This is a genomic window from Flammeovirga pacifica, from assembly GCF_000807855.2.
Lineage (GTDB): Bacteria > Bacteroidota > Bacteroidia > Cytophagales > Flammeovirgaceae > Flammeovirga > Flammeovirga pacifica.
Window position 1 is genome coordinate 243982 of the sequence record NZ_JRYR02000001.1, and the last position, 57671, is coordinate 301652.

Here is a 57671-nt window from a genome sequence, read left to right on the forward strand (position 1 = left end):
GTTTTGACGAACGCATCAAGAAACTTCTAGAAGTGCAACGTGGATGGGTGAATTATTTTAAGCTAGGAAGCATCAAGTTGAAACTTAAAAAGTTAGACGAATGGCTTCGAAATAGGCTTCGTTACTGCATTTGGCACGACTGGAAGAAACCCGAACGTAAGCGTAAAAACTTAATCCGTTTAGGTATTCCTCAAGGTCAGGCATATGCATGGAGTCGAACGCGAAAAGGTGGTTGGGCTGTAGCTCAAAGTCCTATTCTTAACACAACAATTACGTTGGGTAGGTTAAGACAAAGAGGTTACATTTCCATGATAGATATTTACACTAAGGCAACCGAAAAGTAGCCAACCGCCGTATACGAGACCCGTATGTACGGTGGTGTGAGAGGCTCTCCCTGTCAGTTTTTACTGACGGGGCGGTCTACTCGATTCCATTAAATATAAAAAGGCTATACTTTTATAAGGGTTCCATTTTTCTCCGACAGTTTTGAGCATTGTTTTACTTACTTTCAGTTCTTTGTTATAATACAGTTGATGAATGATATTCTTTAGATGGTAATCATCATAAGGAAGTATATTAGGTCGGTGTAAAGTATAGATTAAAATCATATCGATGGACCAGGTACCGATACCTTTTATTGATGATAAAGCTGATTTAACTTCTTCATCTGATAATTGTTCCCAATGATGGTTATTTTCAGAGAAGTAATCTATCACATGTTGAATTGTTTCAAATTTTCTCGATGATAGCTTTATTTGACTTAATGAGTGTTTTTCGAATTGGTCAAAATTGTCTAATGATAAAAAACGAATATCAGCTTTGGCGAGTAGGTTTTTAAAGATATTTTTAGTGCTCCTGTAGTGTATTTGTTGTTCAATAACGCAGCTTATTAAATCGTGTAATACGTTTTTAGTACTTTCCATTTGAAAGGGGAAAGTACTTGAGATAGTTGTATATAATACAGGATCTTGTTTTTTAAAATGATTTATTTCGTCAGTATACATATTTTAAAAAACTAAATCACTTTAGAAAAGTTCAAAAAAAATAGCTACAATTTGATGTTGTAGCTATTTTTAAAGTATCTATTTTTAGAATGAAGGAGGTAATACAACTTCATCTTCATTTCTTTTACGTTTCCATCTTTTATGTGTCCATAACCAATACTGAGGGTTTTCCTGAATCACTTTTTCAAGATATCTATTATGACGTTCTGTAATAGCACCATGTTCCTCGTTCAAAGGATCTTCTGTGACAACATCAAATGTAAGTTTGTAATACCCGCGTTTAACTTTGATGGTTTTAGTAAATATAACCACCATATCAAGTTCTTTTGCAAATTTTTCAGGACCAAAAAAACAAGCAGTTTCTTGATTAAGGAATTCAGTCCATATAACATTTTTACTGTAAGTAGGAGATTGATCTGCTCCAAATATTACAGCAATTGGATTATCATGTTTTTCAGCAAAGAAAGCTTTTGCATCATGTTTTTCTATAAACTCAGTACCAAATTGACTTCTTGATTCTTTCATTTTAGTATTGAAGAAATCATTAGAAAGTTTTGAATATAAAGCATGAACTGTTCTTCCTACAGCTCTTGTTGCTGATGTTGCTGCAAACTCAAAGTTATTGAAATGTGTACCAATAACGCAGATGTGACGGTCTTTATATTTATCTATTAAACCATTATCATCGTATTCAATATGTTCGAAGAATTCCTTTTCGGTAATACTGTATACTTTGAACGATTCAACAATTAAATCACAAAGATGAGCGTAGAATTTTTTCTCAATATCTTTTATTTCTTTATCTGTTTTTTCGGGAAAAGAATTTTTCAAATTGCTCCTAACAACACTAACTCTGTATCCTAATAATCTATATAAAACAAGGTATAGAAAATCAGAAAATAGATATAAAATCTTAAATGGGAGTAATGTAATCGGCTTTATGAATAATGTGTATAATATTTTTGTTATCATTCTAAAGTTTAAATATTTTAACTGTAATCGTCTATTCAAAACAAGTTGAAAGTTAATGAATAATATTGGTATCATTCCTTTTTCTTTCAACATTTACTATATACTAACGTAAAAACATATTTGAGTAATGATAAATCTCACTAATATATGATAATGTATTAAGATGATTTTTCAAGAAAGTCGTTTAACTTTATAGTACAAACCATAGGAATGAGATTTTACTACAAATCCCATTATATTATTTATCTTATTAAATCTACAAAATGACAAATTATCAATTAGGTATCTTTAATGAAGAAGGGAATATTTTTAATGTTTCAGAATTCGAAGTTACTTCATCAGATGTATCTACTATAAAGAAAGCGATTAGAAAAGCAGTTAAGCCAGTAGATGAAACTATTGAGATTGTGGTTTCATTTGGTAAAACATTACTTGAAAAAATATCACCTAATCATCTTCCAGATAAATTAAAATCTTTTGAGACGATAAAGGGTAAAAATGGTCATGAGATGCCATCAAATCAATCAGATTTATATTTTAGAATTATTGGTGGAGATGCATCATTGGTTCTTGATCAGACAATAAAAATACAAGAGGCATTGGATGGGATTTCTGAAGTTGTACTTTCAGAAAATGGTTTTAAATATAAAGATTGCAGGGATTTGACTGGTTTTGTTGATGGTTCTGCTAATCCAAAAGAAGAAAAAAAATATTTAGCTGCACTAATTCCCGAAGGTGAAAAAGGGGAAGGAGGAACATATGTATTTCATCAAAAATGGATACATAATCTTCAGAAATTTAATGAATTACCAGTAGGTGTTCAAGAGAAAGTAATTGGTAGAACAAAAGTAGATTCTATTGAACTTGAAGGTGATGACATGCCTGTAGATTCTCATGTGTCAAGAACTGATGCTAAACATGATGGTGTTGCAATGAAGATTTGGAGAAGATCTTTTCCGTTTGGTTCTGCTAAAGAAAAAGGATTAATGTTCATTACCTATACTTGTGATCCGTTTAGAGTAGATATTCAATTAGATAGAATGTTAGGTAATACTGAAGATGGACATTCAGATCAAATAATGAATTATTCTACTGCTGTTTCAGGAGCTTATTCATTTGCTCCCTCTACTTTAGAATTAGCAACAATTTTGGAAGACTAGAAAAACAATAATTTATATATGGGGCAGTAGGTGTACATCTACTGCCTTTTTTTATATACTTTTTATTACTCTACAAGGGTTTCCCACTGCAACGGAATTACTCGGTATATCTTTAGTCACCACGCTTCCTGCTCCGATGGTAACATTATCTCCAATATTAACTCCAGGTACAATTACTACATTTCCACCAATCCATACTTTATTACCTATCGTGATTGGTTTTCCAAACTCTACACCAGCACTTCTTTCCTCAGGGTCAATGGGGTGACCTGCTGTTGCAATCAACACATTGGGAGCAATAAATACGTGGTCTCCAATGGTCACTGGAGCAACATCAAGGATAGTGAGATTAAAATTGCTATAAAAGTGTTTACCTATTTTAATATTATAACCATAATCACATCGGAAAGGAGCTTCAATATGTGCACCAAATTTATTTCTAAAAAGTTCGTCTAATACTTCTACTTTAAGATCTACAGGGGAGGAATTGTATTCATGAAATAATCGTTTAGCTGTTTTTCTGTCTTCTACAAGAGATATATCATCTGCGTTATAGGGAAACCCCTTTATCATTTTTTCTCTTTCAGTCATATTCCATATTAATGTTTGTGCCTAAACTAAATGTAAAACATTTGATTAATAGATAGTTAAGTAATGGCATATTTTAATAATACTTAACACTATATTATAAATGAATATATACTCATCCATTAATTGTTAAAATCTCGTAAAAACAGTTACAATAAAAGATTATAACAATGAAAATTACTAAAATATTTACAATTGCAGCTTTAGCAACAATCATCTTCAGTTGTGAAAATACAGATAAATTAGAACCAGAAAATAGAACTCCTCAAGTAGAAAATCCTGAACATCAACATACACCTGATAATTCAGACCATCAATTTGAAAAAGTGACAGTTGGTAAACCAACAGTTGAGGATTCAAAATCAATACAATTAGTAGAAGGAAACTCATTTACACCTACAAGACCATTAAATGATGTTACTGTAAGTGGTACTAAAATATATGCTGTAGATGGAACTGCATTTGATAATAAAGTAGTTGCGATAGATCTTGAGAATGGTAACATAACATCATCTTTTAAAGCTGGTAATTATGCAACATTAAGTTATAATCCTTCTGGATTGGTTGTCGTAGAAGCAGGAGAAAGTATGATTGAATTAGGTTTAAACGGTGAGGGTGAAATCACAAATGAGATATATAAAAAGGAAAATCCATATGGATCTATGTTCGTTAACTATGTTCTAGTGGATGGAAGTGATACTTATTGGTTTGATCCTTCTGATCATATTCGAAAATATGCATTTAATAATGGGAATTTGACTGAAGATGGCACTTTGGATTTTGAATTAGGATTTGGAATGAATGCGACTCAAGATGCAGATTTTATTTACGCTTATTCAGGTGGTAAAATAGCTGTTGTAAGTAAATCTTCTGGTAAAGTAGAAAACACTATCGAAAATTTAACTGGAAAAGTAACGTTAGCTGTTAATGATAATTATTTAGTAGTAGGTAATAAAGATCAAAGTACCGTTAAAGTTTATCATAAAACGACTTTAAAAGAAATGGCCTCTGTAACTGTCAATCAAGTATATGATGTAGGAGTAAGTGATACAAAAGTGGTCGCTTATTCTAAAACAGAAAATAAAGTGACAGTATTTGATATACAATAAGAAATTAATTTGTGCTGTACTATCGATTCTAAAGAAGCTAACATTTTTGTTAGCTTTCTTTTTATGTGATATTTGTTACAATGTCCCTAAAATCAGTATTATATATTTGTATATCACTTAAATGATAGAAACATGAATTACAAAGAAATAATACAAAAAGGAGCAACATTAATTGATGTAAGGTCGGTAATGGAGTTTGAGGAAGGACATATTGAAAATGCGATTAATATTCCTGTAAATGATATTCAATCTAGAATGAATGAGGTGAAAAATAGTACGACCCCAATAGTACTTTGTTGTTTATCTGGTGGTAGAGCAGGAGTTGCTCAAGCTTTAATACAAGCAGCTGGGGTAAAAGAAGTATATAACGCTGGTGGTTGGGAAAGTTTAAGATAAATGATAAAATAAAAATACAGAGAAAATTAGATAAACATCGAGATAGTGTTAAAGCATATGTTGGATTACAGCATGTGCTTTTTATATTTGTCGAATCATAACCAAGGATGAATTAACTAAATAATGAATAATACTCGAATTATCTGGCAACAAAGAAAGATGATTGGTATGATTACCAGAATCTTTTTTAAAACTATTTTTCCATTTTTAGAAAGAAAAAACAAAGGTGAAATTCCTACATTAGAGAGGAAATTAAAAACGCCTCCAAAAGGTTTAATAGATGCATATGTAAAATGGTCGGGCGGCGATCATTCTAAATATAAACAATCTATACCACCACATATGTTCAGTCAGTTTGCACTGCATTTGGGTATGTCGTTATTGTGTAAAGTTCCCTACAAAATATCTAAAATAATTAATCAAGGAGTGAATGTAAAAGTTCATGGCGATCTTTTGAGAAACAAAAATATATTTGCTGAAACTAATATTATTGACCTATATGAAGAAAATGGTAGAGCTAGAGTAAAACAAAAAATGTATATAGGACATCAAAAGGGAGAAAATATTATTGAAATTACCTTGTACTCGGCTTTTATTATTGGAAGAAAGAAAAAATTGGATAGAACTCCAGAAGAATCTATTGAAATGGAGACAATCGGTCATTGGTCTGTAAATAAACAAGCAGGATTAGAGTTTGCCAAACTAACAGGTGATTTTAACCCTATTCATTGGGTAGATTTTATTGCCAAGAAAACTCCTTTTAAACAAACAATACTACATGGTTTAGGTCAATTGGCTAAAACGTTTGAATTAATTGAACAAACAAAAGGTAAGGTTAAAGAAATTGAATTGAAATTTATTAAACCCGTGAAATTGTCTCAAAATAGGGTAGATGTTAAGATAGCATCACACCCTATTACTGATTCCCCTTGTAAACTTCAGTTATGTGATACAAAGGGCAAACAACTTTCTGTTGGTCATGTTTTATACTAAATGGTAGACCCTTTTGTATAAAATGTCTTTTACCATTTCAAAGCCAGTATCTTCAATTTGAATAGGCCAAGACATTAAATTCATAGGTACCGGACCACTTTCACTATTTATTGCAGGTTGTTCAAATTCATTTTGATTAAATTTAAAACCACATCTTTCATAAAAAGTAATTCTTTTTTTATTGATTTCAGAAGTAGGTTTTTCAACTTCTAAGACAATACAATAGTGTCTAAATTGTTGTGTAAAGAAATTTAAAAATCTTGTACCTAGGCCAGTGCCTCTCACAGAGTCAGCCATTGCATAATATTCTATATATATAAAGTTAGACAATTGTCTATAAGCAATTAAACCATAGAGTTTGTCGTCTTCATAAATACCATGAAAGCTCAGTTCTCCTTCTTCTATAAGCTGGAGAATATCGTCTTTAGTTCTTTGTTCACTTAATGGGAAAGAATAGGAATAGATTTCCCATAGTTCTTGAAAGTTTCCTTCAGTTATCTGTATCATTTTCGTATTTTCTTTTAGAATAATCAATGTTACGATTATAAATCGTCATTGTTATTTTTGTTTAGCATTAGTCACTTTAATTTACAAAATTTCTCATCTAACTTACGGTTTTAATAAACATATTTTAAAGTAGAGTCTATTATATTTGCATTATCAAATCTTTGAGACAAAGAAGGTAATGGTTAAATGATAACATTAATTGACTGGTGTTAAGCTAAAAATGAAAAATAAAAGATATAATTATTTGATAGAAGTTCAGTATTGTGGTTATAGGTTTCATGGTTGGATGGTACAACCTGGATTAAAAACAGTACAAGGTATGATTGATAGAACTATCAATTTTTTATTGGATGGAGAAGTGAAGTTTAAAACCTTAGGAACATCAAGAACTGATACTTATGTTTCTGCTAATCATTCAGCATTTGAATTATTTGTATGGAAAAAGTTGGACGAAGAAGAGTTTCTTGAAAATTTCAATAAAAATCTACCACAGGATATTAAAGCTTTGTCAATAAAAGAGGTTGATGATAAATTTAATATAATTCAAGATAGTAAAACTAAGGAATACCAATACTTATTTACATTTGGAGAAAAGATACATCCGTTTTGTTCCCCATATATGATAAGTGTTGAGCATGATCTTGATCTGGAAATAATGAAAAAAGGTGCTAAGTTATACGAAGGCACACATTATTTTGGTAGATTCTGTAAACAACCAAAAGAAGGTGTTGATTTAATAAGGACTATTGATTACTGTGAAATAAAAGAAAATACTGAAATTACTGCATCTTTCTTTCCTAAGAAATCATACATTCTATATGTACATGGAAAAGGTTTTATGAGAAATCAAGTGAGAATGATGATGGGAACTTTATTCTTGTTGGGTAGAGGGGAATTGACGTTAGAAGATATCCAAAAGGCATTACTCCCAAGTGATAACACAAAACAATTAGGATATGTTGCCCCTGCATCTGCTTTAAATCTTTACAAAATCGAATTTGATTAAATTTAAAAATGATATAAAATAAAAAAAGTTACCGGCATGGCTGGTAACTTTTTAATTCCTTTAATAACCCAAAAACTATTTCTTATTGCTGCTTTATGAGTATAAATATAGCGCGATTTTTTTGTATTATCCAAGGTGTAGAGTGGATATTTAATTGCTTACACGGTGTGCACAGTGTTATATGTTATTTGTTAAAATATTATAATATTTTGATTTAAATGGTATTATTCAAATAAATAATATAATAATAACATTGTTCGTGCTATTTAGTCAGAATAATATTTTGTCAATATTTATATATACAATAATTGAAGATTTCACTTTTCTTAAGTTTTTATCTAATATTAATTTATGTTAAAATATATTTTAATACATCAATTAAATAATAACATTCTAAAAATTTTTTGGTTGAATTTTTGAAGACAATAAACAAACGAACAATTATTCCAATGAAAAAAGGCATCTTATTTTTATTACTCTTTGTCATCCTAGGAGGTGGAACAATATTTACCTACTTTTTTTATGCAGGTGAAATCAAGAATTCACTTCAATTCGATGATGGAAGGTTTGTATCTATCAAAAAATTTGTAAAGCAAGGTAAACTAGAATCATTACAACAAGCTAAACTACAGTTGTCATTAATATCAAGTGATTATAAAACTGATAGTGTTACTCTATTGTCTGATCAGCTGAATGAAACAGCTATGGTACAGGCAAAATTATCTCTTAAAAAAGGTTGGTATGGATCATCAGAAAAATATTTGAATTTGATATCACCAGATTATAAGGTAGAAGAAGTTAATTCAATTAAGGAGAAATTAGTAAAAGCAACAATAGAGGAAAATGTTCAGAAAACGAAGACTTACTTGAAAGAGCGAAACTTAGAAAAAGCTCAAATTTATTATGCTAAAATAGATACAACCTACAATACTAAAAAAAGAGCTTTTCTATTATCAAAAATAGAAGAACTGGATAACGAGACTAAAATTAATAAGGTACAAACTTTAATGGATGAGAAAGAATTTGAGGAGGCAAGAGATCTAATTATTGAAATTGATCCAAAATATAATCCCAAATTGCTTTCTGAGTTATCGGAACAAATCAATGAAAAAGAAAAGATTGCTTCATTATTAGACAATGATGGAGCAATTATAGCAGTTGTCGAGGAAGTAAAGAAAAAAATGAACGATCCTGATTCTTTTGAACATGTGGAAACTTCTGTTTTCGAAAAAGGAAAGAATTTGCAAGCACTAATGAAGTATAGAGAAATTAATACCTACGGAGCTAAAGAATTGAAAGAAGTTCAAGCAAAATTGACAAAAGAAGGTGAAATCAAAAAAATATCTTTAAAATGATAAGTTGGAGTGATTTTGAAAAAGTAGATATAAGGGTTGGCACTATCCTGAAAGCTGAAGTTTTTAAAGAAGCAAGAAATCCATCTTATAAAGTAGTCATTGATTTTGGTAAGGAAATAGGTGTAAAAAAATCTTCTGCACAAATCACAGATATTTATCAACCTGAAGATTTGCTTGGAAAACAAATCATAGCTGTTGTAAATTTTCCTCCAAAACAGATCGCTAATTTTATGTCTGAATGTCTAGTTTTAGGAGCAGTTGGAGAAAATAAAGTTGTCAACTTGCTCATTCCGGATCAACAAGTAGAGAATGGGCAAAAGATAGGGTAAAAAAAAGGACACACTATTTAAATAGTGTGTCCTTTTTATTTATTGTGGCTCTTGGTTGGTCATTCCAAAGTTCATTGGAAATTTAGGAGCTTCTTCAGTTTTACCTATTGGTCCAAATTGAGCCTCATATTTCTTTAAGTTATCCTGAAGAGCCATATATAATCTTTTAGCGTGTTCAGGGGTAAGAATAATTCTAGACTTTACTTTTGCTTTTGGTAAGCCAGGCATCATTCGAATAAAATCAATAACAAATTCACTATTTGAATGTGCGATCATGGCTAAATTGGCGTAAGTACCTTCAGCCACATCATCTGTCAATTCTATATTGATTTGATTTTCTGGTTTTTTTTCTTGATCCATATTATAATTAACTTTTATCTTCTTTTGCTAATAAATATGCTCCGGCATGAAGCATTTCATAAATTATATAATAATATCCACCAAGTGGGTGGTCTTCATCATATTTATCACTTTCAGCTAACATTTCAAAGGCGGCCTCAATCACTCTTTCTCTAAATTTGCCTGAAACATATTCTTTAGTGATTTTTGCTGCAGCTTCATGCTCAGACTCTTTAGACAAGTCTTTATGCTTTTTGATTAATACTGCGATTTGTTCATTCATATGGCAATTTAGTAGTTTGTAAATGAATTGTCCAATCACAAATAAAAAAACTTGTGCAACATTTAAAAATCAATTAATTTGATTGAACATTCAGCTTAACGATTCATAAGAGTTGAATGATTTCTTTAATCTAACAACTTAAAAACTAACTTATGTCAAATAAAAATGACAAAAATATGCATTCAATGTATATACATCCGTTCACGGATTTTGGATTTAAAAAGATCTTTGGGGAAGAAGCAAATAAAGATTTATTGATCGATTTTCTTAATCAATTACTTCCTGCTAAAGATCAAATAAAAGATTTAAAATATAAATCAACAGAGCATTTACCCAGTAATTTAACAGATCGTAAAGCTATTTTCGATTTATATTGTGAGAATCAATCTGGAGAGAAGTTTATTGTAGAACTTCAAAGGTCAAAACAGCAGTATTTTAAAGATAGATCTCTTTATTATTCTACGTTCCCGATTCAAGAACAAGCCATTAAAGGTAGAGTAGAAGGTAATGCCTGGAATTATGAATTGAAACATGTTTATATTATTGCCTTAATGGATTTTACTTTTGATGATAAAGAGGACTTTTTACATCAAGTAAAACTGATGGAGAAAAATAGAAATGAAGTTTTCTATGAAAAATTGACTTTTGTATATCTTGAAATACCCAAATTCCAAAAGAATGAAAATGAACTGCTTACAAGATTTGATAAATGGTTATATTTGTTGAAGAATTTAAATTCCTTTTTAAAACAGCCTAAAATTTTTCAAGAAAACATTTTTAGAAGGGTTTTAAAAATAGCAGAATATACCGGCCTTATGAAAAAAGATAAAGAATCTTATTTAGACTCACTTAAAACCTATAGAGATTATATTAATACTCTTGATTATGCACAGCAACAAGGGTATATGGAAGGTCGTGAAAAGGGTCTTGAAGCTGGTTTAGAAGAAGGCAGAAAGGAGGGTAGAGAAGAGGGTAGAGAAGAGGGTAGAGAAGAAGGACTAAAGAAAGGTATTGAAGAAGGAAAATATCATAAGGCAATGGAAGTGGCTAAGTCAGCCATAAGTATGGGTTTATCCAAAGAGGATACAGCAAAATTAAGTGGATTAACAATGATAGATCTTAAAGATTTATAGTTATATCTGTCATATTAAAAACTATTTATACCTCAAACTTTTATCATTGCATTCAAAATCATACTTTTGCACCTTATATTGAAAATCTCATAATTACATAATGATTACAGTTTCAAACTTAGGCGTTCAATTTGGCAAACGTGTTCTTTTTCAAGATGTCAATCTAAAATTTACCGAAGGTAACTGCTACGGCATTATTGGTGCAAACGGAGCAGGTAAATCTACTTTCATGAAAACTCTTTATGGAGCACAAGATCCTACTAGAGGTAGTGTATCCATTGGTAAAGGAGAAAGACTTTCTGTTTTAAAGCAAGACCACCACGAATTTGACGAATCTACAGTATTGGATACTGTAATGATGGGTCACGATGAGCTATGGGCTATCAAAAAAGAGCAAGAAGATCTTTATGCTAAAGAGGACTTCAACGAGAAAGATGGTATCCGTATTTCTGAATTGACAGAGCGTTTTGAAGATCTAGATGGATGGAATGCTGAATCTGATGCAGCCAACTTATTAAGTGGTCTGCACATCTCTGAAGATTTGCATTATTCTACAATGGCTAACTTAAGTGGTAAGCAAAAAGTACGTGTGTTATTGGCACAAGCTTTATTTGGTAAGCCAGATAACTTATTACTTGATGAGCCTACCAACGACTTGGACCAAGAGACCATCTCATGGTTAGAAGATTACTTGGCTAACTTTGATAGAACGGTATTGGTAATTTCCCACGACCGTCACTTCTTAGACTCAATTTGTACACAGATTGTTGATATCGATTTCCAAAAGATTTCTTTATTCTCTGGTAACTACTCTTTCTGGTACCAATCAAGTCAGTTAGCTTCACGTCAGCAAGCACAGCAAAACAAGAAAGCTGAAGAGAAAATCAAAGAATTGAAAGAATTCATTGCTCGTTTCTCTGCTAACGCTGCCAAATCGAAACAAACAACTTCTCGTAAGAAGATGTTGGAGAAATTGAATGTGGAAGAAATTCAGCCTTCATCAAGAAAGTACCCTGGTATTATCTTTACACCAGAAAGACAAGCAGGTAATAATATACTTGAGGTAGAAGGTTTATCTAAATCTATCGACGGGGAAACGATCTTTAAGAATGTTGAATTCAACATGCAAAAAGACGATAAAATCGTATTCATTTCTAGAGATCCTAGAGCAATGACAGCTCTTTTCGATATTTTAAATGAAAAGGATACAAACTTCGAAGGTGAGTTCAAGTGGGGTGTAACCATCACTACAGCTTATTTACCTTTGGAACATGCTGAGTTTTTCCAAAACGATCTTAACCTTGTAGATTGGTTAGGACAATATTCTCATGATACTTCTGAAGCATTTATTAGAGGTTACCTTGGTAAAATGTTATTCTCTGGTGAAGAGATCTTCAAGCAATCATCTGTACTATCAGGTGGTGAAAAAATGCGTTGTATGATGTCAAAAATGATGTTGACTGACGCTAACTGTTTGATCTTGGATACTCCTACTAACCACTTGGACTTGGAATCTATCCAATCATTAAACAACTCATTGATTAATTTCCCTGGTAACATCTTGATGTCATCTCATGACCACGAAGTAATTCAAACGGTATGTAATCGTGTGATCGAATTAACTCCTAACGGAATCATTGACCGTCATATGCCATACGATGAGTATATCTCAAGTGACCAAATTCAAGAATTGAGAGAACAATTATATGCTAAGTAGTGTATAGTTTAATTTATATAATAAAGGCCAGATCATTTTAATGATCTGGCCTTTTTATTTTGTGTTGACAGAATTACAATTCGTTCTTTTGAATTCCTTTTTCGGGATGCTTTCCAATAAAATTACTTAAATAAGTTTTTATCGTTAGAATATCTGCATCCTTATCATCAGTAGGCATAAAGTTTTCACCTATGACCACTTCTTTCTTTTTAAAACAAATACCAGCCATTACAATAGGTACATTTGCTCCTTTAGCAATGTGCCAAAAGCCACTTTTCCATTTTGGATTGTATGAACGTGTACCTTCTGGAGTAACAGCAATAATTAATTCTTCTCTCTCGTTAAACTGCTCAATAGCTTGATCAACTAGTCTTGTATCCTTTTTTTTCCTTTCTACTGGAATAGCCCCTAACTTCAATAATACTTTCCCTAGTAACCCTTTGCAAAGACTACTTTTGATAAAGTATTTTGATTCAAGTCCCCATATTTCTCTTGCAGGAACACCTACTATAAAATCCCAGAAACTTGTGTGTGGACCAACTACTACTACACACTTTTTAATATGATATGGAACTTCTCCTTTCACTTTCCAACCCAATAATTTGAAAAGCCATACCCAAAGTTTAATCATGGTGTTAACATTAAATTCATTAGTAAATCAACAGATTATCAGCAAATGTAAATAATCTAACTTTAAATATTACATTTTTATCATTAATGAATACAATACGTTGGTTGTAAAATGTAAAATTACGTTGCGATTAATGTAACATACAATCCTTTTATTTGCCCAACTAAATAACAAGATAAAATTTATATTTAAATGACAAGATTTATACTATTTCTACTAATCAGTGCTAATTTTTTATTTGTCGATCAAATATTTGCTCAGGAGTCGATAAGAACTAAAGGGAGTGATACTATGCTACCATTAATAAAAGCTTTAACTAATAACTACGATCAATTTTCTCATGAAACTTTCGAAGTATTAGGAGGGGGGAGTTCATTAGGTTTTAAAGGACTTCGAAATTTTAATATTGCATTAGCATTATCTTCTCGAAAAGTGAGATCAACAGAACAAGAGTCAATTGAGGATAACGAAGATCAATTAATTGAGAAAGTAATTGCTTTCGATGCACTTTCAATAATTGTTCACCCATCTAACAGAATAAAGCAATTAACTATACCTCAATTACAGAAAATATTTAAAGGTCAGATTACCAATTGGTCACAATTAGGTGGAGAAGACTTACCTATCCTTGTGATTTCAAGAGATAAAAATTCTGGGAGTTACAGCTTTATGAAAAATGAAATTGTTAGAGGGAATACTAATTCTAATAACATAAAAGAAGTACACTCGAATGCCAGCGTTGTTGAAAATGTGAGCAGACTAAAAGGAGCTATTGGATATTGTGGGATAGCCTATATAGAGGAAGTGGTACAGCCAATTTCTATAGCTAAAACAGAACAGAGAAATTATGTTTATCCATCATTTAAAAATGCATTAAATAAACAATATCCATTATCCAGACCTCTCTATTTTTATTATCGCATTTCTGATAAATTAAAACTCTCTTCTTTTGTCAATTTTACAATGTCTGATAAGGGCCAACAAATTATAGCTCATAAAGGGTATATCCCAGTATTATAAACTAATAACCATGAAACTATCTCAAAAAAAACATCAAGCTAAAAGTATTAAAACTAGATTGGTAGGGTCTTTTGTTGCTAATATTATTATCATTACTCTTCTTTTTTTAGTTTACGTCTACATTCAAAATATTACTATTAATGCTGAAAAAGTAGCTAAAGAGTTGAAAGAAATAACATCAACTATTCAGCATATAAAATCCAGTAAACAATCATTCTTATTAACTGAGACAATCAATCCATCTTTTTATGAGACTAAAGAAAATGTCTTCTTAGAAAAGCATAAAGAAGGTCTAGAATTGATTAATCAAAAGTTGATAGATATGTACAGCAACTCTTATGTACAATCTGCTAAAGTAATCCCTTCATTAAGAGTTCTCGATAAGGCATTAGGTAAATACTCTCTGACTTTTGATAGCCTAACCACAACTCAATTAAAAAGGGGATTTAAAAGTTATGGTGTTGAAGGTGATATGCGAAGAGCGATTTATAGTGTGGAGAATTCAGGATATTATTTAGATCAGGTGAAGATATTGATGTTAAGACGTCATGAAAAAGATTTTATCCTTAGAAAAGATCCAATTTATGAACAAAAATTAAGTCAGGTAGTAGATCAAATACTAAGTGATATTAAAAAAATGCCGATCGATAAATATGGTAAAATATATTTAACTGGAACTTTAGAGAAGTATAGAGATAATTTTAAAAATATGGTTGAATTGGATAAGCAATTAGGTTTTTACGGGCATTTTGGTCTTAAAGATAGATTGCAATTTCAATTAAATACCATCGAAAATCAATTAAAGCAAATTCAACAAGCAATGATTGATTATGATACTTTTTGGAAGAGGTTAAATATTGTATTACTTATTGTTTTTGCACTTTCGATATTAACGGTAAATGCAATTTTATTGTTTTATTTATTAAGTCGATTAGGAAAGCCTATTCATCAATTATCAAAATCGATTCAAAAAATTGTTGAAGATGATTTTGTGGGTGAATTGTATACCATAAAAACTCAAGATGAAATCGGTGATTTGTCTAAAGACTTCAATTTCATGATTCAAAAAATGAATGATAGAACTGAAGAAATTGAACTCCAAAAGGAAGAATTAGCAACAACTTATAATAAAATTGAGGTCATAAGAGAAATTGGAGCAAAGCTGAGTAAACATTTAAAAGTTGAAGCGATAGTGAAAGAATTCTATCATTCATTAAATAATACCTTAGAGTTTAATTCATTTTTAATTGGTATTTATCAGAATAATCAATTGCATTATCAAGGTTTTCGCTGCGATGGACAACCCTATAAATTTGAAAGGTCACTTTCTAAGGTCAGTCATCTAGGTGTACAATGTTTTGAAAGACAAGAATCCATCATTACCAATGATTATTCAAACACCAAAGATTTAAAACACTTTTTACCTGTAATTACATCAGAAAAAGTGAATTCATTAATTTATTTACCGTTAACATCATCCTCGAAGAAATTAGGTGTTTTAGCTATACAGAGTGATCAATTTAATGCCTTTTCTGATGTTCAAATTAATATGTTGTGGAGTATTGTTACCTATCTGATAAGTACGTTAGATACAGCAATAAACTATCAAGATATGGAAGGACAAGTGAGAACTAAGACGGCAGAAATCGATCAACATCGTCAGCAATTATTAAAAAATAATGAATTACTACAAGGTACTTTACAAGAACTAGAAGTAAAGAATTTACAACAAACTTCAAGTATTCAATACGCCAAAAGAATTCAGCAAGCTCTTCTGCCAAATATCTCGATGTTACAATCCGCTTTTGAAGATGCCTTTGTTTTTTACCGTCCGAAAGACATTGTTAGTGGAGATTTTTATTGGTTTGAACAAAAAGGAGATCTCATATACCTTGCAGTAGCAGATTGTACAGGACATGGCGTGCCAGGTGCTTTTATGTCTATTTTAGGGAGAGAAATACTATCTAATATCGTCAATACGAAAATGATAGAATCGCCGGCAGAAATCTTAAATCAATTGCATACTCGAATTAGAGTAGTTCTTAAACAAGATAAGGTAAATAATAAAGATGGAATGGACATTGGTTTTTGTGTTTTAGATACCAAGAAGAACACATTAAGATTTGCTGGGGCGCATCACCCTTTATACCTCGTAAGAAAAATTGGAGGACTTAATGAAGTCGAAGTCTTAGAAGGAAATAAACAATCTATTGGGGGGCATATCTTTAAAAAGAAAAAGTATGAGGTTTTTAACGAACACTTGATTGATTTAAATAAGCAAAATTCGATTTTATCTTTCTATATGACGACTGATGGATATCAAGATCAATTTGGAGGTGTAGAAGGACGTAAATATTATAAAAAGAACTTTAGAGCATTAATGTCTACCATTGCTAATAAACCTATGTACGAGCAAAAGTCTTTAATTGCCATGAACATGGATGATTGGAAGGGAGAAAAATATGCGCAGACAGACGATGTATTGGTGATAGGCTTTCAACCTCAAAAGAGTAAAAACATGGAGATTGATTTTTCGAAATTAGAAGAATATTTGTCGACTTAAAATAAGATTTCAAGTAAATTATTTCTTTGAGACTCTATTCGGATGCTCTTTCAAAAATGCAGACCATGATTTTTTAGTAGCAACATTTTGACCTTTTTGATAAGCGTGACAGACAGCTACACCTAATGCATCTGTTGCGTCTAAAAGGGTATTATCATCTATCTTAAATTTCAGGATCTTCATTAGCATATTGGCTACTTGTTCTTTAGAAGCATTTCCGTTACCAGTAACTGCGGCTTTCACTTTCTTTGGAGCATATTCTACAATAGGAATATCTTTAATAAGAGCAGCAGTCATTGCGACCCCTTGAGCTCTACCTAGTTTTAAAGCAGATTGAATGTTTTGGCCAACAAATGGGGCTTCTAATGCCATCTCGTCCGGAGCATATTCTTCAATAATATGACTTATGCGTTCATGAATTTTCCTAAGCTTTAGAGCATGGTTGCTATACTTTTTTAAGTGGATTACACCATATTGAACTAAGCTTAATTTTTGCCCTTTCACTAAAATTAATCCATACCCCATTTCCTGTGTACCTGGATCAATTCCTAGAATCAATCTTTCTTCTAATTTCTGCCTCATCCTTATATTTTTCTACAACGTGAGTCAAAATTAGACAAAAAAAATGGGATCTCCGACCTAGAGATCCCTTACAGCTGTTTTTGCAACTGTGAACAAACCACCCAAAAACTTTGATGTCTTAATTAAGCTACTTTTGATACATTTCTTTGCCAAATAGCAGCTTCCTCCGGAGAGTCAAATAATGTTATTTTTAAACTAGGTTCGCTTTCTAATAAATTTTCTAAGTTAATGATGGAAAAACGTGTAAATGGATCACAGTTATCCTCTATGATTATTCCAAAATTTTCCACTTTTAATAGTTTGATTTTCGGTAAATACCAACTAACTATCCATGGGTTTGAGCTCATCCATCCAGATTCAATAAATCTTGCATCAAGTAAAACAGTTTTTGGTTTAGAACCTTGAACATCTCTTAGAGTTGTTTCTAAGTGCTCATTAAATTGATCAGGTAAAAAGAAACCTCTCATTCTAATAGTCAACACTCCAGTTCTGGAATTTACATCCGTAGTAAAATTGGTCATATTCGATTGAGTTTTTGAGTTATTGTTTGCCTTTATGACACTATTTAATCTGTAATTGTTCATTCTTTATGTACAGTTTGATGTGCTTTTTATTGGTTAAAGTGTAGGTTTTGAACTAAAATGTGATGATCAGCGATAGCATAATCTTCAATAAATCTGGTTTTAATGATGCTTTTATATAGAATGACCAAGTAAATGTCATTTACTTAGAATAATCTTACATTGTAAAAGAACTTTGTCATGTTGAAGTATCAAAAAATGATAAATGAGAAAAATTTATACAATGATTTTAAAGGAATGAGAAAAAAAAGGGCATACATCAACTAAATATGTTAGTTTTGACATTAATTGGGTGATTTTGATAAACATTCATCTTACTCAATGTATTTATTAATAAACAGAGAGAAATAATAAGCGGTTTAGAATGGCTAATATTGATATCATAGAGAAGTATTTTGAGGATCTGACTCCAGTTCAAAAGCATCAGTTTGGGCAATTACAAGATCTTTATGCGGAGTGGAACGAAAAAGTGAATGTTATATCAAGGAAAGATATTGAAAATCTTTATGAACGTCATATTCTTCATTCTTTAAGTATCGCTAAAATTATTGAATTCAAACCAGGTAGCGAAATTTTAGACGTAGGTACCGGTGGGGGATTCCCAGGAATACCATTAGCTATTTTGTTCCCAAAAGTGAAATTTCACTTGGTAGATTCTATCGGGAAAAAAATTAATGTAGTAAACGAAATTGCGAAAACAATTGGATTAACTAACGTTACTGCCGAGCAAATACGTGCTGAAAAAGTAGATGGGGAATATGACTTTGTAGTTTCTAGAGCCGTAACTCGTATAGATGTATTGTACAAGTGGGTTAGAACAAAAGTATCTCATCAGCAAGGGCATGAATTGAATAATGGTATTATCTGTTTAAAAGGTGGTGATTTAAAAGAGGAATTCTCTAAGCTTAATAAAAAGAAATTCACTTTAACACCAATGACTGATATCTTCGAGGAAGATTTCTTTGAAACTAAAAAAGTAGCTTACGTTCCTATTGCTAGGTAATTTAATATGTCTAAAAAAGTCAAAGATTTCCAAGTTCCCGTTCATGAGCAAATGCTAATTTTCGAAAAGAAATTTCGAGAGCATATGCGTACTGATGTAGCTTTATTAGATCGAATAATGAGCTACATTGTTAAGAGTAAAGGGAAACAAATGCGCCCAATTTTAGTTTTTCTGACTGCGGGTGCAACAGGTCAAATCGTAGATCAAACTTATAGAGGAGCTTCATTAATAGAACTACTTCATACTGCTACACTTGTACATGATGATGTAGTCGATGATGCTGATTATAGAAGAGGTTTCTTTTCTATTAAGGCATTATGGAAAAATAAAACTGCCGTTTTAGTAGGTGATTATTTATTATCAAGAGGTTTATTGTTAGCCGTAGATAATGGAGATCATGAATTACTAAGACATGTATCAACTGCAGTGAAAGAGATGTCTGAAGGAGAGTTGATGCAAATTGAAAAGGCAAGAAGATTAGATATTACTGAAGAGGTATATTTCGAAATTATTCGTCAGAAAACAGCAACATTAATTGCAGCTTGTACTGCAGTAGGAGCCGCATCGAGTGGTGCTTCTGAAGAAATAATCAATAAGATGCATTTAATGGGAGAAAAGATAGGTATTGCTTTTCAGATTAAAGATGATCTTTTTGATTATGGTACGGATGAGATCGGTAAACCATTAGGTATCGATATTAAAGAAAAGAAAATGACTTTACCACTTATTTATGCACTTAATAATGCAAAGTGGTTGAAAAGAAAAGAAGTTATTTTTAAAATAAGAACACAGAATACTAATCAAAAAGTTGTTCGAGAGATCATAGATTTCGTGAAATCTTCTGGTGGATTAGAATATGCGGAAGAAAAGATGCACGAATATATTAATGAGGGTAGAGCAATTTTAGATGAATTACCTGATTCTGAATATAAATTAGCTTTGCATCAATTGATCTCTTATGTGGTAGAACGTAAGAAATAATCTATTTATTAATGAGTCAACACCGTCAAGATTTACTAAGAGAAGTAGGCAATTTTGTCGAACAGCTTTATCAAAAAGGTGTTAGAGATGTCGTTTTATCACCAGGCTCTAGAGTTGCTCCGTTAGCGCTTGCTTTTGCAAGACATCCTCATATCAATACAAAAACGGTAAGTGATGAAAGATCTGCAGCTTTTATAGCATTAGGTATCTCTCAACAAACCAATGCACCTGTAGCAATTGCATGTACTTCGGGTACAGCAGCATTAAATTATGCACCAGCAATTGCAGAAGCATACTATCAAAGAACTCCATTAATTGTAATTACTGCAGATCGTCCTACCGAATGGATAGATCAATGGGATGGGCAGACCATTCAACAGCAAAATATTTACGGAAAACATATAAAGAAAGCTTATCATATGCCTGTTGACCTTTCTCATGATGATGCCAAGTGGTATCGTCAAAGAATAGGAGCAGAAGCAATGTGTCAGGCTTTAGAATATCCTAAAGGCCCTATACAAATTAATTGGCCTTTAAGAGAACCATTTTATCCAGAAGCGGGAGAAGAGTTTATTTATGAGAGCACTCCTCAATCTAGAAGAGAGATTTTGCAATCGGAACCTTATTTAGATGATGAGACTTGGGAAGAACAACTTCTACCGTTATTTCAAGAAAATAATAAGATACTGATTATCGCTGGACAACAACAGCGAGATGAGTATACTGTTGAACATCTAAATAATTTAAATATACCTGTATTATCGGATGTTATCTCTAATTATGGTAATGTTGATAATGCTATAATTCATCAAGATGTATTTCTTTCGCCAAATACTTTTGATGAACTAAAACCAGATGTGATCATCACCTTTGGAATGAGTGTTATTTCTAAAAATTTAAAATTATTTTTAAGGAAAAACCCTCCAAAGTACCAGCTTCATATTCAGGAAGCGGGCGAGGTACCTGATCCTTTCCAAGCTTTATCAACTATTATAAGGTCAACGCCAGAAGCATTTTTTGATCAAATGTCTTCGAAAGAAGTTGAAGGAGATGATCATTTCTTAGAGGTTTGGAAAAATGCTGATGATAAGGTCAAAACAAATAAAACGGACTTTTTTGACATATTATCTTTCTCTGAATTAGAGATAGTAAATCATTTAATCAACGAGTTACCTCAAAATTCTGTTTTGCATCTAGCTAATAGTATGTCTGTACGTTATGCTAATTTTATTGGTTTACAACGTCCAGATGTAGATGTTTTCGCAAATAGAGGAACAAGTGGAATCGATGGAAGTACAAGTACTGCAATTGGTCATGCTATCAAATCAAAAGATAGGACTCATGTACTTCTAACAGGTGATTTAGCCTTTTTTTATGATAGAAATGCTTTCTGGAATAATTATTTACCAGACAATTTGAAAGTACTCTTATTGAATAATCAAGGAGGTGTAATTTTTAGAATGATTGATGGGCCAACAAGACAGCCCGAATTAGAAGAATTTTTTGAAACAGAGCAAAGAACAAATGCAGCTTCGTTGGCAAAAGAATTTGATATAAATTATTGGGGAATTAATTCTAGAGAAGAATTTTATTTTTCTTATCAAGAGTTCTTGAATGATTCTGATAAACCTTCGATTTACGAAGTGTTTACTAATAAAAGCATCAGTAAAAACACTTTTAAGGCTTTTAAAAAGGAAGGCTTATATTCTAAATAGAAATTATATTATTTTAATATATTCTTTGATAAACTACCTGTAAGAATTATTGCAGGTAGTTTTTTTATATCCGATCTATTTATGAATGAATGACTTAAGTTGTGTTTTTAATAAAATAAAGTTTAGTTTTGCGGGATAATACGACTTACTTTTCAACTTTACATGAAACTAATTAATCAATTCAAAAAAATATTTGTTTCTAAAGAAAGTGAAGAGGCGGATCCTCTTTTTAGAACTTCCAATCATGATTTTCATTATGATGAACTCTATCAAAAATTATTAGTAAAGCAAGATCAATTAAAGAAGCTTGAAGAAGCTGTTGTTGAAATGAAGTCTTGCTTCGATAATCAATTAACTGAAGAAGCTTATAATGCAAATAAAAAAGCTTTAAAAATTATGAGAGATAGTGATGAAGAAATTAAATATTAAAAAGTCTGCTTAAATTAATCTAAGCAGACTTTATTTTTTAAATAATACTTTCTCCATTGAGATCGGTAGTAAGTACATTCGACATATAATCAAAAAATGGTCTTAACGCTTGATAGGTTTTAACTACTTCTTCAACAAAGTTTTCACTCATCACCTCATCATTGGTAAAATGTCTCATGGCATAAAATTGTTTCTTTCTGATAAATTCTATGGCAGGGTCATTTTTATCAAATCCTTTTGGAGCCGTTTTTACTCCTTCACCTTCTAAAGTGCCAAAGTATTTTTTAAATGTTGTATCGTTAATAATTCCTCGGATCTCATCATCTCCAAAAGTAAACTCATCACGGATACGTTTTAGATCCTCTTTATTAGGGGCATAGAAACCACCGCCAATCATAGATTTTCCATCTTCCAAATGAAGGTAATATCCTCCTCTTAAAGCGGGTTTTAATCTAGAGAGATAACCTGAAAACCAGGTTTTATAAGGCGTTTTATCTTTTGAAAATCGAACATCTCTATAAATTCTATATAATTTATGAGCTTCTATTTGATCAGTATGGTTTAATTGATCTTGTATTTCAATAAATAAGCCTTTTACAGTTTCTTGATGTTGTTGGTAAACTTTTTTATTATCAGTAAACCAATCCTTATGATTATTATCTTTTAAGTCTGCTAAAAATTGAAATAGTTCTTTATTAATCATCTTATTGAAAAAATTTTTGATTTAAGTTCAATATACAACATCAGAAGGATAAGAAAAAAGGTCATCTTTTATATAATTGAGATGACCTTTTCAATATTATAATGATAATAGAATATCATTGTAATTGGACCTAGAATCTTTTAGTCCGTATACAGAAAGTATCTTGGAGATGTATGCATCATATTCTTCATAACTATACAAATAATGCTCATTGATTTCTTTAAGTGGTAATTGGACGGGATTTTCATTCCATCTAATTTGAATGAACTTTTCACCCTCTTTTTCAAGAACTAACCATGTTAAATTTGTTGCCATTTTAGACATTTCTGATTCATTCCATTGTTCCATTTCCATCTCTTTATATTGATCGAGATTTAGTAAAACTAATACAGGAACAACAGTGGTAGAGTGGGCAAAATTAAAGTTACCTTGATAGTCTGATCTTCCATCAATATAACTATTAATATTGCTGTGCATGTATTTTAAAAATGTGATGGCATGTTTATACGAAATATCAGAATTCTTAAAGCCAGGACCTTTTGTATAGTAAGATTTTATGTTATCAACATGAGACAATATTTTAGAATCTTCCGCAGTGAAAATTTCTAAATTCGGACCAAAACCTTCTGGCAAATTATGACTGATTTTAAAGCACTTAAATAGATTATTGACGATGTCATTTTTATTAGCGATGATTAAATTATGCTCCATATCATAGAACTTCTTTTTCTTATCTTCTAATAATTTGATATAGCTTTCTGTGAATAACTTATCTAATATTTGATCTCTTAATTCTTTATACTGTGCAGTATTCTGATATTCATCAATATAGATCTGCCAATTTGCGGAATCAATATAAGATTGATAAGAAGGAGAAATTTTAAAGGCTCTTAAAATAGGGTCATTATAGTCATCATAGGTAATATTGATAAATTTTGGTCTATTAACTTTTGAAGAAATACCTTCTTGAAAATTGGCCCTAGAATCTTGTGTTTTCGAAATTAAAGTAGATGTACTTTTAATTTTAGGGTTACTATTAAAGAACTCAGGAGCTAAATTAGCCATCCTTTGACCTAAAAGTTTATGTTCCTCTTCACCGTTTGAAGATAAAGTACCATAATTATCACGTTGTACTTTTAATAACAACTTAATTTCTTCAAAAAGGTGTTTGCCATTTTTTTTAAGGCCATTATTTAGCTTTGCATTTTCAAAAAGGTTGTAAAGAACAACATCTTCTTTAGGCTTGGTCATATATCTAGAACTATGTCGTGATAAATAGCCGACAAAATCTAAATTATATCCTTCAGGTAATGAAGTAACTGATTTAAAATTATAAGGTTGATTTTTCCCTAATTCCCATTCATCATAGGTGTCTATTTCGTCATTGACATTGGTAGTATGTCCACAACTTATAAGTAAGCCTATCAAAAGACTGAATATGAATTGTTGTAAGCAGATTGATTTCATTTTTAGTAGAGCCTTCAAGATTGCGATTGCTAAAGCAGATTTTTGTTATTGAAGGTTTGATTTAGTGATTCGTTTTTTCGCTTGATTTAGTAATGCAAAGGTAGGTAGCAAAAGAGGTTTATTATTTCAAAAAAAGTGAAATTGTTAATAGGTAAAGATTATAATTTCTAAAAAAAAATGGTGATCAGTTAAAATAACTGATCACCATTTAAACTATTTGGATTCCTTAACAGGTTCTTTCTCAACTAGTAAGAATCGAATTCCCCATCCAGGGATATTTTCATTTGGTATGTAAGTACCTAAATCTTCACCGTGAATATTCGACATTCTAATTTCTTTCACTTGCTTAGATTCTTCTAACGATAGGATGTTATCTCCAGCAGAAGCGTTCAATACAGTAATTAAAACTTGATTGTCTTTCATTGGTCTAGCAGCCGTAATAATCATTTGATCCGATTTTGGACGAACCAATGGAATGAATTCGTTATTTCCATTTTCACTAATCAATATGGGTTGTGAAATAGAAGTACTGAATTTCTTAGCTTTACTAGAAACATAAGTACCGTGTGGTTTTAGTACAAATCTGAAATCATGCCATCCATCTTGACTTGCTTTGTAATTGGTTTCCCAATAATTATTCATCAAGTAAGCATAAATAGTTTGTGTTGGTTTTACCTCATTCACCCAACCATATGATAAAGCATCTGTAGTAATTTCTCCTAGTTCAATCATTGGAGCATCTGGTGAAGCCCAAGTGATACCATAATCTAAGTTAGATACATCAACATATCTTTGTACTGTGAAGTAGTTCTTACAAGAGCCAGCCAATTGTTCTTTCTCAGGAATATATTCACCAAAAGGAACGTCAATTCTTACTGTACCTCTTTCAACATTGAAAGGGAAAGCAATATGTACTCCTTCAGGATCATAAATATTAGTTTTATTGATTATGTTATCAATCATCACCTCATTTGAATAAGCATTGATGCTAATCAAACGTTTCCATTCTTCAGTACCAGGTGCCGAAGATGAAATTTCGATGGTAGAAGTTAAATCACCTTTCTCAATATATTTAATAGTGATATCATCAGAAGTAGTTAAAGGAGATTTAGGATTTCTACCTTTCACATAATAATAATCATTCAATCCTTTAAGAGACTTAGTATCTGCCAAGTCTTGCTTTGTGATTTTATCGTAAAGTGAAATTATAGCACCTGTATTAGGATCAATTTCAACTTTTACTTGATCATTTTCAAAGCCATTTTCATGGTTAATTACTTTTTTAGTTGATGAAGCATCGCCAGGAGTAACAAAAATTTCTTTAGAACCGAAGCCAGGCATATGATTAATCCAAACGGCTAACTCTCCAGAGGCTAACCTTTGAGTAGGTAGTACATCTCCTTGACGGTTCAATACGATATCACCTTGTGAAGACTGCTCTGCTGAAAGTTTAATCAGATTAGCTCTGTCCCAGCTTAATGTATTGGTAAGAGTAACTCCTTTTTCATCTTTTGTAGAGGCTAATGCTTTTGCTAAAATTGCATCAGCAATACTATCCGCTTTGATTGCAAAAGATTGTTTAACGGCCCATTGTGAATGAACAAAATCCGCTTCAGGTTCAGAAATAGAATTGTATGCACCCCATGTATGCTCATTATAAAGAAGTACATATCTCCAAGCTTGTTCAAATTCTTTATTTGGAATTTCAACATCGTTCATAGATAACAATGTCATTGCTTGAGATAATTTTTCTGATGCATTTCTTACTAAAGCAGTTTCTTTAGAAGTAGATCCTGCACCATCTTCCCAATAAGGAGTGAAATCACCTTTGACAACAGGAATTTCATCGCCGTATTTATTTTCAAATGCTTTGAATGATTCTGTAGTATTAGACAAAATCACTTTTGGCGTTTCATATTTTTCATTCCATTGTTTTACAGACTCAGAAATACCTTGATCTACAGGTCCATTATCAGAACCTACAGTATATCTTAATGTTGTTATATCGTATGGATAGTTTCTATCATTTAATTCATTTAAATAATCAAAAACAGATTTTGGTGTTAATAGAACTTTTAAATCTTTAAAACCAAGTCCTGTATGAAAGTGAGAATACCCTTTTTCATGTACCCAAACTAATACCTTCTCTTCACCAGAAGGAGAACTCCAATAGAAAGGACGATCACCCCAAGTAGAAATTGTTGATCCAATTCTGTGGAATACGTTTGTACCTGCCGATAAATATTTCACTCCAGAATGAGCTAAAACAGGAACGATACCCCATGTATAACCAGGAACATCAGTAATCATTGCAGATTCTAATGGAACTCCAGCCTCTTTAGAAATTTCTAATGCATCGAAGGTAGATTCTACTAATTCTTGAGGATTAGACAATCCAGTAAGCATGTTACCATATAAACCATCTAATTCGATAGAACCATTTTGTACAGCTTCAATAAATGCAGCTCTTTTTTCAAGAGAAGCATTTTTTAAATAACTTTCTACTGCCCACATTACTTCAACAGACCATTTGAATTTAGAATACTCAGGATAGTCTTTCGTCTTTTGACTCATCATGACAGCGTCATCCAAGTTTTTCCATTGTACTTTTTCTACCTCATCTTGAGTATGAGTATATCCAATATCTACATGAGAATGATGTAATAAGTAAAGATCGTAATGCTTTACAGGGTCTACTTTTAAAATACGATCATCTAATACTTTCTTACCAGCCAGTACTTTTACAGGAACATCTTTAGTTTCTGTTACTTTATCCACCTCAATACGGAAAATATTTGCACCAACGTTAAGTTTTACTTTTTGCTTCTCTTTACCTGCTATTATAGTAGCACTTGTTGGATCTCCGTAGTGAAGAATAGTTGTTCTTAGAAGCTGTTTTGGTCCCTTTTTAGTATTGATTACAGCCGGCTCTTGTTTCCAGCTTACATTCCCATCTAAGCCATAACGGAAAACCATCATCCAACTTGATTTACCAACATTAGGTGCCACAATTTTCATTTTGATAGGCTCACCTTTTGGAAGATCTTCCGTTTTTACTTTTAGGAAAGCATAACCAAATAAGTCGCTATAAGCATCAATCATCGTTCCTTTAAAAGTAAGGTTAGATTCGTTGGGGCCATCAGCAATAACATCTTGTAAAATACTTTCTTCTGGTGCAGTGAAAGTGAAATATTTTTTATCGTTAATGTAGATATCATAGCTATATTGTGCTCTATCAATATCCACACCCATGATTAGACCAAATTCTACAAATTTACCATTATAGTTTTTAGGTACAGATTCCGCTTCCCATTCCATCACTTCTTTTCCGTTTTCACAACGAACAAGCATTGTTTGGTTAGCATCCTCTTGTGGGGACTTGTAAGGCATTATATCGCCATGTACATATTTTGTAAATCCTTTTAAGAATTTAGAGTCCTGAGCGGATAAGTTCGAAATTAATATTAGCTGTAATAATATGAAGCTAAATGTAAATGTCTTGAGTTTCATTGGTGACTATTTAATTGTGGTTCTATTAGGCTGATAGTCGATTACTATAATCATACTTTACTTTTTCGTTGAGTTATTTTGTCCTAAAAATGGAATTAAACAACTCAATCAGTATGTTTAAACATACCTACAATACAAAAGTGTGAATTTCTGTGTAAAGAATACATTTATTATTTGTTAATCTACAATTGTTAACAATTTAAGCTCAATCGGTTGTTTTTTTTTAAATGTAGATGATGAATGGGTTGTATCTATCTGAAAATTAATCGTTAACAGATTTCAGGTATTTATTTTTGACCTGAAATGGGAAGTATTATCATAGATATTATTGTCGCAAAAAAATAAGGTCTTCAATAGATATAACAACATTTGATTTAGTAACTTGGTAGAATAAAGAGTAGCTTTTGATTTACGAGGAGAAGCTCAGTTATAAAAAACTAATAATAACATTTATGAATTTTAGACATTCCCTGATAGGACTTTTAAGTTTAGTCGTATTCTTTGGTTGTACCGAAAAGGAAAAATATGTATCAAAAGAAAAAATTAATGACAATATCCTTCAGGAAATAGGTGTTTCTGTTTCAAAGGAACAAAATAGGATAGTCACTTATTCTAATAAACGAAGTGCTTATTTTCAAACTTCCTCACATATTCTAAATTCAGAATTATACAGTTGGTTTGATGGATGGAATGTTGGTCAAAAAAGAATATTTACAGATTATAAAGTTGAAATTGATGGAGTTGCTTTTGATAGAGAAAATTCTGAGGTGATAGCGTATCCTCATTATTTACTAAGAAAAACACCTTTAGCGGTTGAAAAAGTGATTCTCTTTGATGATCAGGATGTAATTTATGTATCCTTAGAAGCAGTTCAAGGACAAAATACTAAACTGACTTTACTTGGAGATCAAATCAAACAAAGTGATAAAGATAAAGAAGCTATTTATTATACTTCGTCGGAAGACCCATCAAAAGTTTTAGCAGTAGCCCCTTCTCATAAAGAGAACATTTCAAAAGATGGTATGGCAACGGTCACTAAATCAGGAAGAGGTGGTTTTTATATTACGATAGCCAACAATAAAGAAGAAGCTTTAAAATTAGTCAAAGAAGCTAGACAACATCATGGAGAGTGGTTCAAAGAGAGAACTGAGCGCATGACAGATCTAATTACAAAAAATACATTTATTCATTCAGAAGATCCACATTTTGACCAAGCCTTAAATTGGTTGACTTTAACAATGGATGAAATGGTGACTCACCAAAGAGGATATGGTATTTATGCTGGTATTCCTTGGTTTAATGAATATTGGGGACGTGATACTTTTATTTCAATGCCTGGCGGTACTTTGGTACTCGGAGAAACAGATATTGCTAAAAAGATTTTATTATCTTTTGCAGAGGTTCAAGAGAAAAAGTCGTCTTCAAAATATTATGGTAGGATTCCTAACATTGTAAAAATGGAATCACTTAACTACCATACAACAGATGGTACTCCTAGATTTATTGGTCAATTATTAGAGTATATCAAATATTCTGGTGATAACTCATTGATAAAAACAATGTACCCTACAGTGAAAAGATCTGTGGATGGTGCATTAAAAAATTGGGTGAATAAAAAAGGATACTTAACTCATGAGGATGCTGATACTTGGATGGATGCTCGAAGAGAGCCAGACAAGGCTGCTTATTCGCCAAGAGGAAGTTTTGCCAATGATATTCAAGCATTATGGTTCCAACAATTAAATGCAGCTATTTATTTTGCTGAATTTACAGGACATAAAAGTGATGCGAAAAGATGGCAAAAAGTAGCAGATAAAGTTCAGGATAACTTTATTCATGACTTTTTTGATGGCGATCATGCTTATATGGCGGATAGAATAGACCATGATAATCAACCTGATTTCCAATTCAGACCAAATCAATTGTTTGCAATGGACTTTATTACTGATGATACCCAGAAAATGAAGTTAACAAGAGAAGTTTGGGAACATCTAGTGTACCCTTGGGGAGTGGCATCACTTTCACAAGAAGATCCTAATTTTCACCCTTACCACTTAGCATGGGAGCATTATCATAAAGACGCTGCCTATCATAACGGTACAATTTGGCAATGGAATAATGGATATGCTATGCAAAGAATGATTGAAAGTGGTCAGGAAGATATTGCTTTCAAATTGTTTGAAAATATGAATATCCAATCTTTAGATATGGGAGCTGTAGGTAGTATGAATGAAAATGCGGATGCTTTTCCTCATGAAGGTAAGAATTACCCTAAGTTGACAGGTACTTATATGCAAGCATGGTCTAATGGAGAACAATTAAGAGTTTGGTATCAATACTTCTTAGGTATTAGACCAAATGCCATCGAAGATAAATTAGTTATTGCTCCAAGAATTCCTTCTAAGCTGAATGTGTTGAAATTCAAAGAGAAAATATTTAAAGTACAATTAGAAGGTGAATTTGAAAGAAAGGACGGAGTAGAAACATATACTTATGTGTTAAATGATAAAGATATTAACTTTGTTTTTGATCATAAGTTATACCAAGATCTTGAAATCGAGGTGAAAGCTGGAGAAAGAGTAAAAATCACAAGAGATCAAAAAGAATTAACGATCACTGTTTTCTCTAAAGAAGGCAAGCAAAGAGCATTAAAGAAAGCACATATCGATGATGAATTGAATGCTCGTCAAGCTCTATCTGATGAAATATTTGAAGGTACAAACTTCTGTAAGCCAGCATTAGATAAGGAATATGAGTGTATGAAACAGACGTTTCAGAAACAATAGATTTTAAAGAACAAAAAAAGGCTCGTCATGAATCATTTCATGACGAGCCTTTTTGGTTAAGAGGATATTTATTTTCCTTGACCGAAAACTGACATAGTATATGTAGCTACCCAAGCTTTCTTTCTTTTATCAATATAATCATAACCTAAATTACCTTGTTTGTACCAAAAGTTATCTTTTTGATAATTTATTTTGTTACTACCGGCAGTTACTTCTTTATATCCTTGAGAAACTAATTCTTGCATATAAGAAACCGAAGCATCTCTTACAGCTTCTTTGCTTCTCCCAATGAATTGGATATTAAAACCAACCAATCTTTTTTGAGAATCAAATTTACATTTATAAGCTACATAATAATCAGCCATATTCTTTTTATAGCCTTTCATTCCATTATAAATGATGAATTTTTTCTTTTCTCTATCCTCTTCTTTTCTATAAAGTTTTTTGAATTTTTTGTATTCCATTTTATAGGTATACTCTTTATCCAATAATAAATTTTGAGCAAATAAAGGCGTGACCCCTATCAAAAAAAGTGAGATGAGTACAATTAACTTTTTCATTAGTTTCTTTTTTGGTTTATTAAAAATGCATTTAAGAATGCTAATTATTATTTAAATATAGACACTTAAAGTGATAGCATCGACAAATATTTTAATCAAAAATTAAGGGACGATTTCAATATTGGGGTTTATTTCTTTTAACTGTTCACAAAATTCCTCTGAAAGTTCAGGTGTAAAATATATAGAATCGTATTTGTGATAATAGATAATCATGCCTTTTTTAAAGGATAAACTAATCTTTAAACCAACATATTTCCTAGTATTTAATTTTATCTTACGAATTTTATCAATATTGATTTCCCCTTTAAACGGACCTGCTTTATATTTTACTAGTTTAGCATTTTTGTCAATAGACATATAAGAAGTGACTAAAAAAGAGACAATAAGCAACAAGCTTAAACTGATGATAATTAAAGAAGAAAGAATAACAGCATAAGGCCCTTGACCAAATTGGAGAATAATTATAGACATTACACTGAATAGCATTATCAAAATTAGTATCCAAATTATTTTAGCAAAGGTATCTACTCGACTGTAAAATCTATTATTTCTCATTTCAGTATTATTTATTGTTTAATGCTTATTATTTTTGGGCTCAAATAGTTGTTTTTAATGCAATAGATTTATCAAATGTGAAATTGAATGGACTGACTTAAAAAAGTGATAAAACTGACTCACAAAATTTAGTTCACTAAAATTTGACACATAATCAATATACAAAAATCCTAATGAAGTTAATGAACAATAAGATTAAAATAATTGATATCACACGAGTTTATCATGGTTATCTCAATGTAGATAAAGTTACTTTAACACATCAAAAATATGATGGTTCAACCTCAAAAGTAATGGATAGGGAGGTAGTGGTTAGAAATGATGCGGTAGCCGCGGTTTTATATCACCCTTTAGAAAATAATTTTTGGTTTGTGGAACAAATAAGAGTACCAACAGTATTTAATGGTTCAGGATATCTATGGGAATGTGTTGCAGGCTTAATAGATGATGGAGAATCTCCAGAGCAGGCTATTAAAAGAGAAATATTAGAAGAGGTTGGTTTTGATGTATCTCATTTAGAATCTATTGGATCTTTTTATTCAACTCCAGGTGGCTGTTCAGAAAAAGTGCATTTATATTTTGCTCATGTTGAAAATCAAGTACAAAAAGGAGGAGGTTTAGTAACAGAGAATGAAGATATTAAAGTGATCAAATATAATTCTACTGAACTCAAGCAATTGTACTTTGAGAAAAAGATAGAAGATGGAAAAACGTTAATAGCTGTCCAATGGCTTTTATTACATCACCCTCAAATAATTGATAATAAGATGTAGATTCTAACTTCCACTCCATTAACTTTGAGATAAATTAATTCTTATCGCTTGAAAACAACCAAAAAAAGTTTCTTTAAAGAGGTGTGGGATATTGCCCTACCTGTATCATTGCAAAGTGTTCTTCAATTTGCATTAAGTATGATTGACCAAATCATGGTTGGCCAGTTAGGAGAAACTGTAATTGCTTCTGTGGGTCTAGGAAGTAGGCTATCTTTTATATTTCTTGTGGCCATTACTGGTTTAGCTAATGGGGCAGGTGTATTTGTTGCTCAATTTTGGGGTAGAAATGAAAAGGATAAGATTTCATTTTTAATCGGAGACTTATTAAAGTTGGGAATAGTCGTGACCGTCATAGGGGTTGGGTTAAGTATAGCATTTCCACACCAAATACTTTCTTTATTTTCTGAAGATACTGAAGTGATCCGATTAGGAGGCCTTTATCAACAAATTATAGCTATTGGTTTTCCTGCTGCTCTTTTAAGTGCGGCTTATAGTGCATCATTAAGAAGTATAGGACAAGCAAAATTGGTATTAAAAATCAGTTTGATAAAGATTATTGTCAATACTGTATTCAACTATATGTTGATATTTGGCTTTGGTGTGATTCCAGCATTAGGAATGGAAGGAGCCGCATGGGCCACTATAATTGCCATGTGGTTAGAAGCTATTATTCTATATATTTTAGTTCGATATAAACAATTTCCTGGTGATATTAAGTGGAAACATCTTTTCCATTTTGATAAGCAAATGCTTTTGCCCCTGATAAGTATTTCTGCTCCTCTAGTTTTAGGCGAGATATCTTGGGCTATGGGTGAAACAGGCTATTCTATGATTTATGGTAGGATGGGCACTGTTGATATTGCGGCCATGACCATCACCATTCCATTACAAGTTTTATTCTTTGGCTTTTTTACTGGTTTAGCTTCAGCAGCGGCTATATTAATTGGATACGAATTAGGTCAGAATAACTTTAGAAAAGCTAGATTATACGGGAATAAGTTTACCATCAATACTTTTTTTGTCGGAATTGGTATGGCTTTTTTTATTGCTTTATTAAGCCCGTTATACATAAAGCTATATGAGGTATCTCCGGAAGTCTCAGAGATAACACAAACTTTGTGCTTTATCTTCGCATTCTTATTTCCTATAAAGATGACTAACTATATTACAGCCGGTGGAGTATTAAGAAGTGGAGGGGATACTAAATTTACGACATCATTAGGTTTAATAAGTACATGGGCATTTTCTATTCCTCTAGGTTGTATTGCAGCATTCTATTTTAATTTACCAATATACTGGGTTTATGTAGTAGTTTCTATTGAAGAATACTTGCGTTTAAGTGTATATGTTTGGAGGAAGAATACAGGGAAATGGGCTAGAAATTTAGTGAAAAAATAAAGGCTACTCTTTCGAATAGCCTTTGCTGTATTTTGGCATACTATGCACCTGTACATCCAAAAATACAACTGAATGTCTTTACACTAAATATACAAATTATTAATGTTAGGAGCAACTGTATTTACTTTTGTAAACATTACTTTATCAATAAAGTTCACTTATTGAATATGATATTTATGAAATTGATAATTTGAGCTATCTTTTAGTGAGATATATAAAAAATATGTATCACATTTAATTAATGTAGACAATCACTTTTTCTATAAAAAATGCAGGATATTTTTAATGAGGTGATATTTGATATAAATATCATTTTCTCTTATCTATCATAGGTTTTTTATTATAAAAGGGTTGCTGTAATTATACAACAACCCTTATAGATTTTATACATTGATTACAATTTTACTCTTCAGAGTATGCATCAATAATACCACCTGTTAATCTTACAATTTCTGTATTAGTGGCTATTAGGTTATAAATCGCTGTTAACCTTGAGTTTTGAGCATCTAAATATTGAATTTGTACATCTCTAAGGTTAAATGAATTGATCTGACCTGTTCTATATCTTTCCGTTGACATGTCTAAGTTAAGTTGTGCAGCAGTCACCTGTTCTTCCGTAAGTTCTAATATTTCTCTTTGTAGAGTATAGGTATCATATACTTGCATCATCTGATTATTTAGACTATGCGACATTTGTTGTGTTTCTATATCAGCTATTTGCTTATTAATAACAGCTATTTGTTTAGACCTAGATCTACTTCCTCCCAAATAAATAGGGAAGGATAGCGTAGCACCTACCATACCACTCACTCCATTAATGTTGAAGTTGGGAATACCTTGTGCTCCTCCATAATTATCTGTGTATTTTAAACTAGCACTACCTGCTAAACTAGGAAGGTATGCAGCTTTCGCTAACTCAACATCTTTTTGTTTAATAATTATATTGATATAATTATTCTTTAAAGTGGAGTTGTCAGCATTTACTCTTGCTAATAGCTCAGATAAGATATAATCTTTCTGAATAGCTTCAAAAGTTTCAGTCAGGTTGTATAATGTTTGTTCTTCCTGAGGAACACCCATAATGTAGTTAAGATCACGAAGTTTTAATTGTAATTTGTTCTTTTGATCTAACGATGTTCTACGGTCTTCTAACCAAGCATTTTGAGCTTGTAATACATCATAGGTTACTGCTTGTCCTAATTCCTTCTGACTGATTGTATAGTCATACCTTTCCTTAGATAATGTAGCCAACTGTTCAGATACTTCTAATCGTTGTTTTTCTAAAAGTGCCTCGAAATATCCAACAATTATATCTTTGATCGTATTTTCGATGACCACTTGAGCATTACCTTCGGAGTAATGTTGTAACTCTTCTAGCTGACTTTTATTGATCCATACCTGAAATCCATTGAAAATCGTGAAATCTGTTTTTATTTGAGGAGAAACAGTACCTAGGTTAGAGTTCATGGCATGTGACCAGTTATGATTCCAAGCGACATCAGAAGAAACGGTAGGGAACATACCAGCATTTTCTAAAGTATTATTGATCTTAGAAATATCAACATTTTGACCTGCTATTCGGATATCATAATTGTTGACCAAACCCTCCGATATTGCATCAGCAAGACTGAGGTTAACAGTTTGTACTATAACACTATCAGCTTGTGCCCAAAGATTACTGATAGTAATCAAAGACATTCCGATATATATAATTAATTTTTTCATTTGTCTGTTGTTAGAATAGTCAAGAAGTAGGAAGCTAATCATCTGCTTACCTACTTCTTTTATTATTTAATGAGACACTAATTGATCTTTTTTGTCGGTAGATAATGCTTCATTTACTTGTTCCATTGCTTTTTCAGCGGCAATTTCTGTAAACACATTTTCTACTTCTTCACGACTAGGTTTTTTACCTGTGAACAACCATTTTTTACCTCTACGAATATCATTAACCACTTTTATCAAGACAGGTAAAATAAGTAGGATAAATGTGGTGCCTATCAAGATACCATACGATAGTGATACAGCCACAGGAACTAAGAATCTAGCTTGAACTGAAGTTTCTAGTATCATTGGATATAAACCTATGGTAGTCGTTAATGTCGTTAATAAGATGGGTCTAAAACGAGACTTTCCGGCATTAATAATTGCTTCATCAAAGGTCATCCCAGATAATAAGTCTTGATTGAATTTTGATAAATAAACTACAGCATCATTAATGATGGTTCCAGATAAAGCTACCATACCTAAAATAGAGAACATCGAAATGGCTTGACCTTCAATACCATGACCCCACATTGCACCAATTATACCTAGAGGTATCATGGCTAGAATCATTAATGCCTGAGTAATTGATCTAAAGTGAATCATTAAAATCATCACAATAAATAGGAAGGCAATAATGAAATAGTACATCAATTCTGACGAATCTTCTTTAGAAGACTTTAATTGTCCTTGATATTCCGTTCTGACATCTGGGAACATTTCATTCATTACTGGTAAGGACTCTTTCTCAAGTTCTTCAATAATAGGAATACTTGGATCATTCGCGTTAAGTAAGTAAGCTTCAACACGAATTTCTTTCTCACCATTATAATGATTGATAGCTACAGGACCTCTTGTTACTTGGAAGTTGGCTAATTGAGCTAATGGATACATTCCGTCTACAGTACGGATACGCATTCTTTCTAGATCGCCTATCGTATTACGGTTTTCTTTTTTGTATCTAACATAAATTCTAATCTCATCTTTGTTTACTTGAAGTCGTTGAGCTTCAGCGCCAAAGAAACCATTTCTAACTTGTGTCATCAAACTAACTTCTGTAAACCCAAGGGCATATGCTTTTGGTTTTAGTTGTAATCTGATTTCTTGACCACCGATCTGATTATTATCGTTGATGTTATAAAGTGCAGCTTGTTTGTTTAATTCTTTTTTCAAGAATTCAGCAGCACCTTCTAACTGATCATATTCATGACCAAGTAATGATATTGATACTGGAGCACCCCACATGTTATTTGCACCTACAGATATCTTTCTTGCTGTAGGTTCCTCTCCAATCATTTTATGGATTTTAGCTTGAATAGTACTTACATCAACAGGAGACTCAGAGAGGTCTTCAAGAATAACAAATACTTGTCCTGTATGAGTACCGTTTTCTGCACCATTAAAGGCGTTACCAATACTTACAAAGGTAGTTTTGATAAAATCGAAATCAGTATCATATTCTTTTTTAAGTTGCTCATTCGTTTCCCAAGTGATATTTTCATATTTAATTAAGTACTCTTTTGTACTATCTTGATGAATACCTGGTTTCAAAGCTAAATCGATATTAAAGAAATCACCTGGAGGGGCAGGGAAGAATGTCATTTCAATTACTCTACCACCTATCAAACCTACTGTTAAGATGATTGCAGCAGTAGGAATTGCTAAACCAAACCACTTATGCTTTAATAAAAAGCGAAGGGCTGGTACATATAATTTATCTCTAAACGTAAAAATGAGTTTATCTAACTTTTCACGAACAGAATTGAATTTACTCTTTTGTTTTCTTGGAGTTAATACTTTAGGATTACTAATGTGAGCTGTTAGTAAGAACATACCTTCAAACAATGAGAACAACAAACAGAGAATAACAACAAGCGCCATCTCACTCATCATCTCTAAACCTGACTCTAAGAATAGGAAAGGAAAGAAGGCAATAATTGTTGTTGATACCGAAGTTAATACGGCAGGGATTACCTCCATTGTACCATCAATTGCAGCTCTAATAGGTGATTTTCCCATTTCGTAATGGGTGAAAATGTTTTCGCCAATTACAATACCATCATCTACAAGGATACCGATAATTAGAATCATACCGAAAAGGGAAATCATGTTTAGAGTAACCCCCATTAGCGAGGCGAAAATAAACATACCTAAGAATGAACTAGGAATACCCCACGCTACCCAAAGTGAAAGTCTAAAGCTTAAGAACAATGATAATGTGATAATCACAAGCACTATCCCCATTAAACCGTTTTCAATAAGTGTATCTAATCTAGAATTTACAATCGTAAGGAAGTCAAAACTGATCATCATCTCGGCGTCATCATGCTTTGCATTAAACTCCTCGATATAATCATTTACATACTCCGAAATTTTCTGTAAATCTTCTGTATTTAGCTTTTGAATTTGAATGGAAATATTTCTTTGTCCTTTGTTCCATACCGCATTTGGTACATCTTCAAACTGAAAGTGGACATCGGCTAAATCACCAACTTTAAGCACTCTACCGTCTTGTGTAGCTCTAACTACAATATCTTTAATATTGTCTGCATCTGCAGAACGGTAACGGGCTAATACAGAAATCTCTTCTCTAGAGTTTTTAATTGTACCACCTGTAATATCAATGTTGTTATTCGCTATGGCTTGTTTTATATCATCGATAGATATGTTATACCGGCGAAGTAAATCCTCATCTACTTCGATAGAAATTTCTGTATTAGGAAAACCTGAAATATTAATCTGAGAGATAATACCAGAGGCTAAAAAATCATCTTCAATACGTTGTGCGTAATCTTTGATGACTCTTAAATCATCACCTTTTAAATCAAGGTACATGGCACTAGTCACTTCCCTTTTCTTTGAAACGGATGGTTTTTCGGCACCTGCAGGAAAGTTTGAAATACCATCTACAGCGTTCTTCACATCCGTCAAAACTTCATCAATATTCGCTTTAGCTTCTGTAGTTACAGTAACGGTGGCTATATTTTCAGCAGAGACCGAATTGGTTTCTTTGATACCTGGTATTCCCTTAATTTCATTTTCTATCAATGTGGTTACACCTTCATCCATCTCCTTAGGAGAGGCGCCTTGGTAAGCCACTGATACAGTTATGACTCTTGATTCTAGTAAAGGGAATGAAGCTTTTTTCATTTGAAAAATTGCAATCCCACCTAATAATAGGATAAGCAGTAAGGACATGTGCGCATAAAACGGCTTCCTTACAAATGCTTCAACTAATTTTCTCATAATAATTATACTGGAATTGTCGTTAGCTTCTAATATTGACTTTAGCACCTTCTTTACCATTGAAAACAGATTCTTCAACTAAAACATCTTCATTCTGAAGACCTTTAATAAAATAGCTGTCATGGTTTGTTTTGATTACCTGAATTTCCTTTTTAACTAAGGCATTTTTTTCCACTGTAAAAACATACTTTCCTTCCATTACAGCTTCTCTAGGTAATTCTATCACGTTATTAATAATATCACCTTCAAATGTTACCTGAACAAATTGACCTTCGTAAATATCAGATTTCGTAGTAGGGTGTATGTTTACAAATACCTTGATAGTCTGAGATTGGGCATCAACAATTTTTGATTTTCTGATAACAGTACCTTGAATTTCTGTTGGAACTCGACTCTCGGTTTTGACCATTACTTTATCGCCTTTCTTAATCCATTTAGCATTTAATGGTTCTACTTCGACCACTACTTCTAAAACATCTGTTCTAGAAATAACACCGATCTCAGTACCCGGAGAAACAATAGATCCAGCTTCTAGTCTAACAGATTTAAAAGTGCCATTAAAAGGAGCATTGACATTATACTTATTCAAGTTGATTTCTGATTGTTGAATGGCAAAGTATTCAGTAATTACATTTCTTGAAGCAAGGAAGAAACGTTCTTGATTTGAATTAATTTGTGGTAATTCTGGTAAGGGTTGATCTATTTTTACTGAAGTAAAGAAGTCATACCATTTTTGATACTCCTCTTTATAATCTATTTTAATATCAGCTAGGGTAGAAGCCATAGTATTCATAAAACTCGATTTACTCGACTTTAAAGCGGCTTTCATATCTTCATCAAAAATATGAACTAATCTTTGTCCTCTTCTAAATGTATTTCCTTCTTTTAACTGAACTTGGGTAGGAGTAATTCTACCAGCTACTTCAGAAGATAATATAAATGTTTGCGCAGCATTAACACGACCATGGAAAGATTGATCATTTTTTACATCAGTAAAGTTTACTTTCTGTGCCTTAATTGATATAACTTTTTCTTCTTTTATTGCCTTTTTGGGGTTGGGTTTATTCTCTATAAGTTTGAACGATAAAAAGGCAGAACCTCCGATAAGAATAATAACGCCAAGGATACTAATAACTTTCTTAGACATTGGTATTTATTGTTGATTGATTTTTTTATTATATAAATGATGAAGCGAATTAGCATCTTTATATTATTAATATTAAAATTTATCAACCAACACCCTCCATCTTTCAACAAAACAAAGAATACAATCAATTTTATGGTTTATTGATAATATCTTTAAGTTTATAGATAAAAAGGTGGTTTTTGTAGAACATTCTATTTTTTATCAATCTCAATCAGTTCATTTGAAAAAAAACATCATATTCATGTTCGGAAAATTGAAGAAGGTTCAGAAATTTCTATTATTTACCCTAGGGTTGTATCTATTCATGTTCATGTTTGATTATTGGATAGGTCCCTTGTATTCTTTAGCCAAATCAAGTATCAGTATTAGTCTTTTTATTTTTGTTGTTAGTCTTAATTCTATGGTTTTAATACCACAGTTATTTATCAATAAGAGTAAAAAAGTTTGGTATGTAGTGTCTATTATATTGTTATATGTAGTCACCATAAAAACAAACCTCTTTTTTAATGAGTTGATTTTTCCTCTATTAGATCAAGAAACGTTCTTTAACGAGAATGAACATTTAAGGGAAAGATTACATGGAGTGTTAGAATTTAAATGGATTTATCCTTTTGGCTTTGGGAGTGTGTTTATACTCATCACGATTATAGTATCAACAGTACTTACTGTAAGCGAATATGATAAAGAAAGAAAAGTAAAAGAGGCCAAGTTGAGAGAGGATAAAATGGAAGCAGAATTGAAATTTTTAAGATCTCAAATTAATCCTCATTTTCTATTCAATGCTTTAAATAATATCTACACATTAAGTTATATGAACTTACCAACAGCACCAGACAAAATTGCCCAATTGTCTGAAATGCTAAGGTATTTATTATACGATTGTAATGAAGAAAGAGTAGAACTGTCTAAAGAAATCTCTTATCTACATAACTACATTGATTTCCAACAGCTAAAAACAAAAGATAACCAGAACATTAATTTTGATATTAATGTGAAAAATAATAGTCGTTTAATTCCACCTGTATTATTAGAGCCTTTTGTAGAAAATGCATTTAAATACAGTCGTTTGGAAGAAGACGAAGATGATGCGGGATTTGTATCTATTCTCCTAAAAGAAACGGAGGACCAATTAATATTTGAAGTAAAAAATAGTATTAATCCTCAAAGAACAATAAACAATGATCCAACAAAGGGAGGAATTGGAATTAACAATGTTCAAAAAAGACTTGAATTAATCTACCCTAATGAACATCAATTAAGTATCTTGGAGGAAAAAGATGTATTTAAAGTAAAGTTGATTATTCACCTTTAATAAACTTAGGAATATGACCTTAAAAACAATAATTGTTGATGACGAACACTTAGCAAGAAGTTTAATCAAAGATTATGTATCTAAAGTGCCCCAATTAGAGCTGATAAATGAGTTCAAAAATGCGATAGATGCTATGACATTTTTACAGTCTCACCCTGTAGATTTGATTTTTTTGGATATTCAGATGCCTAACTTAACGGGTATTGAGTTTGTGGAAACAATACAACTCAATAACACAATGGTCATTTTTACCACTGCTTACTCTGAATATGCGATAAAAGGGTATGAGTTAAATGCGTTTGATTATTTATTGAAGCCGATCACTTTTCCAAGATTTCTTCAATCGGTAAATAAAGCGATTAAACAATTTGAATTAATTAATCAATCTTCATCGAATAGGGAAGAAGAAGAGATAGAGAAAACCTCTAGGGTGGATCAAGTAATCACAAAAAAGGATAGTATTAGTATCAAAGCAGATTATAAGCTTCATCTAATTAAATACAATCACCTGCGTTATTTGGAAGGTCAAAAAGAATATGTATCATTTCATACTACCACTAAAAATATCCTAGCACTCGCATCATTAAAAAAGATGGAAGCAGAATTACCAACTGATCAATTTATTAGAATTCATAAGTCTTTTATAGTCAATAAATCTGAAATCGAAAGCCTTGAAGGAAATATGCTAGGACTTGGTGATGTTGAGCTCCCTGTAGGTCAAAGCTATAGAAGTCAATTACTTAAGTTGTTTGAGTAAAAAAAGCAATATCTTTCTGAAATATTACTTACATCTGTATTGATTTAGTGTTTAATTAGTATTAATGACTGATAATGTGTATATTATGAGAATAAATAAGACTGATTTGTGAAGATATCTTCCTTATAAGTCATCTCAATAACTATTACTCACTTAAATTATCCTTAAACATGAATTTTACACCAAAACGTATTCTTGAAGATCCACATGACGTCAAACCTTACCCATCAGTAGATCAATACATGACTAAAAAACTAATTGTATTTACACCAAATCAATTTATTGAAGAAGCCATGGAAGTACTTGTTGAAAATAAGATTTCAGGTGCTCCGGTAATCAATGATGAAGGGGATTTAGTAGGTATGTTATCTGAAAAAGATTGCTTACATATCGTATTAGAAAGTAGGTATTTAAATTTCCCTGCATCACAAGGTAAGGTGAAAGATTACATGACAAAAGCAGTAATGTCGATAACACCAGATAGAGACGTAGTGGAAGTAGCTATGTTATTTAAGAATTCAAACTACAGACGATATCCAATAGTGAAAAAAGGTAAACTGATAGGCCAAGTAAGTAGAAGAGATATCCTAAGAGCAGCGATAGATCTAAAATCTACCACTTGGTAAAAACTGAATAAAATAACATTTTCTACATCCAAACTTATCTTAGGTACTTGATGCGTTGAGTACAAAAAAGGGAACAGTTTTAAGCTGCTCCCTTTACTTTTGTATTTTACTTGAAATACATTAAACAGCTTACTTAGCTGCAAAAATATTAACGGCTACTTCAATATTATCTTTAATAGCTTTATCTCCTAAGTTCTGGAAAATAGTACCTGATTTGAACTCAATACCGTATTTTGTTCTATCAAATTCAAGCTTTGACATTGCGTGAACTTCACCGTCATGAGACATTGTTTGCACTGTAAATTCTACAGGTGTTTTAATATCTTTGATGGTAAGATCTGCTGTAACTTTTAAAGCATTATTTTCACCTTTCTCTACATTAGTAATAGCTAATGTTGCTGTAGGGTACTTATTAACTGCAAAAAAGTCATCATTCTCTAAGTGTCCTTTAAGTTTACCATTTTTTGGATTATCAGCAGCATAATCTTCCACAGTAATCGAAGTCATATCAATTACAAAAGAAGAGCCCACGGCTAATTGACCATCTTTAATGATTAATTTCCCTTCTTTGATGCTTAATTTACCAAAATGCTCATCACCAACAATTTTAGATCCTTTCCAATGTAAAGTACTTTTTTCAGTATTTACATTATAGTCACCGTCTTCAAAAGTTACAGCGTGAGAGTGAGAATGGGCACCATGAGAATGTCCATCATGTTCATGAGATTCATGTTCTTTTGCAGAGCTTTGCTTTTCTCCACACGAAAATAAGCCTAAAGAACAGATAGAAAGAATGCTTAGGAAGTTTAAAAATTTCATAGTTTAAAAAAATATTAATTAGTCTTATCCGAATTTACTTCTTCCACAGAAATAATATTAGGATACATTGAAAAAATTGGAAATCTGAAACCTACAACACTAAAATCATAGGTCTTATCTTGTTGAATTTTGGCATATATGTCGGATGAATTTAATTTAAACCAGACCCACGTATCAATATTTTCGAATACATGTGATTTGCCATTACTATCTAAAGTATAAATCAAATATTTTCCGATTCGATCTTTACTTTTGTTATCGTCGATATTACCAAAACTTCTTTCAGTTTTTGTAACTGTTGCAGTAATAGTTCTTCTATTTACTTTAGGAAATACCCAAATGAAGATAATGAAGACAACAACTGCAATACCAATATAAAGTGCTTTTTTCATTAATATACTTTTTTTAGAGGACCTTTTAGTCTCTGTTTTCGTTTTGTATTTTTCTCAATATATCGAATTTCTACTTTTAATTCTTTAATTTCCTCAGGAGTTCTTTTTCTAAGAACTTCTTTTGTAATAGGATCAATTTCAAACTTCAAATTTGGTTCCATAAGAGGAGATAATGTAGAAGCAACACCCGATAATACTGTTTTTGCCCAATAATTAAATATAAATTTATTTTGATTACGGACGTTATAAATATGTCCTTGCTTCATTGATGGAAACCTTGGGTTTTCTTCCCTTATTAAGAGGTTGGCAACAGAACTAAAAAATGCATTTCTCTTAAGGTTACCATCTTTCTTTTCTTTATCTTTTAAGACATCCACTTCAAGGTTTTTGTATCGGAACTGCATATTTCCTACCGCAAGAGAATCGTTGGCTAAAACTTTAAAATACATTCTTTTGAGATGCCCATCTTTTACTTTGACCATCTCAAGACGTTCAATAAGTGGGTTTAGCTTAACTAAATCCATTTCGCCAACTTCGCCTTCATAATAATAGGTGCCTAGAGAATCTAATGGAGGTATTCTAAAATACATTTTTAGATCACCACCTTCATTCATTAATGTTCCTTTTACAAACATTTCTGCAAATGGAATGGAATCTAAAGTGGTTGTATTGTTAGTTAAATTAAAGATCTGCCCAGTGAAATTTTGAAGTTGAAATTGCCCTGATTTTCCTCCAGTAAAATCGGTATCTACTTGTGCATCTTCAATAGCCCCTTTAAATTCTTCATAATCTATGCTACTATCTGTTATTGTGATACTATCTAGATTGAATATCAGTTTAGAATCTTCAAAGATAGTATGAGGCATTTTAGGCTTTTTCTTGAACGGGTCAGCAGGAATTGATTTGTCTCTATAGGCAGATAAATTTAACTGATCGACTTCAATGCCATTAAGGTGAAGGGAGTCTCTATAAACATATTTATTGAGGTGTATTCCTCTCACCAATAAATCAGGTATTGAAACTTCAATTCTATCTGTTTGGAACTCGTTATAGACTCCAAAATCCTTTTTAGAATACTTTGGGTCTACTTTGAAGTTTTTGACATAAACATCTTGATAATGGGAGTTATAGTTTAATGAGTCAAATTTTAAGGCATACATTCCATTGCCTAGATTAATAGAATTCTGCCCTAGTGTAGCTACAGCACTTTTAAGTCCGATGTAATGCTCTTTATCAAGGAGTTTTTTATTGAGATCAAAATCTTTAATAGTCACATGAATGTTTTTTAGAGTATTTTCAGATGACCTTGAAATCAGTGATTCCTTGTGATTATTAGATTCATTATCTATTTGGGAAGGAGATAATGGATAAATTTCAATGGTTTGCCCAATAGTATCTTGTAGCATTTTGTCAATTAAAGCAATCTTTTCTTCCTTAGATAATTTTTTGGATCTCTTTATTTTTTCGGATTTTCTCTTGATTTTACTTTCATTGATTTTAGCCTCTTTTAGAACAATAACTTCTTTATCTCTTTCCATTAAACGAGAGTAAGTAATTTTCTTCTTCGGTCTTCTAAAACTAATTTGACTACTATCAATATCAATATAACCTACATGAATTGATTGGAATTGATTTAGAATTTTATCGACTTTTTCTTTTGGAAAGTTTTTCCCTGCAAAAGAGCCAGTAGTAACTTTTTTCTTCTTTTTATTGACAGGGGTGATGTAATAAATATTCTTTCCTAAGACAGAATCTACATCAATCTTCTTCTCATAAAGTAAAGATTTAATGCCTGCCCCTTTAATCTTTAGGTCTCCAACAGCAATAGACATTAAAGAGTCTAAATTACTTACTTTTTGGAAAGCTAATTTGGGTGTGATATCCGTGTTTTGACAATAAATACTATCGCCTTTACTATCTGCAACAATTAATGATGAAGTAAATTTCATAGGATTTTCATCACTTTCTAATTGTAGTCCCTTTAGTGTAACGTAAAAATCCTCTGGGGTGATTTTACTAATATGACGAATAGAATCCGGCTGAGATTTGATATTGTTCAGCTCAAATTTACCACCATAAAAAGTAGCGAAATTTGTTGTTTGAGGCTTGTTCTTAACTAATAATGCAATATCATCAGCACTTAAGTTGATTTTACCAATATTGATATAGTTAAGTGGGATTTCTTTAGGACCAGCTTTTTTAACCTTTGTACTATCTTTCTTCACCAAGTTTAGAGAAATAATACCTCTCAAACCATCAATATTGATTTCGTCAGCAACTACCTGTTTTAAATTAGTAAGTAAATGGTAATCGAGACCTTTAATATTTACTTCATTGATTCCACACATCACGTGATAGTCTTTAATAAGCTTCTCTTGAGTAGGAATAATTGTGATACCATCAATAAGTAAGTCTTGTTTCTTAGCATCGATTTTTAATAAAGAAACTCTTGCTTGATGATGTATTTTATCTAGAGGGAAATATAAATCATTTAATACAAAAAATAATTCATTCCAATCTATTCTATCTTTACTCATTTCAAAACCTTCCAAGTCTAAACCTGTAGAAGAGGATTGCATCAGCAAAGATTGATCAGGATTATAAACAGATAAAGGCCCTTTTCTAAAATGTAATTGATTAATTTTTAGAAATTTAAATGGATTTTTTTGAGGATTGTTTTTAGCAATTTCTTCCTTTACTTTGGCCTCTTTTAATTGATCTTGAAGTTCTTTTAATGGTAATTTGACATCGGCACTAGGTACCTCAATATAAATACGATTAACGATTAAGGAATCTGTTTCAATAAACTTCTTCCAACTAATATTCTCTAAAAATACTTGATCGATATAGGTGTTTACTTTTACTTTATTCTTGGTAGTATTTTGACTAGAAACATTGATGCCATGAACTTCAAAAGTACTATCTGCTAAAGTAAATGAGGCTTTTTCTAAATTTAGATCATAACCTTTTATGTCTTTTAAACGAGTATCAAAGACTTTGATACTTGCATCACTTAACTGAAAATTTAAAGGGTCATGAACCGGTAATAATAATGTATCGAGATTCACTTTTAAATTTTGTGCTGTAACTCCTTTATCATCATAAATAGAATCATTAGGTAAGTGTAAAGTTACTTTTGCGTTGTTAATAGCAGTGCTATTCAATTGTATAAATTGATGTTTCCTGTCTTTTTTAATTTTTACAGGTTTCTCTGTCTTCTTTTTGGGCAGCCAAACTTCAACTTTTGGTTGATTAAATTCCATTTCGTCAAACACAAGAATACTATCTAAAGGTTTCTTGAGGAAATCTATGTAATTAATGTTGGAAAGCTTAAAACTTTTAGCTGATGCTTTAATTTTAGCTTTAGAGGAGACATTCTTACTTACCTTATAAGGTGAATATAATGGTCTATAAACTTTTAAATTATGATTATTCGAGTTATAGTAAATACTCCCTAGGCGTATGTAATGACCATTTTTTAATCCCCAGTATTGATTTCTTAATTGAACATCAAAATAATTGAATGCTAATGGTATTTGTTTTTTAAGAGTAGCGTTATCTACATTAATATGATAAACATGCGTAGTTAAATCTTTAACCTCTCTTTTTCCTAACTTATCACTTTCTAAAGGGATGTTGGCGTTATTGAGACTGAATTCATCAATCTGAATACGTTTTAAAAATTGGGGTAATTGTGGGGTCGATTTCTTCTTCTTACCCACTTTTGGAGAGGAGTTAAGGTTTAGTTCTACTCTAGGTTGAGAAATCTCGACTCTTCTAACATTTAAAATACTATCGTATAAGAATGTAGAGATATCAATGCCTTCTAATGATAATAATGGGATAGAGGCGCCACTAAGAGGAATTTCATTATCACTAATTTTGTAAAGTGATGTATTATATATTGTAAGGGAACTATCAAAAGATGAAAAAGTGAATTTCCTTAAAGAAATACCAATAGGAGATTTTTCTAGTTCTACTTTTAAATCTTCAGAAGTTAAATCCAAAGCACTTATATGTATGGGTACTAACTCTTGGTATAAGGTAGTGGAGTCTAAATAGATATCATTGATCTTGGTGGTTAAATTACCAATTCTAACCTGTTGTTTTTTTGATTTAGTATGATCAATAAAGTTAATATCAGAGTTATTAATAAAAATATTTCCAACACGATATCTGTTAAAGTTTTCACTCTGCTTATCAAAAAACTTTTTTAGTCCATCAAACTTTTCCTTGTCAGTATCCTTAACGGTAACTTTTGGTGTTTTTCCGTGTTTGTATTTATGAATTTCAGCACTTACACTATCAAAAGCGATATTACCAACATAGATTTCTTTTTGAAATAAAGCACGTAATAACGAAATGTTCTGTAGTTTTATTTGATGTGCCTTTAGTTGGACCAGGTTTTCTTTTTCAGCTAAAGGAAGGCTATCATTTTTTAAGGCAAAGGCACTATCAGGTGAAAATAGGACATTATCTAATGTAATTGAACCACTTGATAAAAAATCATGAACAGACCAACCGGCAATAAGTTTAACATCAATATTATCAAAATCGATAGAATATTTGTTATGCGTTGCTGTTGGAATACCTTTCTTAAGAACAATATCACCTACAATTTCCTCAGCATAATTATTTAATGCGATATGAACAACCCCAAAAATTAAAAATAACAAGACAATCAAACCTATAAAAGAATACAAAATAGTGTTGGCTATCCTTCTTCCAATAGATTTGGCTTTTTTAGGTAAATCATTAGATGAACCCTGTTCTTCTTTATTTTCTATGTTTTCAGTACTCATTAAAAAAATCTCAGAGCGTAAAGCAATTTATCTCTTGAAAAGAGTGGTACTCTTATTTTACTCTGTTACCATTGATTCTATAATACCATCACGCATCCAAAGTTGACGATCGGCATTTTTGGCTAATTCTCTATTATGTGTAACAATCACAAAAGTTTGATTAAAGTTATCCCTTAATTCAATAAATAGTTGATGTAAACTTTTAGCATTCTCAGAATCTAAGTTACCACTAGGTTCATCAGCAAAAATAATTAGAGGATCATTGATTAATGCTCTTGCTATAGCACATCTTTGTTGCTCTCCACCAGACATTTCTGATGGTTTATGTTCTGTACGATGTCCTATATTTAAAAGCTCCATTAATTTTTGACCTTTCTCTTTCACATCGTCCAATTCTTTTCCTGCTATTAAGGCAGGCATGCAAACATTTTCTAAAGCTGTAAACTCAGGGAGTAAATTGTGAAATTGGAAAACAAAACCAATCTTTTCATTCCTAAACTGAGCTAATTTATCTCCATTTAAACGTGTAACCTCAACATCATCAATCCAAACACTTCCTTCTTTTGGGGTGTCTAGTGTACCTAAAATTTGAAGCAAGGTACTTTTACCCGCTCCAGATGCTCCCATAATAGAAACAATTTCATTGGCTTTGATTTCTAAATCAATGCCTTTAAGTACGTTCAACTTCCCGTATGATTTTGTGATCCCTTTCGCTCTCAGCATATTTTATGTCATATTTGAATGCAACAACCATCATGTCATCGCCTTGTTCTACTCCTTTTTTCCAGTCGTGAAAAACTTGATATAATTTTTTACACTGTTCTGCCATTGGCAAGTTAGAGATTTCAATTAAAAGTTTTTTGAATTGTACCTTTTTAAATTTTTCTCCATCTGCATTAAACTGATTAGCAAACCCATCGGAAAATAAATAAATAATAGCATCTTCACTTAATTCAAAGTCTAAATTATCAAATTGTGGCGTGATGTCATCAAATACGATTCCTATACTGCAGAAATTACTTTTAATTGTTCTTAATTCACCATTTTCTATAATGATAAGAGGTCTCCTTGCTCCAGCAAAATTAATTTTTCTTGTGCCTTTTTCAAAACGGCAACAAGCGATGTCCATTCCATCGCTTATTAATGTATTAGTATCAATTTTAAGTGCATCTTTTAAGCAGAAATCTAACTTAGTTAATAATTCTGCACCAGAAATCCCCTCATTTTCAGAAATAATTTGTTCTAAAAGCTGATTACCAATGATAGAAATTAATGCAGCAGGTACACCATGATTGGTACAATCAATTAATAAAAGATAGATAAATTGGTCATTTTCATGCATCCAAACAAAATCACCTGTTACTTCACTTTTAGTAATCGTAAGATTAAATGATTTAGGAAATAAGCGGATAAAGTTGTTATCACAATTGATAAGGGCTTTTTGAATGGTAGCAGCATACTGTATACTCTTACTTACTTTTGAGTTGATGACTGCTAGTTCTTCATTTTTACTCTCTATTTCATTTTTACTTTTTTCAACACGCTCCCTAGCTTTTGCAATTTCACGGGTACGTTCATCTACTTTCTTCTGTAAAATTTCTTTTTGATCCCTTTCTTGTTTTAAATAGTAGTAAAAAAGGTAGAAGACAACGATAAGAATACTTAACACCACAAGTGCGATTACACTTCTTTTTTGATAGAAAGGTTTATCGATAGTAAAAGTTAAAGAAGTTTCGTCTTCAGAAGTTACACCACCCGCATTAATTGCTTTAATTTTAAAGTTGTAATCTCCTGGGGGGAGTTTGGTATAAACTGCTTTATTTATGGATGTAGGAGGACAGAAGTTTTTATCAAAACCTTCTAACATCCATTGATACTTAATTTTAGTAGGGACATTCATAGATATACCTACAAAACTAATTGTAATATGATTAAACTCAGGAGGTAAAACAGCATTGATAGGTAAATGTGTAATAGGGTCAATACCTTCAGAGAAATCACTCCAAGGAAAGTTATCAGAAAATACTTTTACATCCTTAAATAATATTTTTGGCGTCTTTTTACTATAAACTTGATGATTGGGGTTTATCTTTACACCTCCATCTTCAGTGCCAAACCAAAGATTACCTTCAAAATCTACAGAAGCACTACCTCTTTCATAGCCTAGTGCATTAAAGCCTTCGTCAGTTCCATATCTTTCAATTCGAACAATATCGTTTTCTAAAGAAATTAAATGATTGATTGAAGTATTACTACCAGCCCAAACATTACCAAATTGGTCAATATTTAGGGTTCTAATGTTAGTGGATGATAATTTTTCATCTTGAAAACTAATTGCTGCTGATTGATCATCTCTAATTTTACAAATTCCACTTTCAGAAGTAGCAATCCATAATTGCCCCTGTTTATCAAATTTTAGATCATTGATATATAAACTAGGGATTGATCTATCTTTTTTCTGATATATCTTGATGATATTCCATTTAGAATCTAAATGAATTAATCCTTTACCCATTGTTCCAAGCCATACACTTTGATCCACAGGAGAAGTGATCCCTTTAGAAATACGGTAGTTTTGAAGATATAGGTTAAGGTTGGATACCTCTAATAAAGAATCTTTTTCAATACGGTAGATGTGATTTAACGCGGCTACATAAATATGCTTTTCTTTTTTAAAAAATGTAGAAGGGTAATCTTCAATGTCATTTTTGTTTTTTGCCTTTAAAGGGTGCCAATACCCGTTCTTATAACGAAATACTCCATGATCTGTTCCTATTAAAAAATGCTTTTGATCATCTTCAATAACATCAAGTGATCTTGTGTTAATAGGTAAGGCAATTTTACCTCTGAATTTATTGTTTTTAATAACAGTCAAAGCTCTTTCAGACCCAAGTATGGTAGAACTATCACTACTTTGGTAGGTGTCTAGAATATCAGAGGCAACACTATAATTTTTTGAGTAAAGAGTATATATGTCACTATTATAGCGATACAATCCGTTTTTTGTAGCCAGCCAAATACCTTCATCATTATCTTCTACTATATCGTTTATTTGTCTAGAAAGGCCATTTTTCTTCGTCATATTTCTAATAACTTTTATGCCTTTAGTAATATAAACACCATTAAATGTAGTGCCTACCCAAAGGTTTTTATTAGAATCTTCTAACAGACATCTAATTTTCTTGTTTTGAAGAATTTTAAATGCACCTTTCTCAAAATTATTCTTGTTGTATATAATAACGCCATCAGTGGTACCAATAGCGATTCTATTATTTGTTAAATGTCGGATACAAGTAATGTATGCACTAGTTTTATAATGATGTTTTAAAGAATCTCCATGATAAACATAAAGTCCCTGTCTCTTCGTGCCTACCCAAATATCACCATTGTCATCTGCTGAAATTGATGTGTATGTTAATTTAGGGTTGCCATGAAAGTTATCTAGTTTTAAATAGGAAGTAAGTCTAAAAAGTTCGTGGTTAAGAGTAACCCCCCATACTGTTTTTAGATTTGAATCATAAGATATTTGTTGAACACGAAATGATTGAGTGTCATTTTCTATATAACTATTGATTTTTCTATTGTTGATATAGTTCAGTCCATTGTTTGTGGCCACCCATATGCCACCTCTATCATCTTTAGTGAAATCATTGATGAAGTTATTTGATAAACCATTTCTTACATCAATAGTAGTAAAAGACTGTCCATTATTAATATTAATACCAGCATCAAGAGTACCAATTAATATGGCACCATTATCACCTTTGATTAATGTGTTACAATTATTTTGACTAAGTCCATCATGAATCCCAAAAGATGATATATTGAATTGTTGAGCAATTAATAGATGTGATGGAAAAAGAAATATGAAAAAGCAAAAGAGTAATCGATGCATAAATAAAATAAAATCAATTCTTGCTATGAAGTGACAAGATAAGTCTAATAAATTATTGTTCATTAAAAAAGCATGACTAAAAGTAATACTTTTTATCATGCTTTATTATTAATGAAGGGATCTATTTTTATTTAATACTAGATTTCCTTTCAATTAAATTATTTTGAACCACCTTAGTGATAGGCGTGAACTCTTTATCATTTTCTTCTTCTTTTATTTGTTTAAAAAGAAGTTTCGCTGATTCGACACCAATATTAATTCCAGATTGTTCTATAGAAGATAGGGGAGGATCTAATAATTGAGAAAGTCTCCAATCTCCAAAGCCTACTATAGAAATGTCCTCAGGTACCTTTTTACCAAGCTCTTTTAAAGCATTCATAGCTCCAATTGCTGTCACATCATTGTTAGCAAATATGCCATCAAATTCTAAGTTACTATTAATGATGCTTTTCATAGTCTTGGTAGCTTCAGAAAGTGTACCTTCTGGGCAAGGGATGATTAAGTTGTCATCAACAGGTATATTATTTTTTGATAATGCATCCTTATAACCATTAAGACGTAAAGAGCTAATCGATAAGTTGTCAGGTCCACTAAGGTGTACAATCTTTTTACAACCTTGTTTTACTAAATGATCAGTGGCCATAAAAGCTCCTTGGAAATCATCAGTAATCACCTTACTAACGTTTATATTTTCAGAAACTCTATCAAACATAACTAGTGGTACCCCTTTATTAACGATACTTTCGATATGTTTTAGTTTCTTAGTTTCTTTGGTCAGAGATATTAGTAAACCATCCACTCTACTAGAATACATGGCTTTAACATCTACCTCTTCTTGTTCTGGAGATTCATTAGAAATACAAATCATTACGTTGTATCCCTCCTCATAAGCAACAGATTGAACACCAGAAATAACATTAGCAAAAAAGTCGTGTACAATTTCTGGGACAATTATACCAATAACAAAAGATTTTTTATGCCTAAGACTTAATGCAAGAGAGTTGGGTTGATAATCCATTTCCTCTGCTAATTTATTGACAGCGTCCTTAGTTTCTTGACTGATATCTGGATGATTTTTTAATGCCCTCGAAACAGTAGATTTTGAAATTCCAAGCTGATTCGCGATGTCTTGCATCGTGTATTGTGCTTTTCTCATGCAGTTTTTTTCTATTAGAAGAGTGAAAATTGTACTGATATGTGAAAAGATATACATTATGAATGAAATGACCTATTCATTTTTAATTTTTTGTAAAAAATTGCGCAACCGATTGAAAAGTTAGGTCCATTTAAAATGTTGTGTTTTAGGAGGTTTTGTTGAATTTTTTTTTAAACTATTTTCATTCATTTAATAAGTTCCTGTATTTAAGTAAATTTTAAGAATTTAAGATATGTTTATAAATGACTAATTTACATTTAAACAGAAAGATATTTTGATAATTCGCAATATGTTAGTTGTAAATATTGAAATTTAATAAAAAAATAGATTTATTGAGGCGTTGTAGATTTGTTTATTGAAATCGGTTTCGGAATTTTTTTTTGATAAATTATTATAAAAAAATTGCTAAATGTGAAGAAATAATTCTTTGTAGTATAAATAATAGTACTTATTTTGCATTACCAATTGAAACGAAAGTGGATTTGGTAATTGTATTATTCTAAGATGAAATTTTGTTTATCTATAATTACAGTAAAAATTTTTTAAAAAAAATTAACCTACATATAGTTACTAAATGATAATCTTAAAATGATACTTGTCTATTTGTCTAACTGTTTAAGTATGAAAATGAGCATTAACTCTACAAAGCAATTTGCTGCGACGATGCTGCTTTTATTATTCTCTCTTGTAACATTTGCTCAGGAGAGAGCTATTAGCGGTACTGTAGTAGATGAGAACGGCGACACACTTCCTGGTGTAGCTGTATTAGTAAAAGGTACAACTAAAGGTGGTACTACCGATTTTGATGGTAAATTTAAAGTTACCCTAGCGGACGGTGAAGATGTACTTGTTGTCTCTTATATTGGTTACAAAAGCCAAGAGATAGTAGTGGGTACATCCACAAACATTGATGTGGCTATGGAAGTAGACGCAGAACAACTTGAAGAGGTTGTCGTAATTGGTTACGGTAGTGTAAAGAAAGAAGATGCTACTGGTTCAGTTCAAGCAATTACTGCATCTGATTTCAACCAAGGAGCGATTACTTCACCACAAGACCTATTAAATGGTAAAGTGGCTGGTGTACAGATGACTTCATCAGGTGGTGCTCCAGGTGCTGGATCAACTATCCGTATTAGAGGTGGTTCTTCTTTATCAGCTTCTAATGATCCTCTAATTGTTATTGATGGTGTACCTATCGATAATGAAGGAGTTTCAGGTATGCAAAACCCTTTAAATACTGTTAACCCAAATGATATCGAGACATTCACAGTACTTAAGGATGCATCAGCAACAGCAATTTATGGTTCAAGAGCATCTAATGGTGTAATTTTAATTACTACTAAAAAAGGATCTTCTGGTAAACTAAAAATTGATTACGCAGGTAATGTATCAGTAGCTACTGTTCCTAAAACAGTAGATGTATTGAACACTAACCAGTTCAAGGACATGGTTAATAAAAGATACCCTGGTCAAACTAATGTTACAGATTTAATTGGTACAAATGATACTGATTGGCAGAACGAAGTATTAGGTTCTGCAGTTAGTACAGACCATAACGTTTCAGTTTCTGGATCAGTTAAAGATGTACTTCCATTTAGAGCATCAGTTGGTTATACTTATAACGACGGTATTTTAAATACATCACACCTTGATAGAACAACTGCTTCATTAGGTTTAACACCTAAATTATTGGATGATCACTTATCAATCAACGTGAATGCTAAATTCATGAACGTGAAAAACCAATTTGCGGATAATGGTGCAATTGGTTCAGCTCTTGGTTATGACCCAACTCAACAACCAAAAGACCCTGCAGATGTTTATAAGAGATTTGATGGATACCACACTTGGATTGATCAAGGTACTAACAACCCAATTACAATTGCTTCTGCAAACCCAGTAGCATTGTTAGAGCAAAAAGATAACTCAGCTACAGTAAATAGATTTATTGGTAACGCTCAGTTCGATTATAAATTCCATTTCTTACCTGAATTAAAAGCAAACTTGAACTTGGGTTATGATTACTCAAACTCTGATGGACGTACACTAGTTCCTCCTACAGCTGCTTTTGCTTTTGCAACACAAGGTGATTACTCTCCTTACAAACAAACTAAGAAAAATGAGTTATTAGATTTTACTTTACAGTATACTAAAGACTTAACATCTATTGATTCTCGTATTGATATCATGGGTGGTTACTCTTGGCAACATTTCTGGAGAGAAGAGTATTCTTACTCTAATAACTTTGCAAATGATCAAGATCCTCCTCGTCAACCTGAAAGAACATTTAGAACTGAATCTTATATCGTTTCTTTCTTTGGTAGATTGAACTATACATTCAAAGATAGATACCTATTTACTGCAACAGTAAGAAATGACGGTACTTCTAGATTCTCTCCAGATACTCGTTGGGGATTATTCCCAGCTTTAGCTTTTGCATGGAATATGAAAAAAGAAGGTTTCTTAGCTAATTCAGATGTTGTAAGTGGATTAAAACTTAGATTAGGTTACGGTATTACAGGTCAGCAAAATATTAATAATGGTGATTACCCTTATTTACCAACATATACTTCTTCACAGAATACTGCTGATTATGAATTCTATTTACCAGACGGTACTCCTTATTATAGCACAACATTAAGACCAAGTGGTTATGATGCGAACATCAAATGGGAGGAAACAACTACTTACAATATTGGTGTTGATTATGGATTCTTGAATGATAAAATTACAGGTACTGTTGATTTCTACCAGAGATATACTAAAGACTTGTTAAACGTAATTCCAGTACCTGCAGGTTCTAACTTGACTAACCAATTACTTACAAACGTTGGTGATTTGGAAAATAAAGGTGTTGAATTCTCAATCAATTACAAAGCTATTTCGACTTCAGATTTACACTGGGATCTTGGCTTTAACGTAACATATAACGAGAACAAAATTACTAAGTTGACTCAAGTAAATGACCCAGGTTACAAAGGTGTATTTACAGGTGGTATTGCTGGTGGTACAGGTAACACAATTCAAATTCACTCAGAAGGTTATCCTGCAAGCTCATTCTTTGTTTACGAACAAGTTTATGACGCAAATGGTAATCCTTTAGAAGGTGTTTATGTAGATCAAAACCAAGACGGTTTAATCAATGATGATGATAAAGTTAGAAAAGAAGATCCTGCACCTAATGTTTACATGGGTATCACATCTAAGATGACTTACAAAAACTGGGATTTCTCTTTCGCAGGTCGTTGGAACTTTGGTAACTATGTGTATAACAACGTTGCTTCGAATAACGGTTACTTAAATGGTATTTACACTTCAACTGGTGGTGGTTACTTAAGTAACAGACATGCAGACATTTTAACAACAGGTTTTAATGATGCTCAATACTTCTCAGATTACTATGTACAAAATGCTTCATTCTTTAGATTAGACAACATTATGTTAGGTTATAACTTTACTAACCTTAAAAATGGTGCATTGAATTTGAGAGTTTATGGTACAGTAAACAACGTATTTGTTGTTACTCCATACAAAGGTCTTGATCCTGAGATTTCAGGTGGTATTGATAACGATGTTTATCCAAGACCAAGAACATTCTTAGTTGGTG

General features: G+C 31.8%; 46 protein-coding genes (1 of these 46 running past the window's edge). 23 read left to right on the forward strand and 23 right to left on the reverse strand.

From position 1 onward, the window contains the following. Window positions 1–344 (forward strand): group II intron maturase-specific domain-containing protein (locus NH26_RS00975; RefSeq protein ID WP_317040941.1); only part of this gene is annotated, 344 nt, incomplete at its 5' end. Between the two features lie 60 nt (window positions 345–404). Here the strand turns inward: NH26_RS00975 and NH26_RS00980 are convergent. Both NH26_RS00980 and NH26_RS00985 read right to left on the reverse strand, forming a co-directional pair. Continuing rightward, window positions 405–1004: a DNA-3-methyladenine glycosylase family protein gene (locus NH26_RS00980; RefSeq protein ID WP_044226668.1), complete on the reverse strand. Its 600-nt coding sequence runs from the start codon at window positions 1002–1004 to the stop codon at window positions 405–407. Between the two features lie 84 nt (window positions 1005–1088). Next, window positions 1089–2069, reverse strand: coding sequence for a lysophospholipid acyltransferase family protein (locus NH26_RS00985; protein WP_084812021.1), 981 nt, complete (start codon window positions 2067–2069; stop codon window positions 1089–1091). A gap of 170 nt (window positions 2070–2239) precedes the next feature. Between NH26_RS00985 and NH26_RS00990 the strand changes: the two genes are divergently transcribed. Continuing rightward, on the forward strand, window positions 2240–3136 hold the full coding sequence (locus tag NH26_RS00990) for a Dyp-type peroxidase (RefSeq protein WP_044226666.1): 897 nt from the start codon (window positions 2240–2242) through the stop codon (window positions 3134–3136). Window positions 3137–3187: 51 nt separating this feature from the next. Here the strand turns inward: NH26_RS00990 and NH26_RS00995 are convergent, their stop codons facing one another. After that, window positions 3188–3727 carry a sugar O-acetyltransferase gene (locus tag NH26_RS00995; RefSeq protein WP_044226663.1) on the reverse strand — a complete coding sequence of 180 codons (540 nt, stop codon included), beginning with the start codon at window positions 3725–3727 and terminating at the stop codon, window positions 3188–3190. Between the two features lie 167 nt (window positions 3728–3894). Here NH26_RS00995 and NH26_RS01000 point away from each other — a divergent pair, with 167 nt between their 5' ends. From NH26_RS01000 to NH26_RS01010, 3 genes are all read left to right on the forward strand, one after another. Then, complete coding sequence (locus NH26_RS01000) at window positions 3895–4833, forward strand: hypothetical protein (RefSeq protein WP_044226661.1); 939 nt, start codon at window positions 3895–3897, stop codon at window positions 4831–4833. 132 nt (window positions 4834–4965) lie between these two features. Continuing rightward, window positions 4966–5229: a rhodanese-like domain-containing protein gene (locus NH26_RS01005; protein ID WP_044226658.1), complete on the forward strand. Its 264-nt coding sequence runs from the start codon at window positions 4966–4968 to the stop codon at window positions 5227–5229. A 123-nt stretch (window positions 5230–5352) separates the two neighbouring features. Continuing rightward, window positions 5353–6222 (forward strand): MaoC/PaaZ C-terminal domain-containing protein, encoded by an 870-nt coding sequence (locus tag NH26_RS01010; RefSeq protein WP_052432188.1) that lies wholly within the window; start codon window positions 5353–5355, stop codon window positions 6220–6222. Here NH26_RS01010 and NH26_RS01015 read toward each other — a convergent pair. Next, window positions 6214–6729 (reverse strand): GNAT family N-acetyltransferase, encoded by a 516-nt coding sequence (locus NH26_RS01015; RefSeq protein WP_044226656.1) that lies wholly within the window; start codon window positions 6727–6729, stop codon window positions 6214–6216. The two genes, NH26_RS01010 and NH26_RS01015, sit on opposite strands and share 9 nt — an antisense overlap. Window positions 6730–6949: 220 nt before the next feature. On the opposite strand from NH26_RS01015, the gene NH26_RS01020 reads away from it, so the two are divergent. The 3 genes from NH26_RS01020 (at window position 6950) to NH26_RS01030 (ending at window position 9419) form a co-directional block, all read left to right on the forward strand. Next, window positions 6950–7735, forward strand: coding sequence for a tRNA pseudouridine synthase A (locus NH26_RS01020; protein WP_044226652.1), 786 nt, complete (start codon window positions 6950–6952; stop codon window positions 7733–7735). A gap of 449 nt (window positions 7736–8184) precedes the next feature. Beyond that, window positions 8185–9090, forward strand: a complete 906-nt coding sequence (locus NH26_RS01025) for a hypothetical protein (protein ID WP_044226649.1) — start codon at window positions 8185–8187, stop codon at window positions 9088–9090. Further along, window positions 9087–9419 carry a tRNA-binding protein gene (locus NH26_RS01030; RefSeq protein WP_044226646.1) on the forward strand — a complete coding sequence of 111 codons (333 nt, stop codon included), beginning with the start codon at window positions 9087–9089 and terminating at the stop codon, window positions 9417–9419. The genes NH26_RS01025 and NH26_RS01030 overlap by 4 nt, the downstream gene beginning before the upstream one ends. Before the next feature lie 39 nt (window positions 9420–9458). Here NH26_RS01030 and NH26_RS01035 read toward each other — a convergent pair whose 3' ends face one another. Both NH26_RS01035 and NH26_RS01040 read right to left on the reverse strand, forming a co-directional pair. Next, window positions 9459–9779, reverse strand: a complete 321-nt coding sequence (locus NH26_RS01035; protein ID WP_044226643.1) for a DUF3467 domain-containing protein — start codon at window positions 9777–9779, stop codon at window positions 9459–9461. A 7-nt stretch (window positions 9780–9786) separates the two neighbouring features. After that, a complete protein-coding gene (locus tag NH26_RS01040; protein WP_044226640.1) occupies window positions 9787–10041 on the reverse strand; it encodes a hypothetical protein in 255 nt (84 codons plus the stop codon). Window positions 10042–10193: 152 nt separating this feature from the next. Here NH26_RS01040 and NH26_RS01045 point away from each other — a divergent pair, with 152 nt between their 5' ends. Both NH26_RS01045 and NH26_RS01050 read left to right on the forward strand, forming a co-directional pair. Then, the gene (locus NH26_RS01045; protein WP_242427288.1) at window positions 10194–11174 is read left to right on the forward strand and encodes an Rpn family recombination-promoting nuclease/putative transposase; all 981 of its coding nucleotides are present in this window, start codon (window positions 10194–10196) and stop codon (window positions 11172–11174) included. A 100-nt stretch (window positions 11175–11274) separates the two neighbouring features. Continuing rightward, a complete protein-coding gene (locus NH26_RS01050; protein WP_044226636.1) occupies window positions 11275–12891 on the forward strand; it encodes an ABC-F family ATP-binding cassette domain-containing protein in 1617 nt (538 codons plus the stop codon). A 73-nt stretch (window positions 12892–12964) separates the two neighbouring features. On the opposite strand, the gene NH26_RS01055 is transcribed toward NH26_RS01050, so the two are convergent. After that, window positions 12965–13522: a 1-acyl-sn-glycerol-3-phosphate acyltransferase gene (locus tag NH26_RS01055; RefSeq protein ID WP_044226633.1), complete on the reverse strand. Its 558-nt coding sequence runs from the start codon at window positions 13520–13522 to the stop codon at window positions 12965–12967. A gap of 192 nt (window positions 13523–13714) precedes the next feature. Between NH26_RS01055 and NH26_RS01060 the strand changes: the two genes are divergently transcribed. Together NH26_RS01060 and NH26_RS01065 are read left to right on the forward strand one after the other, a co-directional pair. After that, a complete protein-coding gene (locus tag NH26_RS01060; RefSeq protein WP_044226629.1) occupies window positions 13715–14542 on the forward strand; it encodes a PstS family phosphate ABC transporter substrate-binding protein in 828 nt (275 codons plus the stop codon). A 10-nt stretch (window positions 14543–14552) separates the two neighbouring features. Further along, on the forward strand, window positions 14553–17105 hold the full coding sequence (locus NH26_RS01065; protein ID WP_044226626.1) for a SpoIIE family protein phosphatase: 2553 nt from the start codon (window positions 14553–14555) through the stop codon (window positions 17103–17105). An 18-nt stretch (window positions 17106–17123) separates the two neighbouring features. Here the strand turns inward: NH26_RS01065 and ruvC are convergent, their stop codons facing one another. Both ruvC and NH26_RS01075 read right to left on the reverse strand, forming a co-directional pair. Further along, the gene (ruvC, locus tag NH26_RS01070) at window positions 17124–17687 is read right to left on the reverse strand and encodes a crossover junction endodeoxyribonuclease RuvC (RefSeq protein ID WP_044226624.1); all 564 of its coding nucleotides are present in this window, start codon (window positions 17685–17687) and stop codon (window positions 17124–17126) included. Window positions 17688–17809: 122 nt separating this feature from the next. After that, a complete protein-coding gene (locus tag NH26_RS01075) occupies window positions 17810–18271 on the reverse strand; it encodes a hypothetical protein (protein WP_139262777.1) in 462 nt (153 codons plus the stop codon). A 361-nt stretch (window positions 18272–18632) separates the two neighbouring features. On the opposite strand from NH26_RS01075, the gene rsmG reads away from it, so the two are divergent. The 4 genes from rsmG to NH26_RS01095 all read left to right on the forward strand — a co-directional run bounded on the left by rsmG (window position 18633) and on the right by NH26_RS01095 (window position 22396). Continuing rightward, entirely contained in the window at window positions 18633–19271 is a 639-nt protein-coding gene (gene rsmG / locus NH26_RS01080; protein ID WP_044226616.1) for a 16S rRNA (guanine(527)-N(7))-methyltransferase RsmG, read from the forward strand. 6 nt (window positions 19272–19277) lie between these two features. Continuing rightward, window positions 19278–20252 (forward strand): polyprenyl synthetase family protein, encoded by a 975-nt coding sequence (locus NH26_RS01085; protein WP_044226613.1) that lies wholly within the window; start codon window positions 19278–19280, stop codon window positions 20250–20252. An 11-nt stretch (window positions 20253–20263) separates the two neighbouring features. Next, window positions 20264–21967: a 2-succinyl-5-enolpyruvyl-6-hydroxy-3-cyclohexene-1-carboxylic-acid synthase gene (menD, locus tag NH26_RS01090; RefSeq protein WP_044226610.1), complete on the forward strand. Its 1704-nt coding sequence runs from the start codon at window positions 20264–20266 to the stop codon at window positions 21965–21967. A gap of 162 nt (window positions 21968–22129) precedes the next feature. After that, window positions 22130–22396: a hypothetical protein gene (locus NH26_RS01095; RefSeq protein ID WP_044226607.1), complete on the forward strand. Its 267-nt coding sequence runs from the start codon at window positions 22130–22132 to the stop codon at window positions 22394–22396. Between the two features lie 37 nt (window positions 22397–22433). Here NH26_RS01095 and NH26_RS01100 read toward each other — a convergent pair whose 3' ends face one another. From NH26_RS01100 to NH26_RS01110, 3 genes are all read right to left on the reverse strand, one after another. Next, entirely contained in the window at window positions 22434–23099 is a 666-nt protein-coding gene (locus NH26_RS01100; RefSeq protein ID WP_044226605.1) for a DUF2461 domain-containing protein, read from the reverse strand. 96 nt (window positions 23100–23195) lie between these two features. Next, the gene (locus tag NH26_RS01105; RefSeq protein ID WP_044226602.1) at window positions 23196–24566 is read right to left on the reverse strand and encodes a histidine-type phosphatase; all 1371 of its coding nucleotides are present in this window, start codon (window positions 24564–24566) and stop codon (window positions 23196–23198) included. 213 nt (window positions 24567–24779) lie between these two features. After that, window positions 24780–28076, reverse strand: coding sequence for a glycoside hydrolase family 38 N-terminal domain-containing protein (locus NH26_RS01110; protein ID WP_084812022.1), 3297 nt, complete (start codon window positions 28074–28076; stop codon window positions 24780–24782). 452 nt (window positions 28077–28528) lie between these two features. Here NH26_RS01110 and NH26_RS01115 point away from each other — a divergent pair, with 452 nt between their 5' ends. Beyond that, window positions 28529–30862: an amylo-alpha-1,6-glucosidase gene (locus NH26_RS01115; protein ID WP_052432187.1), complete on the forward strand. Its 2334-nt coding sequence runs from the start codon at window positions 28529–28531 to the stop codon at window positions 30860–30862. A 68-nt stretch (window positions 30863–30930) separates the two neighbouring features. On the opposite strand, the gene NH26_RS01120 is transcribed toward NH26_RS01115, so the two are convergent. Together NH26_RS01120 and NH26_RS01125 are read right to left on the reverse strand one after the other, a co-directional pair. Beyond that, on the reverse strand, window positions 30931–31422 hold the full coding sequence (locus NH26_RS01120) for a hypothetical protein (protein ID WP_044226596.1): 492 nt from the start codon (window positions 31420–31422) through the stop codon (window positions 30931–30933). Between the two features lie 102 nt (window positions 31423–31524). Beyond that, window positions 31525–31977 carry a PH domain-containing protein gene (locus tag NH26_RS01125; protein ID WP_084812023.1) on the reverse strand — a complete coding sequence of 151 codons (453 nt, stop codon included), beginning with the start codon at window positions 31975–31977 and terminating at the stop codon, window positions 31525–31527. A 182-nt stretch (window positions 31978–32159) separates the two neighbouring features. On the opposite strand from NH26_RS01125, the gene NH26_RS01130 reads away from it, so the two are divergent. Then, complete coding sequence (locus NH26_RS01130) at window positions 32160–32750, forward strand: NUDIX domain-containing protein (RefSeq protein WP_044226713.1); 591 nt, start codon at window positions 32160–32162, stop codon at window positions 32748–32750. Window positions 32751–32798: 48 nt separating this feature from the next. Further along, window positions 32799–34148, forward strand: coding sequence for an MATE family efflux transporter (locus NH26_RS01135; protein WP_044226591.1), 1350 nt, complete (start codon window positions 32799–32801; stop codon window positions 34146–34148). A gap of 402 nt (window positions 34149–34550) precedes the next feature. Here the strand turns inward: NH26_RS01135 and NH26_RS01140 are convergent, their stop codons facing one another. The 3 genes from NH26_RS01140 to NH26_RS01150 all read right to left on the reverse strand — a co-directional run bounded on the left by NH26_RS01140 (window position 34551) and on the right by NH26_RS01150 (window position 40305). Next, complete coding sequence (locus NH26_RS01140) at window positions 34551–35873, reverse strand: TolC family protein (protein ID WP_044226589.1); 1323 nt, start codon at window positions 35871–35873, stop codon at window positions 34551–34553. A gap of 66 nt (window positions 35874–35939) precedes the next feature. Beyond that, window positions 35940–39158: an efflux RND transporter permease subunit gene (locus NH26_RS01145; protein ID WP_044226710.1), complete on the reverse strand. Its 3219-nt coding sequence runs from the start codon at window positions 39156–39158 to the stop codon at window positions 35940–35942. 22 nt (window positions 39159–39180) lie between these two features. Further along, window positions 39181–40305 carry an efflux RND transporter periplasmic adaptor subunit gene (locus NH26_RS01150; protein ID WP_044226587.1) on the reverse strand — a complete coding sequence of 375 codons (1125 nt, stop codon included), beginning with the start codon at window positions 40303–40305 and terminating at the stop codon, window positions 39181–39183. A 241-nt stretch (window positions 40306–40546) separates the two neighbouring features. On the opposite strand from NH26_RS01150, the gene NH26_RS01155 reads away from it, so the two are divergent. The 3 genes from NH26_RS01155 to NH26_RS01165 all read left to right on the forward strand — a co-directional run bounded on the left by NH26_RS01155 (window position 40547) and on the right by NH26_RS01165 (window position 43000). After that, on the forward strand, window positions 40547–41617 hold the full coding sequence (locus NH26_RS01155; protein ID WP_139262780.1) for a sensor histidine kinase: 1071 nt from the start codon (window positions 40547–40549) through the stop codon (window positions 41615–41617). 13 nt (window positions 41618–41630) lie between these two features. Beyond that, window positions 41631–42374 carry a LytR/AlgR family response regulator transcription factor gene (locus NH26_RS01160; RefSeq protein ID WP_044226584.1) on the forward strand — a complete coding sequence of 248 codons (744 nt, stop codon included), beginning with the start codon at window positions 41631–41633 and terminating at the stop codon, window positions 42372–42374. Between the two features lie 170 nt (window positions 42375–42544). Continuing rightward, window positions 42545–43000 carry a CBS domain-containing protein gene (locus NH26_RS01165; protein ID WP_052432184.1) on the forward strand — a complete coding sequence of 152 codons (456 nt, stop codon included), beginning with the start codon at window positions 42545–42547 and terminating at the stop codon, window positions 42998–43000. 129 nt (window positions 43001–43129) lie between these two features. Here the strand turns inward: NH26_RS01165 and NH26_RS01170 are convergent, their stop codons facing one another. Genes NH26_RS01170 through NH26_RS01195 form a run of 6 tightly spaced genes read right to left on the reverse strand, consistent with a single transcriptional unit; the run spans window position 43130 to window position 54064 of the window. Then, entirely contained in the window at window positions 43130–43819 is a 690-nt protein-coding gene (locus NH26_RS01170; RefSeq protein WP_052432183.1) for a YceI family protein, read from the reverse strand. 14 nt (window positions 43820–43833) lie between these two features. Next, complete coding sequence (locus tag NH26_RS01175) at window positions 43834–44211, reverse strand: DUF1523 family protein (protein WP_052432182.1); 378 nt, start codon at window positions 44209–44211, stop codon at window positions 43834–43836. Beyond that, window positions 44211–49013 carry an AsmA family protein gene (locus NH26_RS01180; RefSeq protein ID WP_044226582.1) on the reverse strand — a complete coding sequence of 1601 codons (4803 nt, stop codon included), beginning with the start codon at window positions 49011–49013 and terminating at the stop codon, window positions 44211–44213. Before NH26_RS01180 ends, NH26_RS01175 begins: the two co-directional genes overlap by 1 nt. Before the next feature lie 57 nt (window positions 49014–49070). Further along, window positions 49071–49736, reverse strand: a complete 666-nt coding sequence (locus tag NH26_RS01185) for an ABC transporter ATP-binding protein (protein WP_044226579.1) — start codon at window positions 49734–49736, stop codon at window positions 49071–49073. Further along, window positions 49684–53007, reverse strand: coding sequence for a two-component regulator propeller domain-containing protein (locus NH26_RS01190; protein ID WP_044226575.1), 3324 nt, complete (start codon window positions 53005–53007; stop codon window positions 49684–49686). The genes NH26_RS01185 and NH26_RS01190 overlap by 53 nt, the downstream gene beginning before the upstream one ends. Before the next feature lie 28 nt (window positions 53008–53035). Then, window positions 53036–54064 carry a LacI family DNA-binding transcriptional regulator gene (locus tag NH26_RS01195; protein WP_044226572.1) on the reverse strand — a complete coding sequence of 343 codons (1029 nt, stop codon included), beginning with the start codon at window positions 54062–54064 and terminating at the stop codon, window positions 53036–53038. A 627-nt stretch (window positions 54065–54691) separates the two neighbouring features. Here NH26_RS01195 and NH26_RS01200 point away from each other — a divergent pair. Further along, a protein-coding gene (locus NH26_RS01200; protein ID WP_052432190.1) for a SusC/RagA family TonB-linked outer membrane protein crosses the window boundary here: on the forward strand, window positions 54692–57671 show its 5' portion. 17 nt of this gene lie beyond the right edge of the window; the window shows 2980 of its 2997 coding nt (coding positions 1–2980); it begins with the start codon at window positions 54692–54694; the stop codon falls past the right edge of the window.

Bases quoted from the DNA above. Each gene is read 5' to 3' on its own strand.
- NH26_RS00985 (WP_084812021.1), bottom strand. From the start codon at position 2,069: ATGTTGAAAGAAAAAGGAATGATACCAATATTATTCATTAACTTTCAA.
- NH26_RS01075 (WP_139262777.1), bottom strand. From the start codon at position 18,271: ATGAACAATTACAGATTAAATAGTGTCATAAAGGCAAACAATAACTCA.
- NH26_RS01130 (WP_044226713.1), top strand. From the start codon at position 32,160: ATGAACAATAAGATTAAAATAATTGATATCACACGAGTTTATCATGGT.
- NH26_RS01065 (WP_044226626.1), top strand. From the start codon at position 14,553: ATGAAACTATCTCAAAAAAAACATCAAGCTAAAAGTATTAAAACTAGA.
- NH26_RS01165 (WP_052432184.1), top strand. From the start codon at position 42,545: ATGAATTTTACACCAAAACGTATTCTTGAAGATCCACATGACGTCAAA.
- NH26_RS01030 (WP_044226646.1), top strand. From the start codon at position 9,087: ATGATAAGTTGGAGTGATTTTGAAAAAGTAGATATAAGGGTTGGCACT.
- NH26_RS01095 (WP_044226607.1), top strand. From the start codon at position 22,130: ATGAAACTAATTAATCAATTCAAAAAAATATTTGTTTCTAAAGAAAGT.
- NH26_RS01110 (WP_084812022.1), bottom strand. From the start codon at position 28,076: ATGAAACTCAAGACATTTACATTTAGCTTCATATTATTACAGCTAATA.
- rsmG (WP_044226616.1), top strand. From the start codon at position 18,633: ATGGCTAATATTGATATCATAGAGAAGTATTTTGAGGATCTGACTCCA.
- NH26_RS01055 (WP_044226633.1), bottom strand. From the start codon at position 13,522: ATGATTAAACTTTGGGTATGGCTTTTCAAATTATTGGGTTGGAAAGTG.
- NH26_RS00980 (WP_044226668.1), bottom strand. From the start codon at position 1,004: ATGTATACTGACGAAATAAATCATTTTAAAAAACAAGATCCTGTATTA.
- ruvC (WP_044226624.1), bottom strand. From the start codon at position 17,687: ATGAGGCAGAAATTAGAAGAAAGATTGATTCTAGGAATTGATCCAGGT.
- NH26_RS01035 (WP_044226643.1), bottom strand. From the start codon at position 9,779: ATGGATCAAGAAAAAAAACCAGAAAATCAAATCAATATAGAATTGACA.
- NH26_RS01125 (WP_084812023.1), bottom strand. From the start codon at position 31,977: ATGAGAAATAATAGATTTTACAGTCGAGTAGATACCTTTGCTAAAATA.
- NH26_RS01020 (WP_044226652.1), top strand. From the start codon at position 6,950: ATGAAAAATAAAAGATATAATTATTTGATAGAAGTTCAGTATTGTGGT.
- NH26_RS01060 (WP_044226629.1), top strand. From the start codon at position 13,715: ATGACAAGATTTATACTATTTCTACTAATCAGTGCTAATTTTTTATTT.
- NH26_RS01085 (WP_044226613.1), top strand. From the start codon at position 19,278: ATGTCTAAAAAAGTCAAAGATTTCCAAGTTCCCGTTCATGAGCAAATG.
- NH26_RS01185 (WP_044226579.1), bottom strand. From the start codon at position 49,736: ATGCTGAGAGCGAAAGGGATCACAAAATCATACGGGAAGTTGAACGTA.
- NH26_RS01105 (WP_044226602.1), bottom strand. From the start codon at position 24,566: ATGAAATCAATCTGCTTACAACAATTCATATTCAGTCTTTTGATAGGC.
- NH26_RS01120 (WP_044226596.1), bottom strand. From the start codon at position 31,422: ATGAAAAAGTTAATTGTACTCATCTCACTTTTTTTGATAGGGGTCACG.
- NH26_RS01150 (WP_044226587.1), bottom strand. From the start codon at position 40,305: ATGTCTAAGAAAGTTATTAGTATCCTTGGCGTTATTATTCTTATCGGA.
- NH26_RS01025 (WP_044226649.1), top strand. From the start codon at position 8,185: ATGAAAAAAGGCATCTTATTTTTATTACTCTTTGTCATCCTAGGAGGT.
- NH26_RS01155 (WP_139262780.1), top strand. From the start codon at position 40,547: ATGTTCGGAAAATTGAAGAAGGTTCAGAAATTTCTATTATTTACCCTA.
- NH26_RS01160 (WP_044226584.1), top strand. From the start codon at position 41,631: ATGACCTTAAAAACAATAATTGTTGATGACGAACACTTAGCAAGAAGT.
- NH26_RS00995 (WP_044226663.1), bottom strand. From the start codon at position 3,727: ATGACTGAAAGAGAAAAAATGATAAAGGGGTTTCCCTATAACGCAGAT.
- NH26_RS01145 (WP_044226710.1), bottom strand. From the start codon at position 39,158: ATGAGAAAATTAGTTGAAGCATTTGTAAGGAAGCCGTTTTATGCGCAC.
- NH26_RS01050 (WP_044226636.1), top strand. From the start codon at position 11,275: ATGATTACAGTTTCAAACTTAGGCGTTCAATTTGGCAAACGTGTTCTT.
- NH26_RS01005 (WP_044226658.1), top strand. From the start codon at position 4,966: ATGAATTACAAAGAAATAATACAAAAAGGAGCAACATTAATTGATGTA.
- NH26_RS01100 (WP_044226605.1), bottom strand. From the start codon at position 23,099: ATGATTAATAAAGAACTATTTCAATTTTTAGCAGACTTAAAAGATAAT.
- NH26_RS01040 (WP_044226640.1), bottom strand. From the start codon at position 10,041: ATGAATGAACAAATCGCAGTATTAATCAAAAAGCATAAAGACTTGTCT.
- NH26_RS01010 (WP_052432188.1), top strand. From the start codon at position 5,353: ATGAATAATACTCGAATTATCTGGCAACAAAGAAAGATGATTGGTATG.
- NH26_RS01170 (WP_052432183.1), bottom strand. From the start codon at position 43,819: ATGAAATTTTTAAACTTCCTAAGCATTCTTTCTATCTGTTCTTTAGGC.
- NH26_RS00990 (WP_044226666.1), top strand. From the start codon at position 2,240: ATGACAAATTATCAATTAGGTATCTTTAATGAAGAAGGGAATATTTTT.
- NH26_RS01190 (WP_044226575.1), bottom strand. From the start codon at position 53,007: ATGATAAAAAGTATTACTTTTAGTCATGCTTTTTTAATGAACAATAAT.
- menD (WP_044226610.1), top strand. From the start codon at position 20,264: ATGAGTCAACACCGTCAAGATTTACTAAGAGAAGTAGGCAATTTTGTC.
- NH26_RS01045 (WP_242427288.1), top strand. From the start codon at position 10,194: ATGTCAAATAAAAATGACAAAAATATGCATTCAATGTATATACATCCG.
- NH26_RS01015 (WP_044226656.1), bottom strand. From the start codon at position 6,729: ATGATACAGATAACTGAAGGAAACTTTCAAGAACTATGGGAAATCTAT.
- NH26_RS01175 (WP_052432182.1), bottom strand. From the start codon at position 44,211: ATGAAAAAAGCACTTTATATTGGTATTGCAGTTGTTGTCTTCATTATC.
- NH26_RS01115 (WP_052432187.1), top strand. From the start codon at position 28,529: ATGAATTTTAGACATTCCCTGATAGGACTTTTAAGTTTAGTCGTATTC.
- NH26_RS01140 (WP_044226589.1), bottom strand. From the start codon at position 35,873: ATGAAAAAATTAATTATATATATCGGAATGTCTTTGATTACTATCAGT.
- NH26_RS01180 (WP_044226582.1), bottom strand. From the start codon at position 49,013: ATGAGTACTGAAAACATAGAAAATAAAGAAGAACAGGGTTCATCTAAT.
- NH26_RS01000 (WP_044226661.1), top strand. From the start codon at position 3,895: ATGAAAATTACTAAAATATTTACAATTGCAGCTTTAGCAACAATCATC.
- NH26_RS01195 (WP_044226572.1), bottom strand. From the start codon at position 54,064: ATGAGAAAAGCACAATACACGATGCAAGACATCGCGAATCAGCTTGGA.